The 57,671-nt window shown below is 36.1% G+C and carries 53 protein-coding genes and 1 tRNA gene (2 of these 54 cut by a window edge); 35 read left to right on the top strand and 19 right to left on the bottom strand.

What is annotated here, in order from left to right:
• Window positions 1-66 carry the 3' portion of an outer membrane beta-barrel protein gene (locus BUB25_RS04195; protein WP_072940476.1) on the top strand. 2,718 nt of this gene lie to the left of the window's left edge, so the window shows 66 of its 2,784 coding nt (coding positions 2,719-2,784); its start codon lies off the left edge, out of view; the stop codon is at window positions 64-66.
• 83 nt (window positions 67-149) lie between these two features.
• Window positions 150-911: a GLPGLI family protein gene (locus tag BUB25_RS04200; protein ID WP_072940478.1), complete on the top strand. Its 762-nt coding sequence runs from the start codon at window positions 150-152 to the stop codon at window positions 909-911.
• 163 nt (window positions 912-1,074) lie between these two features.
• Here BUB25_RS04200 and BUB25_RS04205 read toward each other — a convergent pair whose 3' ends face one another.
• Window positions 1,075-2,127: a ferredoxin--NADP reductase gene (locus BUB25_RS04205; protein WP_072940481.1), complete on the bottom strand. Its 1,053-nt coding sequence runs from the start codon at window positions 2,125-2,127 to the stop codon at window positions 1,075-1,077.
• Window positions 2,128-2,254: 127 nt separating this feature from the next.
• On the opposite strand from BUB25_RS04205, the gene BUB25_RS04210 reads away from it, so the two are divergent.
• The 19 genes from BUB25_RS04210 (at window position 2,255) to BUB25_RS04305 (ending at window position 21,265) form a co-directional block, all read left to right on the top strand.
• Window positions 2,255-3,724: a DUF5687 family protein gene (locus BUB25_RS04210; protein ID WP_072940485.1), complete on the top strand. Its 1,470-nt coding sequence runs from the start codon at window positions 2,255-2,257 to the stop codon at window positions 3,722-3,724.
• Window positions 3,725-3,773: 49 nt separating this feature from the next.
• The gene (locus tag BUB25_RS04215) at window positions 3,774-4,469 is read left to right on the top strand and encodes an ABC transporter ATP-binding protein (RefSeq protein ID WP_072940487.1); all 696 of its coding nucleotides are present in this window, start codon (window positions 3,774-3,776) and stop codon (window positions 4,467-4,469) included.
• A gap of 344 nt (window positions 4,470-4,813) precedes the next feature.
• The gene (porW, locus tag BUB25_RS04220) at window positions 4,814-7,435 is read left to right on the top strand and encodes a type IX secretion system periplasmic lipoprotein PorW/SprE (RefSeq protein WP_072941045.1); all 2,622 of its coding nucleotides are present in this window, start codon (window positions 4,814-4,816) and stop codon (window positions 7,433-7,435) included.
• A 4-nt stretch (window positions 7,436-7,439) separates the two neighbouring features.
• A complete protein-coding gene (locus BUB25_RS04225) occupies window positions 7,440-7,847 on the top strand; it encodes a bactofilin family protein (protein ID WP_072940489.1) in 408 nt (135 codons plus the stop codon).
• Between the two features lie 16 nt (window positions 7,848-7,863).
• A complete protein-coding gene (locus BUB25_RS04230) occupies window positions 7,864-8,040 on the top strand; it encodes an AtpZ/AtpI family protein (protein ID WP_317047060.1) in 177 nt (58 codons plus the stop codon).
• A gap of 520 nt (window positions 8,041-8,560) precedes the next feature.
• On the top strand, window positions 8,561-9,700 hold the full coding sequence (atpB, locus tag BUB25_RS04240; RefSeq protein WP_084089422.1) for a F0F1 ATP synthase subunit A: 1,140 nt from the start codon (window positions 8,561-8,563) through the stop codon (window positions 9,698-9,700).
• 40 nt (window positions 9,701-9,740) lie between these two features.
• Complete coding sequence (gene atpE, locus BUB25_RS04245) at window positions 9,741-9,941, top strand: ATP synthase F0 subunit C (RefSeq protein ID WP_031453874.1); 201 nt, start codon at window positions 9,741-9,743, stop codon at window positions 9,939-9,941.
• Between the two features lie 82 nt (window positions 9,942-10,023).
• Entirely contained in the window at window positions 10,024-10,515 is a 492-nt protein-coding gene (locus BUB25_RS04250; protein ID WP_072940496.1) for a F0F1 ATP synthase subunit B, read from the top strand.
• A gap of 4 nt (window positions 10,516-10,519) precedes the next feature.
• Entirely contained in the window at window positions 10,520-11,053 is a 534-nt protein-coding gene (atpH, locus tag BUB25_RS04255; RefSeq protein WP_072940500.1) for an ATP synthase F1 subunit delta, read from the top strand.
• A 38-nt stretch (window positions 11,054-11,091) separates the two neighbouring features.
• Window positions 11,092-12,669 carry a F0F1 ATP synthase subunit alpha gene (atpA, locus tag BUB25_RS04260; RefSeq protein WP_072940503.1) on the top strand — a complete coding sequence of 526 codons (1,578 nt, stop codon included), beginning with the start codon at window positions 11,092-11,094 and terminating at the stop codon, window positions 12,667-12,669.
• Window positions 12,670-12,742: 73 nt separating this feature from the next.
• On the top strand, window positions 12,743-13,603 hold the full coding sequence (atpG, locus tag BUB25_RS04265) for an ATP synthase F1 subunit gamma (RefSeq protein ID WP_072940506.1): 861 nt from the start codon (window positions 12,743-12,745) through the stop codon (window positions 13,601-13,603).
• A gap of 91 nt (window positions 13,604-13,694) precedes the next feature.
• The gene (locus BUB25_RS04270; protein WP_072940509.1) at window positions 13,695-14,138 is read left to right on the top strand and encodes a GNAT family N-acetyltransferase; all 444 of its coding nucleotides are present in this window, start codon (window positions 13,695-13,697) and stop codon (window positions 14,136-14,138) included.
• A gap of 11 nt (window positions 14,139-14,149) precedes the next feature.
• On the top strand, window positions 14,150-14,626 hold the full coding sequence (locus BUB25_RS04275; RefSeq protein WP_072940512.1) for a hypothetical protein: 477 nt from the start codon (window positions 14,150-14,152) through the stop codon (window positions 14,624-14,626).
• 59 nt (window positions 14,627-14,685) lie between these two features.
• Window positions 14,686-16,155, top strand: coding sequence for a lipopolysaccharide biosynthesis protein (locus BUB25_RS04280; RefSeq protein WP_072940515.1), 1,470 nt, complete (start codon window positions 14,686-14,688; stop codon window positions 16,153-16,155).
• A 67-nt stretch (window positions 16,156-16,222) separates the two neighbouring features.
• Window positions 16,223-16,657, top strand: coding sequence for a dUTP diphosphatase (dut, locus tag BUB25_RS04285; protein WP_072940518.1), 435 nt, complete (start codon window positions 16,223-16,225; stop codon window positions 16,655-16,657).
• Window positions 16,658-16,737: 80 nt separating this feature from the next.
• Window positions 16,738-17,754: a sugar phosphate nucleotidyltransferase gene (locus BUB25_RS04290; RefSeq protein WP_072940520.1), complete on the top strand. Its 1,017-nt coding sequence runs from the start codon at window positions 16,738-16,740 to the stop codon at window positions 17,752-17,754.
• Between the two features lie 68 nt (window positions 17,755-17,822).
• The gene (locus BUB25_RS04295) at window positions 17,823-19,169 is read left to right on the top strand and encodes a tetratricopeptide repeat protein (RefSeq protein ID WP_072940523.1); all 1,347 of its coding nucleotides are present in this window, start codon (window positions 17,823-17,825) and stop codon (window positions 19,167-19,169) included.
• 7 nt (window positions 19,170-19,176) lie between these two features.
• A complete protein-coding gene (locus BUB25_RS04300) occupies window positions 19,177-19,950 on the top strand; it encodes a lipoprotein insertase outer membrane protein LolB1 (RefSeq protein WP_072940526.1) in 774 nt (257 codons plus the stop codon).
• Between the two features lie 61 nt (window positions 19,951-20,011).
• A complete protein-coding gene (locus BUB25_RS04305; protein WP_084089424.1) occupies window positions 20,012-21,265 on the top strand; it encodes a murein hydrolase activator EnvC family protein in 1,254 nt (417 codons plus the stop codon).
• Between the two features lie 75 nt (window positions 21,266-21,340).
• Here the strand turns inward: BUB25_RS04305 and BUB25_RS04310 are convergent, their stop codons facing one another.
• From BUB25_RS04310 to rseP, 7 genes are all read right to left on the bottom strand, one after another.
• Complete coding sequence (locus BUB25_RS04310) at window positions 21,341-22,195, bottom strand: polysaccharide deacetylase family protein (protein ID WP_072940532.1); 855 nt, start codon at window positions 22,193-22,195, stop codon at window positions 21,341-21,343.
• A 25-nt stretch (window positions 22,196-22,220) separates the two neighbouring features.
• Window positions 22,221-23,258 (bottom strand): hypothetical protein, encoded by a 1,038-nt coding sequence (locus BUB25_RS04315; RefSeq protein WP_072940535.1) that lies wholly within the window; start codon window positions 23,256-23,258, stop codon window positions 22,221-22,223.
• Between the two features lie 76 nt (window positions 23,259-23,334).
• On the bottom strand, window positions 23,335-24,453 hold the full coding sequence (locus tag BUB25_RS04320) for a PQQ-dependent sugar dehydrogenase (protein WP_072940539.1): 1,119 nt from the start codon (window positions 24,451-24,453) through the stop codon (window positions 23,335-23,337).
• A gap of 206 nt (window positions 24,454-24,659) precedes the next feature.
• Window positions 24,660-26,480, bottom strand: a complete 1,821-nt coding sequence (locus BUB25_RS04325) for a cytochrome c peroxidase (RefSeq protein ID WP_072940542.1) — start codon at window positions 26,478-26,480, stop codon at window positions 24,660-24,662.
• Between the two features lie 64 nt (window positions 26,481-26,544).
• A complete protein-coding gene (locus tag BUB25_RS04330; protein WP_072940545.1) occupies window positions 26,545-28,017 on the bottom strand; it encodes a PhoX family protein in 1,473 nt (490 codons plus the stop codon).
• Window positions 28,018-28,986: 969 nt separating this feature from the next.
• Window positions 28,987-29,060, bottom strand: a tRNA-Asn gene (locus BUB25_RS04335).
• Window positions 29,061-29,193: 133 nt separating this feature from the next.
• A complete protein-coding gene (gene rseP / locus BUB25_RS04340; RefSeq protein ID WP_072940548.1) occupies window positions 29,194-30,537 on the bottom strand; it encodes an RIP metalloprotease RseP in 1,344 nt (447 codons plus the stop codon).
• Window positions 30,538-30,740: 203 nt separating this feature from the next.
• On the opposite strand from rseP, the gene BUB25_RS04345 reads away from it, so the two are divergent.
• From BUB25_RS04345 to BUB25_RS04385, 9 genes are all read left to right on the top strand, one after another.
• Window positions 30,741-31,808 (top strand): NADH:flavin oxidoreductase/NADH oxidase, encoded by a 1,068-nt coding sequence (locus BUB25_RS04345; protein ID WP_072940552.1) that lies wholly within the window; start codon window positions 30,741-30,743, stop codon window positions 31,806-31,808.
• A gap of 181 nt (window positions 31,809-31,989) precedes the next feature.
• Window positions 31,990-33,030 (top strand): Gfo/Idh/MocA family oxidoreductase, encoded by a 1,041-nt coding sequence (locus tag BUB25_RS04350; RefSeq protein WP_072940555.1) that lies wholly within the window; start codon window positions 31,990-31,992, stop codon window positions 33,028-33,030.
• A gap of 170 nt (window positions 33,031-33,200) precedes the next feature.
• Window positions 33,201-34,412, top strand: coding sequence for an MFS transporter (locus BUB25_RS04355; protein ID WP_072940559.1), 1,212 nt, complete (start codon window positions 33,201-33,203; stop codon window positions 34,410-34,412).
• A 352-nt stretch (window positions 34,413-34,764) separates the two neighbouring features.
• The gene (locus BUB25_RS04360) at window positions 34,765-37,602 is read left to right on the top strand and encodes a TonB-dependent receptor (protein ID WP_072940562.1); all 2,838 of its coding nucleotides are present in this window, start codon (window positions 34,765-34,767) and stop codon (window positions 37,600-37,602) included.
• Window positions 37,603-37,620: 18 nt separating this feature from the next.
• Window positions 37,621-38,973: a DUF5689 domain-containing protein gene (locus BUB25_RS04365; RefSeq protein WP_072940565.1), complete on the top strand. Its 1,353-nt coding sequence runs from the start codon at window positions 37,621-37,623 to the stop codon at window positions 38,971-38,973.
• A gap of 71 nt (window positions 38,974-39,044) precedes the next feature.
• Window positions 39,045-39,494 carry an FKBP-type peptidyl-prolyl cis-trans isomerase gene (locus tag BUB25_RS04370; protein WP_072940568.1) on the top strand — a complete coding sequence of 150 codons (450 nt, stop codon included), beginning with the start codon at window positions 39,045-39,047 and terminating at the stop codon, window positions 39,492-39,494.
• Window positions 39,495-39,677: 183 nt separating this feature from the next.
• On the top strand, window positions 39,678-40,544 hold the full coding sequence (locus tag BUB25_RS04375; RefSeq protein ID WP_072940571.1) for a hypothetical protein: 867 nt from the start codon (window positions 39,678-39,680) through the stop codon (window positions 40,542-40,544).
• A gap of 140 nt (window positions 40,545-40,684) precedes the next feature.
• Window positions 40,685-41,935 (top strand): GTPase HflX, encoded by a 1,251-nt coding sequence (hflX, locus tag BUB25_RS04380; protein WP_072940573.1) that lies wholly within the window; start codon window positions 40,685-40,687, stop codon window positions 41,933-41,935.
• 217 nt (window positions 41,936-42,152) lie between these two features.
• Window positions 42,153-43,613, top strand: coding sequence for an FAD-dependent oxidoreductase (locus BUB25_RS04385; protein ID WP_072940576.1), 1,461 nt, complete (start codon window positions 42,153-42,155; stop codon window positions 43,611-43,613).
• Window positions 43,614-43,647: 34 nt separating this feature from the next.
• Here BUB25_RS04385 and BUB25_RS04390 read toward each other — a convergent pair whose 3' ends face one another.
• The 7 genes from BUB25_RS04390 to BUB25_RS04420 form a co-directional block, all read right to left on the bottom strand.
• On the bottom strand, window positions 43,648-44,496 hold the full coding sequence (locus BUB25_RS04390) for a DUF3078 domain-containing protein (RefSeq protein WP_072940579.1): 849 nt from the start codon (window positions 44,494-44,496) through the stop codon (window positions 43,648-43,650).
• Between the two features lie 59 nt (window positions 44,497-44,555).
• Window positions 44,556-45,059 carry a DUF2480 family protein gene (locus tag BUB25_RS04395; RefSeq protein WP_072941053.1) on the bottom strand — a complete coding sequence of 168 codons (504 nt, stop codon included), beginning with the start codon at window positions 45,057-45,059 and terminating at the stop codon, window positions 44,556-44,558.
• 69 nt (window positions 45,060-45,128) lie between these two features.
• Window positions 45,129-45,452, bottom strand: coding sequence for an SUF system Fe-S cluster assembly protein (locus tag BUB25_RS04400; protein ID WP_072940581.1), 324 nt, complete (start codon window positions 45,450-45,452; stop codon window positions 45,129-45,131).
• 226 nt (window positions 45,453-45,678) lie between these two features.
• A complete protein-coding gene (locus BUB25_RS04405) occupies window positions 45,679-46,092 on the bottom strand; it encodes a GxxExxY protein (protein WP_072940584.1) in 414 nt (137 codons plus the stop codon).
• A gap of 78 nt (window positions 46,093-46,170) precedes the next feature.
• The gene (locus tag BUB25_RS04410) at window positions 46,171-46,593 is read right to left on the bottom strand and encodes a SufE family protein (protein ID WP_072940586.1); all 423 of its coding nucleotides are present in this window, start codon (window positions 46,591-46,593) and stop codon (window positions 46,171-46,173) included.
• The gene (locus BUB25_RS04415) at window positions 46,580-47,023 is read right to left on the bottom strand and encodes a hypothetical protein (protein WP_072940589.1); all 444 of its coding nucleotides are present in this window, start codon (window positions 47,021-47,023) and stop codon (window positions 46,580-46,582) included. Before BUB25_RS04415 ends, BUB25_RS04410 begins: the two co-directional genes overlap by 14 nt.
• 106 nt (window positions 47,024-47,129) lie before the next feature.
• Complete coding sequence (locus BUB25_RS04420) at window positions 47,130-48,344, bottom strand: aminotransferase class V-fold PLP-dependent enzyme (RefSeq protein WP_072940592.1); 1,215 nt, start codon at window positions 48,342-48,344, stop codon at window positions 47,130-47,132.
• A 179-nt stretch (window positions 48,345-48,523) separates the two neighbouring features.
• Here BUB25_RS04420 and BUB25_RS04425 point away from each other — a divergent pair, with 179 nt between their 5' ends.
• Window positions 48,524-49,870, top strand: a complete 1,347-nt coding sequence (locus tag BUB25_RS04425; RefSeq protein WP_072940595.1) for a serine hydrolase domain-containing protein — start codon at window positions 48,524-48,526, stop codon at window positions 49,868-49,870.
• 75 nt (window positions 49,871-49,945) lie between these two features.
• Here the strand turns inward: BUB25_RS04425 and sufD are convergent, their stop codons facing one another.
• The 4 genes from sufD to BUB25_RS04445 form a co-directional block, all read right to left on the bottom strand.
• A complete protein-coding gene (gene sufD / locus BUB25_RS04430) occupies window positions 49,946-51,262 on the bottom strand; it encodes a Fe-S cluster assembly protein SufD (RefSeq protein WP_072940598.1) in 1,317 nt (438 codons plus the stop codon).
• 67 nt (window positions 51,263-51,329) lie between these two features.
• The gene (sufC, locus tag BUB25_RS04435; RefSeq protein ID WP_072940601.1) at window positions 51,330-52,076 is read right to left on the bottom strand and encodes a Fe-S cluster assembly ATPase SufC; all 747 of its coding nucleotides are present in this window, start codon (window positions 52,074-52,076) and stop codon (window positions 51,330-51,332) included.
• A 64-nt stretch (window positions 52,077-52,140) separates the two neighbouring features.
• Entirely contained in the window at window positions 52,141-53,589 is a 1,449-nt protein-coding gene (sufB, locus tag BUB25_RS04440; RefSeq protein ID WP_072940604.1) for a Fe-S cluster assembly protein SufB, read from the bottom strand.
• A 20-nt stretch (window positions 53,590-53,609) separates the two neighbouring features.
• The gene (locus BUB25_RS04445; RefSeq protein ID WP_072940607.1) at window positions 53,610-53,939 is read right to left on the bottom strand and encodes a HesB/IscA family protein; all 330 of its coding nucleotides are present in this window, start codon (window positions 53,937-53,939) and stop codon (window positions 53,610-53,612) included.
• Window positions 53,940-54,186: 247 nt separating this feature from the next.
• Between BUB25_RS04445 and BUB25_RS04450 the strand changes: the two genes are divergently transcribed.
• The 4 genes from BUB25_RS04450 to BUB25_RS04465 all read left to right on the top strand — a co-directional run.
• Complete coding sequence (locus tag BUB25_RS04450) at window positions 54,187-55,146, top strand: YjgN family protein (protein WP_072940609.1); 960 nt, start codon at window positions 54,187-54,189, stop codon at window positions 55,144-55,146.
• A gap of 4 nt (window positions 55,147-55,150) precedes the next feature.
• Window positions 55,151-56,218, top strand: coding sequence for a M48 family metallopeptidase (locus tag BUB25_RS04455; RefSeq protein WP_072940612.1), 1,068 nt, complete (start codon window positions 55,151-55,153; stop codon window positions 56,216-56,218).
• Window positions 56,219-56,402: 184 nt separating this feature from the next.
• Window positions 56,403-57,263, top strand: coding sequence for an MBL fold metallo-hydrolase (locus BUB25_RS04460; RefSeq protein WP_072940615.1), 861 nt, complete (start codon window positions 56,403-56,405; stop codon window positions 57,261-57,263).
• A 74-nt stretch (window positions 57,264-57,337) separates the two neighbouring features.
• Window positions 57,338-57,671: the start of a S8 family peptidase gene (locus tag BUB25_RS04465; protein ID WP_072940619.1), read on the top strand. The gene runs 1,292 nt beyond the window's last position; 334 of the gene's 1,626 nt are visible here — the first part of the coding sequence; the start codon lies at window positions 57,338-57,340; the stop codon falls past the right edge of the window.

A 57,671-nucleotide genomic window follows, 5' to 3' on the forward strand; every position in this document is an offset into this window, starting at 1 on the left:
AAACGATATGCTATGATAGGTTTTACTTGGAATTTTAAAAATAGAGGTGAAACCACAAAAAGATAAATTACATGCTAATTGGGTTATAACCACTAGAAATCTCAATGATAATTCTACATTCATAACCTATAACTCATAACTTACAAAATATGAAAACAATACTTTTTTTTATTACTGCACTCCTTTTTACAATGATATCAAATGCACAGCAATTTGTAGATAAAGCTGTAATTGAGTATGAAGTAAATACCAATCTAAAAAAGATGATGGGTAATGATAGTTGGGATGAGATGATTAAAGACAATCTGTCTGACCTTAAAATATCATACTTCAGCTATACTTTTGCAGATAACAAAAGCCTTTTTAAATTTGATAGATGGAGTCCAAAAACAAGAATTCCAAAATACCAGAAAGAGGCAGATGAAGAAAACAGCTGGTATTTTGATTTTAATACAGGAATAATGAATATGCAAAAACAAATAGTAGGAACTAATTTTGTTATAGCCGATAGTATTCCTAAAATTGAATGGAAAATCACCAATGAAAACAGAGAAATAGCAGGTTATAATTGCCGAAAAGCGGTTGGGAAAATAATGGACGACGTATATGTATTTGCTTTTTACACTGATGATATCACGATTTCTGGCGGTCCATGTTCTATAAATGGTTTGCCGGGTATGATTTTAGGTCTGACTGTACCACGTTTGCATACCTCTTTTGTAGCTACTAAAGTTGATGTTTCCTTCAGTGATATATCTAATATAAAACCCATCACAGCCAAAAAAACGTATGATATGATGGGTTTAAAATCGTTGATAGAAGAAAGAACAAAAGATTGGTTTAGCTATGGGGAGGATAAAGAAGAAAACAAAAGGCAAAAAAATATCTTTTTGTGGAATGCGTTTTTATGATCACTAATCTCTTTAGACGGAATTCAAGAAATTTTTCAATACAAATTAATTAGTGTTAATTTGATAAATTCGTGTATAAGCTAAAAAACTTCCCTTTTCAGAGAAGTTTTTTTAGTTAACTATTTGAATTTAATTCCGAAAGATCGGGATTGGAATTTAGTTTTTAAACATCATCAAAATCTACGTAAATAGTCTCAGATGTAGGATGCGCCTGACAAGTTAAGATCAAGCCGCTGGCAATTTCTTTATCGGTAAGAATGGAATTCTTAGTCATTTCAGCAGTTCCGGATGTTACTCGGGCAAGACAGCTGCTGCAAATCCCGCCTTGGCAAGAATAAGGCGCATCAATGCCTTGTTTTAACGAAGCTTCAAGGATGGTTTGTTTTTGTGACATTTCAAAAGTGGTTTCATCATCATCTACCATAACGGTAATTTTAGAATGCCCTTCTAAATTGTCTTTTATTACATTTTCATGTGAAGAGGTGGTGAAAAGTTCGAATTTTATAGCCGATTCTTTTACATTTTTTTCTTTTAAAACAGCCGAAATAGTATTGATCATGTCCTCAGGTCCGCACAAATAGAATTTGTCAAATTCCAGTTCCTTGTGTTTGTTGTTCAATACAAAATTCACAACCGATTTATCAATTCGACCAAAAAGAGATTGATCTACTTTGGCTTGACTGTAAACATAATGCACAAATAAGCGGCTTACATATTGCAGTTGTAAATCATGTAATTCTTGATGAAATATCGTTTCTTCGGGCGTTTTGTTGCCATAAACCAATACAAAAGAACTTTTGGGTTCATTTTTTAAAATTGATTTTATCATTGACATCACTGGAGTAATACCACTTCCAGATACAAAAGCGATATAGTTTTTTTGTCTGCTTGCTTCTGGTTCCAATGTGAATTTACCTTCAGGTTTCCCTACTTCAAGAACGTCACCGGCTTTTAGTTTTGTATTGGCAAATTGAGAAAAAGCGCCATTTTTTACCGCTTTAACAGCGATACGAAGTTCGTCGCTTTCTGGAGCTGAGCAAATAGAATAAGCACGACGAATTTCTTTTCCGTCAAGGGTTAACCTCAAGTTAAGATATTGACCTGCAATGAATTTATAATTAGATTTTAGTTCCTCGGGAACATTAAAAAGTATCGAAACCGCATCTTTGGTTTCGCGACGTACTTCTTTTATAATTAATTTTAAAAAGGATGGCATGAGATAAATTTTTTACAAAAATAAGAAACGGTATATAAATGGAAGATATTAATTAAAGAATATTTGTTTTCTTAGCGTAACATTTTCCCGTTTTCAACTACTTACCATAAAACTAAACCAATAAGTTATGATTCAAAAATTCCTTTATCTCGAATGGAAAGCATTTTTTAGGTCGGCTTCCTTCGCTACTAATTTGGCTTTGAAAATCCTGATGGGTTTTGTCGCCGTTTATTTCATTTTAATTTTCTTGGCATTAGGAGTCGGGGCATTTTATATTTTAAAAAAATCCAACCTCGATCCTATTGTTACCGTAAATAAGTTCATGATTTACTATGTAATCGTTGATTTAATCATTCGATTGCTATTGCAAAAAATCCCAGTGATGAACATTCGTCCGCTATTGATTTTACCCATAAAAAAATCCACTATTGTTCATTTTTCCTTAGGGAAAACGGCTTTGTCGTTCTTCAATTTGGTTCATGGCTTTTTCCTGATTCCATTCAGTGTCGTTTTAATATTAGAAGGCTATGATGTGCTGTCAGTACTGCTATGGTTTACGGCAATTTTCTCATTGATGTACATCAACAATTTTATAAATATCCTGTTGAGTAATAAGGATAATTTGTTCGCTATTTTCTTAGCAATGGCAGCTATTTTGGGAGGATTTCAATATTACGAATTATTCAATGTCACCGATTATACGGCACCTTTTTTTGATGCTGTTTTCAATACCTATTGGGCTTTTGCGATTCCTGTATTGGCTTTGATCGCTTTGTATTATGTCACTTTCCAATATTTCAAAAGTAATTTATACCTAGATGCGGGATTGTCTAACAAACATGATGTTGCTAAAACAGAGGATTTGACTTGGTTGAATCAATTTGGAACCATTGGAACCTTCTTGAAAAATGATATTAAACTGATAAAAAGAAACAAACGTTCTAAAACTACGGTAGGTTTGAGTGTCATGTTTCTTTTTTATGGTTTTCTTTTTTTTACCAACGGAATTGAAGCTTACAATAACCCTGTGATGCACATTTTTGCAGGAATTTTTGTTTCGGGCGGATTTCTAATCACTTTTGGGCAATTTGTACCCAGCTGGGACAGCGCTTATTACCAATTAATGATGACACAAAACATTCCGTACAAAGGCTATTTGAGTTCTAAATGGTGGCTGATGGTAATTGCAACCGTAGTGACTACGACCATTGCTTCTTTCTATCTGTATTTTGGTTGGCAGGTGTATCTTACCATTGTGGTTGGAGCGATTTATAACATTGGAGTCAATTCGCATTTGGTTTTGCTAGGTGGTGCTTATACCAAAACACCAATTGATTTGAGCTCGGGCAAAGGGGCTTTTGGCGACAAGAAAGCATTCAATGTAAAAACCATGTTGATTTCATTGCCACAATTAGGCTTACCGGTTTTATTGTACTGGGCAGGTTCCAGTTTGGCCAATGCCAATGTGGGATTAGCTTTAGTGGCTGGAGTAGGCGTCATTGGATTTGCGTTTAAGGACAAGGCTTTTTCAATGATTGAAAAAATCTATAAATCAGAGAAATACGCAACCATTGCTGCTTACAAACAAAAGAGTTAATTAAATATCGATCCAAAAAATAGTAAATAACCGAATTAACCATAAGAAAATGATACAAGTAAACAATCTTTCAAAAACATATAACGGAACAACCGTACTCAAAATAGATAATTTAGAAATAAAAAAAGGCGAAAGCTTTGGTTTAGTGGGGAATAACGGAGCCGGAAAAACTACTTTTTTCAGTCTTTTATTGGATTTAATCCATCCTTCAACGGGTAATATTGTCAACAACAACGTTCAGGTAAATACCAGCGAAAACTGGAAACCATTCACCGCTTCGTTCCTGGACGAAAGCTTCTTGATAGGATACCTTACTCCCGAAGAATATTTTTATTTCATAGGGGATTTACGCGGGCAAAACAAAGCCGATGTCGACGCTTTATTGGCAACACATGAAGAATTTTTCAACGGAGAAATTTTGAACAACAAGAAATATTTGCGCGATTTGTCCAAAGGAAATCAGAAAAAAGTGGGTATTATCGCTACTTTAATCGGGAATCCGGAGGTGATTATTCTGGATGAGCCTTTTGCTAATTTAGACCCCACAACACAATTTCGATTGAAAAAAATCATCAAGGATTTAGCCGATAATCCAGATGTGACGGTATTGGTTTCCAGCCATGATTTGATGCACACGGTAGAGGTGAGCAACAGAATCGTAGCCTTGAATAAGGGCGAAATCGTAAAAGACATTCAAACATCTCAAGAAACTTTGCAGGAATTAGAACTGTTCTTTGCCGTTTAAAAAGCCACAATCATAATTAAAACACTTTACCGCTAATTTGCTCATTTCATTTTTGTATTGAAATGGGTAAATTGGCGGTTTTGATTTTAAAACCGGAATGTTTCAAGAAGTCAGCAGCAGTTTTATTTGGTCCTAAGCCTTCGTAAAAACTGCGGGTCGGGCTGTGCGCTGTATCGTTATTTTCTGGAAGAAACAAAATAAAGGATGCCGCTTCCATCCCTTACGCACGATAGGAAAATTCAAATAAATCCCGATAATTTTCAACATATCAAAAAGAAACGTATTTTTACCAGTCATTATACTAAAAAACATTTTTTAAAGTTTAATGATATAAACATTTGCCTTTGAAAACCAAGCTTTTTAAATATTCAATTCCATTGGGATCTTTGTTTTTTTTGGTAGCCTGTTCTACTAAAAATAATACTTTTTTGTCTAGAAATTCCCATGCTTTAAGTACGGAGTATAATATTTTATACAATGGACAAATAGGATTAGACAAAGGGATTGAAGGAATAAAGTCAAATAATAAGGACGATTTTTGGAAGCGCTTGCCAATTGAGCGCATGCAACTCATCGATAATGTAACGGCCGAGGAAAAAGCTAAAAATGCCGATTTTGAATTGGCGGAAACCAAAGCAACCAAAGCCATTCAGAAACATTCGATGAATATTGACGGCCGGGAAAGAAATTCCCAGATCGATGAGTCCTACCTACTTCTGGGGAAATCCCGTTATTACGATCAAAGGTTCATTCCGGCATTAGACGCCTTCAACTACATTTTATACAAATATCCCAACAGCAGTAAGATTTATGAAGCTAAAATTTGGCGGGAAAAAACGAACATGCGAATGGGAAATGACGCCTTGGTGGTCAATAACATCACGCGTCTTTTGAAAGATAAAAAACTCAAAAAACAAATTTATGCCGATGCTAATGCCCTTTTGGCGGAAGCCTTTTTAAATTTGGAAGAAAAAGATAGTGCTGTAGCTAAATTAAAAATAGCCAAAGATTTCACCAAGCGAAACAACGAAAAAGCGCGGTATAGATTCATATTAGGACAATTATATGAGGAGCTGGGCAAGAAAGACAGCGCAATTTACAGCTATGAATCGGTGATAAAGATGAACAGAAAATCCGAAAGGAAATATGTTATTCAATCTCATGTTAGAAAAGCACAACTGTTTGATTATCAAAAAGGAGATACAACCGCTTTCTTAAAAACCTATAAGAAACTGATTGCCAACAGGGAAAACCGACCTTTTCTGGATGTGTTATTCTATCAAATGGGCGTTTTTTATGATAAAAATGACAAGCAAAAACAAGCTTTGGATTTTTATAATGCCTCATTAAAAAAAACGACTACAGATCAATATTTAATGGCATCCAATTATAGAAACATAGGAAACATGCATTTTAAAAATGCCGAATATCCAATGGCGGCCAAGTATTATGACAGTACTTTGGTCAAGATGGATCTTAAAACCAGAGAATTTATCCGCATTCAAAAAATCAGGAAAGATCTGGACGAAGTGATTTTATATGAAGCTTTAGCATCAAGAAATGATAGTATAATCAATGTAGTTTCCTTGTCAGAAGCAGATCGTGTTTTGTATTTTGAAAAAGCGATCGATCAATTGAAAAAGGCCGATGAAGCCAAAAGAATTGCTGAGGAAAAATTAAAAGAGAAACAACAAAATATTGAAAGAAATTCTAAAACAGGAATAGCTGACCAGGCTGTTGCTGTGCAAAACTCAGGAAAACCTTCGAATAAACCTTCCATTTTGCCACCTACAATGGCTTCCGCTGGTCCAGCGGCAAGTACTTTTTATTTTTATAACCCTACAACGCTTTCTTTTGGGATATTAGAATTTAAAAAAATATGGGGAAACAGAACTTTAAATGGTAATTGGAGACGATCCAGTACCAAAACGAATTTGGTTGCCACGGATACCATAAATAGTAATCAGATTGTCCCGGAAGATAAATTGACCGAAGATGTTGTAGTGCAAGAATACACCACTGATTTTTATTTGAAACAACTTCCCGTGTCGCAAACAGCAATCGACAGTATTGCCAAAGTACGCAATACGGCCTATTACCAACTAGGCGTTATTTATAAAGAGAAATTCAAGGAATATGATTTGGCAGCCAATAAATTAGAACAGTTATTGAAGAACAATCCCGAAGAGAAATTGATTCTTCCGACGATGTACAATTTGTATAAAACCTACCAAATTACAGATAGCGCCAAAGCGCAGCAGATGAAAAACCGCATTATCGCTCAATTTCCGGATTCTCGTTATGCACAAATAATTGCTAATGCAAACCTCGATGCATCCGCGCTGAACGATACTCCTGAGAATGTATACGATAGAACGTACAAACTATATGAAGAAGAACAATTTACAACTGTTTTAGAAAAATCGGATGCCTTGATTAGCCAGTTTTCCGGTGATGAAATTGTTTCTAAATTTGAACTTTTAAAAGCAAATACTATCGGAAAACTAAGAGGATTAGCGGCTTATAAAAATGCCTTACAATTCGTGGCCGATACTTATCCAAATAGTGATGAAGGTAAAAAAGCACAGGAAATAGTAAACAATCAAATTCCGTCTTTAGAGAATTTGGATTTCAGCACCACAGATACTCATAATTGGAAAATTCTTTATGCAGTTGCGAAGGGAGACGACAAAGGCAGAAAAGAAATTGAAGAAAAAATCGATAAATATAATGTTGGAGAAAAATTTCAAAAATTGACTTATTCCTATGATGTTTATACTGATAATGAATTTTTTGTGACCATTAACGGAATTCGATCAGAAGCAGATGCAAGAAACGTGAGTTTGACTTTGAAAGAGAATAAAGACTTTAAAATAGACAAACCGGCGATTGTGCTTACCAATGAAAATTACAAAGTGATTCAAATAAAGAAAAACCTGAATACGTATTTAGCCCCAAAAAAATAAAAAAATGTTTGATAAAAAAGCGAAGCCCTATACCGATCTTTTAGGGAAAACCAATAGAATTGTAGAAGGAACGATTATAAAAGGAGATATTATTTCTCAGGCTGATTTCAGGCTTGATGGAGAATTGACGGGAAATTTCCAATCTACCGGAAAACTGGTTATTGGTCCTGCCGGAAGTGTTACCGGTGACATAGTTTGTAATAATGCCGATATTGAAGGAAAATTTAATGGAACGATTCAAGTCACTGAAATTTTAAACGTGAAAGCCACCGCTAGTATTCATGGCGAAGTTACCGTCGGAAAATTATCAGTAGAACCCGGTGCTGATTTTAGTGCTTCATGCACCATGAACACCGATGCTAAAAAACAATCCCTTCCTGATGGACAAGAAACCAAGCAAAAATCAAACTAGTAAATGGTTAGCAATGATGAATATTCCTTTTCAAATGGGAGTTATCATTTTTTGCTTTACTTATTTAGGGATATGGCTTGATGAAAAATACACGGGAACTTCCATTTTTACTATAATTCTATCACTGGTATCTGTTTTTGTATCACTTTATAATGTAATACGACAGGTCAAAAATTTAAACAAAGAAGACTAATGCAGCAATTTTACAAATTCTTAAAATTAATAATTCCTTTTTCAATCGTATTGTTTTCCTTACAATATTATAGTACGACTGCTTTTTTTCAAAATACAATCTTTTTTTATTCAACCTGGAGTATTTATGTTTTTCATCTTGTGCTTACATTGCTGAGTTATGTTTTTTTAATTTTTGTAAACAAAACCTTTCCAGACAAAACCGGTTTTGCATTTATGGGTATCAGCTTGATTAAGATGATGGCAGCGATAGTTTTCCTGATCCCTTTGTTACAATCCGATCTGAAAAGCAAAATTCCTGATGTCAGCGCATTTTTTATTCCATATTTTTTATACTTGTTTTTCGAAACTTTTTTCGCGATTCGCCTAATAAACAAACAATAAATGCTGTTTATTTTTAAAATAGAGAACTTTACTTGGAATATATCGGCTAAAAACAAAATGATATATTTTCAATTGTGAATAAATTATGTACCTTTGCAAAAAATTTTGAAACGTAAAATTAGACACACAATTTAATAATGGTATTTTCAAATAAACCTGTTCAGTTCTTATTAGTTGCTTTAGTAGCCAGTATTCCTTACTTTGGATTTGCAAATCCTGGGGTTGATAGTATTCCAGTTGTTAATGAAGCTGTTGCGGAGCATGGCGTTCAAGTGGCGCACGAAGAAAAAGAATTTAATGCGACTGATTTAATCAATTCCCATATTGGGGATTCTCATGAGTTTCATATCGCTGATATTGGGGGTCACCCAATTTCTTTTTATTTGCCTGTAATTTTATGGACAAATAATGGTTTAGAAGTTTTCTCTGCAGAACAATTTCACCATGATAATTCAGGAGAACATGTGGTTTCTATAAACGGACAACGTTTAGTTCGTTACAATGAAGTTATTTTTTACGCTGATAAATTTGAAAATTTAACAGAAGATCAAAGAAAAAACGGCGCATTTGAATTTGACGCCAGACCTTTGGATTTCTCCATCACTAAGAATGTTTTTTCTATGATGATGTCGGCAATCGTATTGTTCTTGTTGTTTTTTGCTGTAGCCCGTTCTTACAATAAAAACCAATTAGCGCCAAAAGGAATCGCTGGTTTCTTAGAGCCTTTGGTGGTATTTGTAAGAGATGAAATTGCTATTCCTAATATTGGAACAAAACAGTACGCTAAATACATGCCGTACCTTTTGACAATCTTTTTCTTTATTTGGATTAACAACCTTATCGGTTTGATTCCGTTTTTCCCATTTAGTTCAAACTTAACTGGAAATATTTACTTTACTTTTGTATTGGCTTTGATTACCTTCCTTGTAACTTCTTTCAGTGGAAACAAAGATTACTGGAAACATATTTTGACTCCGCCGGTACCCAAAGCATTATATCCAATTATGATTCCTGTTGAAATCATCGGAATATTAACAAAACCTTTCGCATTGATGATTCGTTTATTTGCTAACATCACTGCGGGACACATTATCATTTTAAGTTTAATTTCCTTAATCTTCATTTTTGAAACGGCTTGGGTTTCTCCTATCTCAGGAGCATTCGTTTTATTCATGAGTGTATTAGAAATGTTAGTGGCAGCTTTACAAGCATATGTGTTTACATTGTTGTCAGCATTATTTATTGGTCAGGCTGTAGCAGAGCATGATCATCATTAATCAGAGTTTTATTAATTATTAACTATATAAATTTATTATTATGGTATTAGCTGGAATCGGAGCTGGATTAGCTGTAATCGGAGCAGGTCTTGGAATTGGAAAAATTGGTGGATCTGCAATGGATGCAATTGCTCGTCAGCCAGAAGCTGCTGGAAAAATCCAAACTGCTATGATTATCGCTGCTGCACTTATTGAAGGTGTTGCGCTTTTCGCAGTAGTTGTTGCTTTAATTGCAAAGTAATTAAAAATTAAAATTTCCTGTAGCGGTTGGCTGCAGGAAGTTTTTATTTCTAAAATGAAAAAATTATTTTAAATATACATATATGAATCTTACAGCACCGGAGAGTTTAATTTTTTGGACAACGATCATTTTCTTTGTTTTCTTTCTTCTTTTAAGAAAATTTGCCTGGAAACCAATTTTGGGAGCGGTAAAAGGTCGTGAAGAATCTATTAACAATGCTTTAGCATCTGCTGAGGCAGCTCGTTTAGAAATGCAGAATTTAACTGCTGACAATGAGCGCATCTTACAAGAAGCAAGAATAGAACGTGATGCTTTGTTAAAAGAAGCTCGTGATATGAGAGACAAAATGATTGCTGATTCTAAAAAAGAAGCGCAAGTTCAAGGAGAGCGATTGATATCACAAGCCAAAGCGGCTATTGAAGCAGAGAAAAATGCAGCTATGGCTGAATTGAAAACTCAGGTTTCTACTTTGTCACTTAATATTGCAGAGAAATTATTGAAAGACGAATTATCTAATAAGGAAGCTCAAACTAAATTAGTTGAGAAAATGTTAGGTGACGTAAAATTAAACTAAAATTATGTCAGGAACTAGAGCAGCAATTCGTTATGCAAAAGCATTCTTAGACTTAGCTATTTCTGCAGGAAATGAGCAAGAAGTTTATAAAGACATGGCTTTAATTTCTTCAACAATCAATGGAAATGAGGAATTGAATAGTTTTATTCAAAATCCTACCATTTCGGTTAGTGTTAAGGAAAGTGCTTTGACAGAAGTTTTTGCGAGTACAACAGGAGTGACTAAAAGTCTTTTCCGTTTATTATTCGAAAACAAAAGATTTGAAATTTTAGGGGATGTTGTTTCTCAATATGTTATTCTTTCAGATGAGAACAATGGATTTCAAGTAGTAAAAGTAACTACGGCAACTCCATTGGATTCCGTTTTAGAAGCAAAGGTTTCTGAAAAAATCAAAGAATTTTCAAATAAAAAAATTACAATAGTAAATACGATAGATCCATCTATTATTGGAGGATTTATTTTAAGAATTGGTGATAAGGAGTATAATGCTTCTGTTGCTAATAGATTACAAGTATTAAAAAGAGAATTAAGTAACTAGTTTTATCGCACGTTAAAGTGTCTAAATTATAAATTAAGATGGCGGAAATCAAACCTGCTGAAATTTCAGCAATATTAAGAAAGCAAGTAGAAGGTTTTGAATCTGGCGCTACGCTAGAGGAAGTAGGAACAGTACTTCAAGTTGGAGATGGTATTGCTCGTATTTACGGGCTTTCAAATGTTCAATATGGTGAGCTTGTAGAATTTGACAATGGTCTTGAGGCTATTGTATTGAATCTTGAAGAAGACAATGTTGGTGTGGTACTTTTAGGACCATCAACAGGAATCAAAGAAGGCTCTACTGCAAAAAGAACACAACGTATCGCTTCTCTTAAAGTAGGTGAGCAAATGGTAGGACGTGTAGTGAACACTCTTGGTTTTCCAATTGATGGAAAAGGACCAATAGGAGGTGACTTATACGAAATGCCTTTGGAAAGAAAAGCTCCTGGAGTTATCTTCCGTCAGCCAGTTACTGAACCATTACAAACAGGTATCAAAGCTGTAGATGCAATGATCCCGGTTGGTCGTGGTCAACGTGAGTTGGTTATTGGTGACCGTCAAACAGGTAAATCAACTGTTTGTATTGATACCATCTTAAATCAAAAAGAATTTTACGATGCAGGAAAACCTGTATTTTGTATCTATGTTGCAATTGGGCAGAAAGCTTCAACTGTAGCAGGAATTGCTAAAATGTTAGAAGAAAAAGGAGCAATGGCTTATACGGTTATCGTTGCTGCTAATGCTTCTGATCCGGCTCCAATGCAAGTTTATGCTCCTTTCGCTGGTGCTGCAATTGGAGAATATTTTAGAGATTCAGGTCGTCCGGCTTTAATTGTTTATGATGATTTATCTAAACAAGCTGTAGCTTACCGTGAGGTTTCTCTTTTATTAAGAAGACCACCGGGACGTGAGGCATATCCTGGAGACGTTTTCTACCTACACTCTCGTTTATTAGAGCGTGCTTGTAAAGTAATCGCTGATGACGGAATTGCTAAAAACATGAATGATTTACCAGATTCTATTAAAGGAATCGTAAAAGGTGGTGGTTCATTAACAGCTTTACCAATTATCGAAACTCAGGCTGGTGACGTTTCTGCATATATCCCAACAAACGTAATTTCGATTACTGATGGACAGATTTTCTTGGATGGAGATTTGTTTAACTCAGGGGTTCGTCCTGCAATCAACGTAGGTATCTCAGTATCTCGTGTTGGAGGAAATGCTCAGATCAAATCAATGAAAAAAGTATCTGGTACTTTAAAACTAGACCAAGCTCAATTCCGTGAATTGGAAGCCTTTGCTAAATTTGGTTCTGATTTGGATGCAGTTACATTGAACGTGATTGAAAAAGGAAAAAGAAACGTTGAGATCTTGAAACAAGGTTTGAATGATCCTTATACGGTTGAAGACCAAGTAGCAATTATCTACGCCGGTTCTAAAAACTTATTGAAAAATGTTCCTGTTGAAAAAGTGAAAGAATTTGAGAAAGAATTCTTAGAATTCATGAACAATAAGCACAGAGCGACTCTTGATGCTTTGAAAGCAGGGAAGTTAACAGACGAAATTACCGATGTAATTCAATCTGTGGCAAAAGAAGTTTCAGCAAAATATAACTAATACTAGTGAATAGTGAAAAGTGAGTAGTTCTAAACTATTCACTTTTCATTTCTCACTTTTCACAATAAATAAAATGGCAAATTTAAAGGAAATCCGTAATAGAATTACTTCCGTTTCATCAACGATGCAAATTACATCTGCGATGAAAATGGTTTCTGCAGCTAAGCTTAAAAAAGCTCAAGATGCAATTACAGCCATGCGCCCTTATGCCGAAAAATTAACGGAATTATTACAAAATCTTTCCGCTACACTAGACGGTGATATTGGTGGAGAATTTACCACTCAACGTGAGGTAAAAAAAGTATTGGTTGTTGCCATCACTTCTAATAGAGGTTTGTGTGGTGCTTTTAACACTAATATAATTAAGGAAGCTAAAAATCGCGCTGCATTTTATGCAGGAAAACAAGTGGATATTTTTGCCATCGGTAAAAAAGGAAATGACGTTTTAAGCAAAACCAATACAGTTGTAGACAATCAAAGTGCTGTTTATGACAATTTGACTTTTGATAATGTAGCCTTAATTGCAGATACACTAACAGAAAAATTTGTTTCTGGAGAATATGACATGATTGAGTTGATTTACAATCAGTTTAAAAATGCCGCTACTCAAATTGTTCAAACCGAACAGTTCTTACCTTTAGCGCCGTTAAAAACAGACTTAAATGTGTCAGCGAGCGATTATATTTTTGAACCTTCAAAAGAAGAAATTGTATTGACCTTGATTCCAAAATCATTGAAAACACAATTATACAAAGGAATCAGAGATTCATTTGCTTCTGAACATGGTGCTCGTATGACTGCAATGCATAAAGCAACTGATAATGCAACTGAATTGAGAAATCAATTGAAATTAACTTACAATAAAGCCCGTCAGGCTGCAATTACTAATGAGATCCTGGAGATCGTTGGTGGAGCCGAAGCCTTGAAAGGATAATCTATTTTGTATTAAAAATATTTAAGAGTCGCGTTTATCGTGACTCTTTTTTTTTAGCTAATTTTAGAGTCTGAATTAAACATCGAATATAATGCAATTGTACATTAAAGAATTGACTACCCAAGAGGAGATGCTGGATCAAATTGAGATGATGAAACATTTGTATCCAAACTTTACTTTTGAGAAATACGAATCCTATCTTCAGGAAATGATTCCGCGTAATTACCAACAAGTAGCTGTTTTTGAAAATGAGATTTGCGTAGGCATAAGTGGTTTATGGTCCGGTATTAAACTGTGGTCTGGAAAGTATTTAGAAATCGATAATTTTATAGTCCATCCAGATCATCGTTCGAAAGGCATTGGTAAAATGATGACGGATTATATTGATAAAAAAGCAAAAGAAACTAATTGTACAATGATAGTTTTGGATGCTTTTACCGGGAATTTTACGGCACACCGCTTTTATTACAATCAAGGTTATGTTCCTAAAGGATTTCATTTTTTAAAGATATTAAACGAAGAAGGCTTGTCCTAAATCAATTGCAAATGAAACTTATTACAAAAAGCGTTTTCTTAGTTTTGATTATTTTTAGTCTGTTTTGTTGTGGATGTAAACCAACGAATCAAAAGGATTTTCCACAAAGAATAGCTGCGGTTTATTTTCAAAGGGAAAGTACAGGACAGGAGAAATCGGATCAAGTCTTGGATTTTTTTATTGAATTGGAGAATCCGCTTCAGGAAGGGATATTTGTAGAGACCATCTATTTTCGCCATGGGCAAGCTAAGCTGCAAAAGAAAAGTGAAAAAGTTTATGTTGCTCATTTTTATCCCAATGAAGCTCAGCAAGACTTCATTTTAGATAGTGATCCCTTAAAGGAATATGGAAATAAGGCGCCTATAGTTGTACCACCAAAATTTGATTTAAAACCAACAGAAGCGGTATTGGAGTATAAATTAAAAACAAAAACATTTTACTACAAAATCGCCGGCGTAAAAGAAAAGCCAATCATTGTTCATCCTTGAAGGAATAAACCAAAGATTTAGTTATTTTTGTTTCCTAGAAATTAATAAGAGACAGCATTTTGGGATTATATAAAAATCTTTTTAAACAAACAGCCATATATGGACTCGCGACGGTTTTACCGCGAATGTTCAGCTTCTTATTGGTTCCGCTTTATACCGATTTACTGCCAAAGGCCGAGTATGGAAAAGTATCCGTTATTTTTGCCTACATGATTTTTTTCAATGTTATTTTGGCTTATGGAATGGAAACGGCTTTTTTCAGGTTCTACAACAATGAAAAAGATAAAAAGTCGGTGCTGGAAACCTCTATGGTTTCTATTTTTTGGACCACAATACTCTTTTTATTTGCCGCTTTGTTATTTCGCAACACTTTAGCGGTATGGTCAGGCATAGATTCGCAGTATATCTCTTACACTATTTGGATTTTGGCTTTGGATGCTTTAGTTATTATCCCTTTTTCAAAATTAAGAGCATATCAAAAACCGATGGTATATGCTGTGATTAAAATTGGCAATGTGCTGGTCAATTTGATACTAAGTGTATTGTTTTTACTTTATTTCCCAAAATTGACTGAAGCAAACCCCCATGGTTTTGTGAGTTCTTTGTATGTAGAAAATTTTCAAATGGGCTATATTTTCTTGGCTAATATTATAGCCAGTTTATTGACTTTTGTAGCAATTTCTCCTGATTATGTGTATTTAAAATGGAAATTCGATTTCAAATTATGGAAAAGAATGATGCGTTACGGTATGCCCATCATGGTGGCCGGAATTGCTTTTGCCATTAATGAACAATTTGATAAGATTCTTTTGTCTAAATTATTACCGGCAAATATTGCCGAAGCAGAAGTGGGAGTCTATTCGGCTTGTTATAAATTAGGTTTGTTTATGGTTTTGTACCGTACGGCTTATACTCTTGGAATAGAACCTTTTTTCTTTAGCCATGCCTCAGATAAAAATGCGCCACAGACTTATGCGATGGTGACGAAATATTTTGTCATTTTTGGGTCTTTCATATTGCTGTCTGTAATCGTTTTTGCCGATCTTTTTAAATTACTAATGATTCGTGACAGCTCTTATTGGGTAGCGATGAAAGTCGTTCCCTTAATTATTTTGGCCAATTTCTTTTTGGGGATTTACACGAATCTTTCTGTTTGGTATAAATTGATTGACAAAACTTATATTGGAGCCTATATTTCAATAATTGGAGCGCTCATCACTTTGGCGTTAAATTATTTATTGATTCCAAGCATGAGTTATTATGGTTCGGCGATAGCAACCATTGCAGCCTATGGAAGTATGATGCTGATTTCCTACTATCTGGGCAATAAATACTATCCGATTCCTTATGATTTAAAAAAAATAGGAGCCTATCTTTCGCTATCCATATTTTTCTCTGTGGTATCTTTTTACGGGTTTAGAGAGAATTACTTCGTAGGAATTGCGTTATTAATCGTATTCCTGTATTTTATTTATTACAACGAAAAAGAAATATTAATCAAAATTATAAAACGTAAAAATTATTCGTAGGGACAAGTCGTGACTTGTCCCTACCAGATGTCATGACTGATTCCCAATTTATCATAAAAAACACAAAATGAACATAAACATTATCAATAAATCACAACATGCTTTGCCTAACTATGAAACCATAGCTTCGGCAGGAATGGATTTAAGAGCAAATCTTACGGAATCGATAACCTTACAGCCTTTAGAAAGAACCATTGTTAAAACAGGTCTTTTTATGGAATTGCCCATAGGTTATGAAGCGCAAGTGAGACCAAGAAGCGGATTGGCTTTCAAAAACGGAATAACGGTCTTAAACAGTCCCGGAACTATTGATGCCGATTATCGCGGAGAAATAGGCGTGATTTTAGTAAATTTATCCAATCAGGATTTTGTGATTCAAAACGGGGAACGTATTGCCCAATTGATTATTGCAAAACACGAGCGTGCAGACTGGATTGAAGTTCAGGAATTGACCGAAACGTCTAGAGGTGAAGGCGGATTTGGAAGCACTGGAGTAAAATAAACAGAATTAAATAATGGAATGATTGAAAAATTAAACATAGCCATTTAATTTTTCAATCATTTATATTTCAAAAAAAATATATGAAAATAATAGTACCAATGGCAGGACGTGGATCTCGTCTACGCCCACATACACTGAGCATACCAAAACCATTAATTCCTATTGCAGGAAAGTCAATTGTGCACCGTTTAGTCGAAGATATTGCTAAGATCTTAGCTGAGCCTATCGATGAAGTTGCTTTCATATTGGGTGACCCTGCCTTTTTTGGAGATGATCTTGTGAAAAGTTTGCAAGAACTAGCCCAAAGTTTAGGAGCCAAAGCGTCTATTTACCGTCAGGATGAACCTCTAGGAACCGGACATGCTATTATGTGTGCCAAAGAATCGCTCTCGGGACCCGCAGTAATTGCTTATGCGGATACCTTGATTAGAGCCGATTTTAAACTGGATCCAGAAGCTGATGCGGTTATTTGGGTAAAACAGGTAGATCAGCCGGAAGCCTTTGGTGTTGTAAAGTTGAACGCCAACAATGAAATTATAGAACTTGTCGAGAAACCAAAAGAGTTCGTTAGCGACTTGGCAGTTATCGGGATTTACTACTTTAAAGAAGTGGGTGTTTTAAAACAAGAGTTGCAAAACGTTTTGGATAATAAAATCCAAAATGGCGGAGAATATCAAATAAATGATGGGATTAAAGCCATGATGGCCAACGGTAAGGTATTTAAAACCGGAAGCGTTGACGAGTGGATGGATTGCGGAAACAAAGATGTAACGGTGGAAACCAACTCCAGAATGTTAGGCTTCTTGCAGAATGATGGTATAAATCTTGTGAGTGCAAATGTAAAACAGGAGAATGCAACGGTTATTCCGCCTTGTTATATTGGGGAAGATGTTGTGTTAATCAATGCAACGGTAGGACCAAATGTTTCTTTAGGCAAAGGATCTCACGTAATAAATAGTAGCATAAAAAACAGTTTGATTCAGACGCATGTTCATATAAAAAATGCTAATTTAGACAATGCCATGATTGGTAATCATGCGAGTTTTGACGGTAATTTCACCAGTATCAGCATTGGGGATTATTCGGTATTAGAATAAGTCTAGACTAAAATCCCTTCCTGAACCAGTCAAAAACTGATAAATCAGGAGGGATAAAGAATAAATAAATGAAAAATAAAACAGCATTATTGATTCTATTCTTGGTTTTGCTAAGCAATTCAAACTTGCTATGGGCACAAACCGAGCCGGAAGACATAAAGCTGAATACGGATAAATTTCAGGAATATTTTTACGAGTCACTCAAGCAAAAAGGAATCGAAAACTATGATAAAGCGATTTTGGCTTTAGAAAAATGTTTGAAGATGGAACCGGAAAATGCAACGATTCATTTCGAATTAGGGAAAAATTATTTGGCTTCCAAAGACTATAAAAATGCGTATAGTTCTTTTGAAAAAGCCACAAAAATTGAACCTACTAACAAATGGTTTTGGATAGGAATGTACGACGTGGATTATGCGACAAAGGATTTCAATCGCGGTATTATTACCATTCAAAAGCTGATTGAATTTGACCCCAGATTCAAAGAGGATTTGGCCTCGCTTTACATGAGCACAAGTCAGTTTGACAAGGCATTGGAACTGATCAACGAACTCAATGAAACATTTGGGAAATCAGAACGCAGGGAATCCTACAAGAATCAGATTTTGTCCCAAGGGAAATATCAAAATGTAGAAATAGCTAATTTATTAGAGCAAATAAAGAATAATCCCAAAGAGGAATCGAATTATATTTCACTGATTTATTTGTACTCGAAAAACAATGAAACTGATAAAATGCTGGAAACGGCACGAAAATTGGAAATTGCAATTCCTACTTCGGAGTGGGCACAGCTGAGTTTATTTAAGAATTATCTGGAAAGCAATCAGGGAGAAAAAGCCGTAAAAGCAATGAATATAGCTTTGGCAAGCAGTAAAATAGATTCTAAAATAAAGCACCGAATCCTGAATGAGTTTTTAATTTTTACCAATAAAAACCCACATTTCACCGCCGATTTAGAAAAGGCCGTTGGTTATTTTGACAATGATCCTGAAGTGAATGTGGCCAAAGAAATAGGAAAGTTTTATCACAATAAGAAACAATGGGATAAAGCGATTGGGTATTATGACAAAGCAATTTCCAAAAGTACCGAGACCGATATCGAAACCAATTTGCTGTTGTTTCAGGCCTATGCCGAAACACAACAATTTGAATTGCTAAGCAAGAAAGCAATCAATATGGTGGATTTATTCCCAACTCAACCGCAGTTTTATTATTATTCGGGATTGGCTTACAATCAGTTAAAGCAGTTTAAAAAGGCAAAAGAAATATTAGAAATGGGATTGGATTATCTGGTTGACGATAAAACATTGGAAATAAATTTCAATATCCAACTTGGAGAAGCCTTTAATGGCTTGGGAGATGTAAAGAAAAAGGAGTTTTACTTTTCCAAAGCCAATCAATTATTAAAGAAATAAAATTCAGATGAAAAAATATTTAGCAGGATTATTAGTAGTCGTTATCATGGTTTCCTGTAAATCAAAAGCGGTAGTCGCCTCAGCAACTACTCCAACGACTTACATGAAGGCCAAGAAAATAATAGAAAATCATTACAACAATAAAAATGATTTTTCTACATTATACATTAAAGCTGACGCGAAGTATGCTGATGAGAAACAAACGCAAAATGTAACAGCCGAGATAAAAATAAAGAAGGATGAACAAATATTAGTGAGCATCCGTTTTCTGGGAATTACCATGGCCAAAGCGTCCATAACTCCTACAGCAGTGGGCTATTATGAAAAAATAAAAGGCACTTATTTTGAGGGCGACTTCAGTTCTTTAAGCCAATGGTTAGGTACTGATTTGGATTACAATAAAATCCAAAATCTATTAGTTGGTGAGGCCTTGGACGATTTGAAGGAAGGAAAGTACACAGAATCCTTAGTAGAACACTTGTACCGATTGGATGATGTAGATAATGAAAACACTAAAAAAACCTTCTATTTGGATTCGGATAATTTCAGTATAAAAAAACAGGAAATAACCCAAACAGCCGAGGGTAGAATGATTCAAGTGGCTTATGATAACAATAAAGTGTTTAACGATGTTGTTATCCCCACAAGTGTTATGATAAACACCTATCAAAAGAAAGGAAAAACAGAAATCAATTTGGATTATAATACTATTTCTTTCAATGAAGAACTTTCTTTTCCATATAGTGTACCAAATGGGTACAAAAGAGTTATAATTAAGTAAATTTGCAAAAAAACATTTTTTTAAGATGCCAAAATTTCTCCTAAGCCTACTATTTTTATGCATGACTTCAGTGATCTGGAGTCAGTCTTCTCAACAAGAAAAGCTAGAACAGCGAAAAGCCCAGATTCAACAGGAAATAAGAGATAACGAAAAGTTATTGCAGTCTGTGAAATCAAAGGAAAAATCGGCAGTGAATATTTATACGATTCAAAAAAACAAAATAAGACTGAAGGAAATCCTGATTAATACAACCGAAAGGCAAACCAAACTTTTGGCAAATGACATGTACATCAATCAGATGGCAATCAATAAACTTAATAAAGAATTAGAGGTTCTTAAAGAAGATTATGCTAAGATGATTGTGAAATCCTATAAAAGCCGTTCTGAACAAAGCAGGGCGATGTTCATACTGTCTTCCGAGAATTTTTTACAGGCTTATAAAAGAGCGCAATATCTTAAACAATATACTAGTTTTAGGAAAAATCAAGGAGAGGAAATCAAGAGCAAGTCTACTGAGTTGGCAGCTTACAATGATAAATTGAACGTTCAAAAAGTAGCGAAACAAAAGTTATTGGCCGAAAATAAAAAAGAAAGAGCAGCTCTTGAAATAGAAAAGAAAGAGCAGGAAAAGTTAGTCAATTCAATCAAAAAGGATAAAAACAGAATTGTATCTGACATTAGAAAAAAGCAAAGAGAGGCAAAAACAATCGAAAAACAAATTGATCGTTTAATACGCGAAGCGATTGCTGAAGCAAATAGAAAAGCAGCTTTGGAAAAAGCGAAAGCAAAAGCCTTAGCAAATAATTCGAAGGCAAGCCCTAAAGAAGTGGCCGCAGCGGCATCCAAAGCACCCGTTTCTTCTTCCAGAATAGAATTGACACCAGAGTCTAAACTAATCGCGGATAATTTTAGAGCGAATAAAGGAAGATTGCCTTGGCCTGTAGAAAAAGGATTTGTTTCACTGGGTTTTGGTAGTCAGGCGCATCCGGTATACAGTACTTTGGTGATTAATAACAGTGGATTAGAAATTACTACCAATGATGGTGCCATGGCAAGAGCAGTTTTTGGAGGAGAAGTGACCAGTGTTATTGTTCTATCTCCAATAAATAAAGCAGTGGTTATCCAACACGGAGATTATTTTACGGTATACCAAAACTTGAGTTCGGTATCAGTAAGTAAAGGGGATAAAGTGAATGAAAAACAAAGTTTAGGTAGAATAAGAACCAGTAGTGAAACTGGTAAGACAGTACTTAAGTTTTTTCTTTCACAAAACACAACTTATACCGATCCAAAAGCTTGGTTGTCCAATAGATAATTTTTTTTTACTATAATAAAAAAGCCCTGTTTTATTCGAAAGCGATAAAACAGGGCTTTTTTTATGAAATCAAATTTACTGCTGCTTATTGAAACTGCTTTCCATATTTTTTAAAAGCGATTCAGCTGACCAGCCTCCAGGGACTATAATGCGTCTAATAGTATAAAGCGGATCAATCGAATCTCTTTTGGCAGAAAGGATAAAGGCCATTTTATAGCCGGCTTTTTTTACCTCAGGAATAGCTTCTTTGTTCCATAGTCCAAAGGGATAAGCGAAATAATCTACCGGTTTACCAATGATTTCTTCCAGTTTCCTTTTTGGTTTTACTAATTGGCTATTCCAATCCTCACCTGAATATTTAGTGACCATATGGTGATCCCAAGTATGAGCTGCTATCACATGTCCATTATCAGCTAAACTTTTAATTTGATCTTTTGTCATATAGTTAGGACGGTTAATGGAGACAGTCATGATAAAAAACACTCCTTTTAAACCTTGTTTTTTCATTTCTGCAGCTCCTATGGTGAATTGTTCCTCACGGGTATCGTCAAATGTAATCATGACAGGCTTAGTAGGCAATGGTGCATCATAAACCAAATAATCATAGAGTTGGTCCGGCAAGATGGTTTGATAGCCATTATCATGCAAGGCTTTCATTTGTTCAGCAAAAGCCTCTGGAGTGACGGAATAGGTTTTCATGTCGCTACTGTCTCCGGCTAGAATTTTCCGGATGCGGTGGTAGCATAATACCGGTACTTCTTTTTTGGATAGTATGGTGGCTGAATTAGCCATTTCTAACAATTTAGGCTCTGTTTTTTTCTCGCTAATGGAGGATGTTTTGGAGATTTCCTTGTTGATTTGCGCTTCTTTTTTTTGGCAACTAAGAACTAGAGAAATACAAATAAAAAAGTAAAATGCAGATTTTTTCATACTTCAAGGTTTAAGGTTTCCCAATTTATTGGTATTGAATGTAAACGGGTTTTGGAGTAAATTTCAGCAGTTCCTCTGGAGTATACATGCCGTTTGGGTTATTTTTGGTATCATTTTTATAAAATAATTTAAAGCCGGTAAACTGAACAGGTTCTCTATAGATGTAACTTAAATAAGTAGATCTTTTTAGAATTTTACTGCCAAAACCATCCATATCAATCACTAGCTGTACTTCTGGGACTGTTTTTATTTTTTTATAATTGGTGAGCATACCTTGGGTAAAGCGATGTACAACAAGCACTTTAGGCGCCAACTTATTTTCTCGGACAATTTTTGCGAGAATATCAATTGCGTCATTGACATCATCAGCGGTAAAACTGCCAATTTTAGTGCCGGGAACTTCTCCATTTTTCAATGAAAATTCAGGATCGATTCCTAAATGAACATGAGGTAATTTTAAATATTTTTCCAGTTCGCTAACTTCGGTTTTTAGAGAGCTATGTCCCACTTGAATATCCAGAAATACTAAAGCATCGATGGGTTTTGCCCAATCTAAAATAGTGTCTATTTGTTTAAAAGGCATGCGCATGCGATGCATATTATCCTTTCCGGGTGCACCTTGAGCCGTTACTGCGATATAGTGCAAAGCAGGAATGGCCTTCATGGTAGAATCTGCGGCTTGCCATTTTGCCACTTCGCCCTGTAATTTTTGGATCATCTCCGCTCTTGGAATTTCTCCCAGAATTCCCATTCTTTTAGAATAAAGATTACCGTAAAAGGCTATAATTCTATGGTATGGCAATATAGCGCCGTCTAGTGGATATGGAGTTTTGACAGGCCATCTTCCGGTAGTGTCTTTATTACTTAGATGAAGTATTCTTTTGTTGTAATCGGCGGTGTCGATTGTGCTAACTGCTTTTTTATTGGCAACATCAGAGGTTACAGCCGTTTCTGTTTTTGGCTGTTTTTTTGAGTTTACTTCGTCTGCAGCTTTGCCTTTGTTGCAACCGGAAATGCTAAATAAAGTGATCAATATAAGGAAGGCGATAGCGGAATTTTTCATAAAAATAATCTTCGATTAAACACAAAGGTAAAGCTTTTAATGAACGGGAGATTTATTAGTATAGTATTCTTAATATCTATTTATTAGGGATTATTTTTAAAATCCCTTTGCTCTCCACAGCCAGGTAAATATAGCCATCCGGACCTTGAGCGACATTGCGCACGCGCCCAATATCTGTTGCTATTTTTTGTCGTCCAATGATTTTATTTCCGTTTAATTTCAACAGTTCCAGATATTGGAATTTTAAGGAGCCCACAAGCAAATGTCCTTTCCAATCCGGATAGCGATCTGAAGTCACAAAAGCCATTCCGCTGGGGGCAATGGATGGCACCCAATAATAGATTGGATTTTCGATTCCTTTTTTTTCTGTTTTAGTGCTGATGTCACTACCGTCATAATCGATTCCATAGGTCACAATGGGCCAGCCATAATTGGCTCCTTTTTTTATGATGTTGATTTCATCGCCTCCTTTGGGTCCATGTTCGTGTTCCCAAATAGCACCCGTAAACGGATTTTTGGCTAATCCTTGGGGGTTGCGGTGTCCATAGGAATAAATCGCTTCTTTACTGCCTTGCTTTCCTACAAATGGATTGTCTTTTGGGATGCTTCCGTCATCATTAAGGCGGTATATTTTTCCATTGTCCCTGCTGATGTCTTGTGGGTTAACAAAATGATCTCCGCGTTCTCCTGCCGAAAAATACAAATATCCGGCATTGTCAAAAACGATTCGGGAACCAAAATGCTGTCCTTTGGTGGTGTTGGGTGAGCATTTATAAAGCGATTGAATATTGGTCAGACTTTCATTTTTGAGTTGGGCACGAATGAGTTGGGTATTACCGCCTTTGCCCGTGCCTTCGCTGGAGGCCAGTGTCAGGTAAATCCAGCCGTTTTTAGCATAATTGGGATGCAAGGCAATGTCAAGTAAACCGCCTTGTCCCTGATTATAAACCTCTGGCACGTTTTTTATTTGTGCTTTTCGACCATTTTTGATTCGGTATAGTAAACCACTTTTTTCAGTGACTAATAGGGTGCCATCTGGAGTCCAAGCCATTCCCCAAGGAATGGGAATTCCGTTAGCGATGGTTTCTAATTTATAGTTCTTTACCTCTTCTTGAAGTGGGACATCATTTGGATTGGATTGTGCCTGACAATTAAAAAAAATGAAAGACAGCAAAAAGAATTTAATTTTATCCATGATTTTATTTTTTGGTACAAGCTTGATTTAAAGATAGTAAAAGAAAATCATTGGCTGGCTTTTTTTAGGATTTTGAAGGTTTATTTTATTGGAAATAAAAAAAGACCATCCAGAAGGACGGTCTTTTAAGGGGCTACTCTTAGAACAATAGAGTAGCAAATAAAAACAACGTTTATTTTTTTAAGCTTTAAAGAAGCTTTTAGGAGTTAGTGTTGGTATTTTTCATCAGTCAGCGTTTCCATGAAAGCGATTAATGCTTTTTTTTCTTTTTCCGTCAGATTCAGTTTTTCTGAAGACAAACTTTGATTGTCAACGATAGTTCCAGAGCCTTGGCCTCCGCCTTTATTGTAAAAATCGATTACTTCTTCTAAAGTCGAGAATACTCCGTTGTGCATGTAAGGCGCAGTTATCGCAGCGTTTCTAACGGTTGGTGTTTTGAAAGCATTTTTTAATTGCGGCATTTGATGTTGTGTGTATCTTCCTAAATCGGGACTTATTTTTAAACTGTTTTTTTCTGCGGGTGTACCGATAATCTCGTGTTCGCTTGTATTAAATTTTGGAGGAACTGTTCCGTTGAATAAAGGAATGAAATGGCAAGTAGCACATTTGGCCTTTCCTGAAAAAAGATTGAAACCTAGTTTTTCTTCGGAAGTTAAATCAGTTGATTCCCCGCGAATGTATTTGTCAAATTTACTGTCGAATGCATTTAGGGAACGAATATAACTCGCCAAGGCATTTTGAATTTGCCATTGCTCTATTTTATTTGATTTTGGGAATGCTGCTTGAAATGACTTCAGATAGTTTTTATCCTTATTTAAATGTTCTGTAATTTCCGATATGTTGCCATGCATCTCCTCTTTGTTTTGAATGACATCAGTGCTTTGTTTCTCCAAATCCAATTGGCGCATGTCCCAAAACTGGGCGTTCTGCAAGGATGCATACGTCAAAGTGGGTGTGTTTCGACTCAGACGGCCTCCTTGTAAGGACTTATTGGTTTTTAAATTATCTGTAAATGCCAAATCGGGCTTATGACAAGAAGAACAGCTTCTGGTTTTGTCCTTCGAAAAGGAATTTTCATTAAAAAGTTGTTTTCCCAAGGCTGCTTTTTGGTCAGTATATTGGTATTCTTTTGAAGGAATGAACGCATTTACATCAAAGGCATCTTTGTCAAAAATAGACGCAGCATTTGGGTTTACCACATTGTTTTTGTCTATGTTTTTTATAGCATTTGTTTTCTGAAATGAAATTAGATTTTTGTGGATTGGATTCAAGAAATTCTTGATAAAATAAGCCCTGTCGAAAGTGTTAAAATCCGAATTGGAATGGCAATATTCTTCTGCCTGAAGACACAAATCCTTTATTTTTTGTTCTATTTGTTTTGATTTTGCTCCTTTGTAATCCATTTTGTCAATCAAAATACCTAAAGCATTCAAGCTTGTTTTTGTTTCCGGGATAGATTGCAGGGCGATAGGAGAATCAAATCCAGTGATTCCCAGTGCAAGAATGCGGTTGATTTGCATTTTGGCTGCGTCTATAACGAAATCATCCGAAATGGTGATTGCGCTCAAACTTTGTCTTACCTGATTCAAATTAGCTTTAATCATTTTAATTTCTCGAACTAAATCGACTTTGTTTTTAGGCTCATAATTTGGATACAACAGTTCTTCTATAACTTGAAAGCCATTTGGAGGCAAAAATTTATTTTCGGCAACTTCTAGTTCGTCTAGAGCGGGACCATTAATGAATCGCGCCGGATCTGGCGTAAAATATTCCACTGCCCATTCTATTTTTTTATAGGATAGTCTAGTAGATTTGAAAGCGTCCCTAAGCTTTTTTTGATCCGTTTCTTTTTCGGCAATCTGTAGAAATTCATTTGTTTTTAGTTCAAATTTTTCAACATCTGCCAGTAGTTCCTCTTGGATACTTAGACGGCTATATTCTTTTTCACAACCAAAGAGCACAAGTGCAAGAGTGAAGTTGAGAATAAAAATAATTTTTTTAGTACAAATGCTTTTAGAGAATTTCATTTCAGGTAAAATAAAAACAAAGGCAACCCTTGACAGAGTTGTCTTTGTTTATGGGTATCAAAAATTATTTTTGTACGTTTCTGATAATTACGGTTTGACCTCCTTCTTTATTGGTGTTTACACCGCTTCCGTCAGGATTTAAGAAAGCATCTTTTTGCCAAGTGTGAGGGTGAATGTTTACAATAAATGTATTTGGCACTCCTATTACATCAGAGATGTCTTCCATAGCTCCATATTCCCAACTTCCCAGTTTAGTAGTTCCGGTTTGATTGTAGGTTGCATTCCAAACGGCATCGTCTCTTTTATGATTCATGGTCAACCATGGTTTGTTTACTTTTGTAGCAATATTGTATTGCCAGATATAAGAGTCGTGTTTTGCATTTGCATAGTAAGAATCTCCATCCTCTTGGATGTAAACATAATTCTCAGTCACGCAGATATTATCTGGATTGATGATTCCGGTTCCGGGAGTCGAATCGCCTTCAACTACCAATTCTAATTTTCCTGCTAATGGACTATTCTCGTTTAAGACCAATTTGTATACTCTGCCCCACATGGTATATCCGGCAACTGGAGCGCCACCACTGGCTTGACCTGTAGCTGTAAAATAGATTTCTCTGTTGTTTTTAGCAGAACCTTTTCTGTAATCTACATCTTCAACTCTTGAAAAACGGATTGCGCCTAAATTATTTACGGCAGTATTAATAGCAGCTCCTGTTATGTTTTTGGCATTTGGAATCTCCACAAATGACACATCAAAAGAGTTGCCTACAGTCATGGAAGTTTCAGCTTGCACTCCGTCATTTCTTTTTAAGGCATATAATTTACCGTTAGTAAGGTCGCCAACAACATCGCTTACATACATGATAACTTGTCCTGCACTCGTATGATCGGTTGAATAACTTTGGTCTTCACCAATAAGAATTACTGTTTTGCCGGAATAAGCTGCTTTCGTAAGCGGAACAGCATTTTCCATACTCGCTTTTCCTAAGGCTGGTAAAACACGGTCTGTTCTGCTTTTTTGGCTGCTTAAGCTGAAAGGATCAATGCCGTGCACCATACTTTCTTCGCCACTTTCTCCAGCGGTTAAAAATAGTGGGCCAAATCCGTGAATTGCCGGAGTGGCCAAAGTTGCAGAACACAAACGGGTCATGCCTCCAATTCCGTCAACGATATAATCTCCTTTTACCGGTTTTAGGGTTTTGTCAAAATAGACTCTGGAAACCGATTTTAATATTTCATGGTTCGTAATCATCATGTAACCGTCCCCGTTTGGATCTTTCATAAATCCTGCTCCATCAGGTTGTGCTCCATAAACGAAACCAGGTGATTGTGCCAATACATCAGTACTGCTGATTAATGAAGTAATCTTTAGGTTTTCGAAACCTTCTTTGGCTACCACCAAAGCAGGCATAGATGAGCTGTTAAAATCAATCAAAGGATTCGGTTTGCTCTCGTTAGTGTCATTTTGGCAACTTACAGCCGCTAAGCTTACGACAGATAAAAGTCCGAGTTGTTTCAGATAATTAAATTTCATGATTCTTTTTTTGAATTAATTTTTTTACAAAGAAACAGTGAAGAAATCGGAAAGAGGTTATGAGACTTTATGGAAATAGTGACTATTTCGTTAAGTGTAGGTAAGGAGAATATTACCAAGTTAATTTTGAGTAAATAGAAACAGAAGGAGGTTTTTTTAATCAATGCTGTCGTAATCGTTTTGTCCTTATGATAAAGAACGAACAATGAAAAACAGAAAATTCAATTTCGTTCAGCTCAGGGCAACTATTTTTCAAGCTTGATTTTTACCGCTCAATAACTTTTAAAATTGATCTGAAGTAAAGCCATCGATTGTTCATTTTTGTAGGACAAATTGAGCTTACTAAGCCACAATAAGCTAATCTTTTAAAAAGTCTTTAATCATAAGAAAAAACATATAAATTTATACTTTTAGACTAAAAAACAACATAAAATCACCAAACGGATAATGCATAGTTAAAGCATGGATAGTGTATGGATAAAGCATGGATAGTGTATGACTGATGTATCAAAACTGGAAAGCAGTAATAAAACACTAAAAAAGAACCAACCTAAGCACTAAAAATGACTTGTCGAATTCCTACAAAAAACCACTTAAGACGGATAAGGAATAATTAGAAAAACAGAAGCTTTTAAATCAAAATTCAGAGGAGTGAGGAATATTGAATTTTGCCTCTTTAGGCTAACTTCAATTTATGCATAATTTTTGAAATTCCACAGCTTTTCGCATTGATTCGTTTTCTGTTGTCATAACTTTTGAGTTTAAGTCAGACATACAATTCGGATTATAAAATGGTAACCTCAAGATTTTTTATGGTAACCTTTATGGATACCTTTTTTTCTCAAAATAAGCTGTCAAAGTTGTCAAATGACAAAATCTTCATTTTATAATAAAACATCGTGAAGTCTCGCTTTCATTACCGCCTTAAAACAAAAAAAGCCACTCAATTTCTTGAATGGCTTTTGAAAGCTCCCCCTCTTGGGCTCGAACCAAGGACCCTCTGATTAACAGTCAGATGCTCTAACCAACTGAGCTAAGGAGGAAACTGTATATTTTAAATGTAATTAAGAACGTTTTGTTGTGCTTTAGTTGATGTTGTTTGTTCGTCTAAGCGGTTGCAAAGATAGGCTATCATTTGGTTTCTGCAAATAAAAATCAAACTTTTTTTAATTTTTTTTACTTGCCAATAATCGCTTTGTAAATATCGTTTCCATTAGCAAATAGAAGCAGTGTTATAAGTAAAACAAAACCAACCATTTGGGCGTTTTCTAGAAATTTATCGCTCGGTTTCTTGCCGGAAATAATTTCGTATAATAAAAACATTACATGACCTCCATCAAGCGCCGGAATAGGCAATAAGTTCATTACTCCAAGCATAATTGATAGTAAAGCCGTGATAGACCAGAAAACTTCCCAGCTCCATGTACTCGGAAAAATATCAAATATGGCTTTAAAACCGCCTACTTGTTTGTACGCCTTGGTTTCAGGGTTGAAAATCATTTTCAATTGTTTTCCATAACCTACTAATTGGTCTTTTCCTTTGGTAATTCCCACTGGAATGGATTCCATGAAACTAAAGTCTTGTTTGCTTACTTTATAGTACCCTAATTTCTCTAATGATTCCATGCTTATACCGCCTAGATTTACTCCTAGCGTACCTTCTTTAGAAACTTTTACAGTGATGCTTTCCTCTTTTTGATTGCGCAATACAATTGCAGGAATGGTTTTTCCTTTGTTATTTTCTAAAATCAATTTTGCTTCATCGATATATTTCGTTTTTTGACCGTTTAGAGAAAGGACTAAATCTTTTGCTTGTAATGCTTTATTTGGTGATTCCTCACTTACGGCACCGATTGCAAACGGCATTCTGATACCTACTATAGGTGTTTTTTCAATTTTAGATAATTGATCTACAAAGTCATTCGGCATTTTTATAGACTGTTCAATTCCGTTCCTTTCGATAAGAACCTCTTTGGCCATAATAATTTTCATATTGATGTCGTTGTCAAACTTGATGATTTTTGTGCCATCAACGGCCAAAATTTTATCACCCGTTTTGAAACCGGCATTTTGCATGACTTGGTTGTCGATTAAAAGACCGTCTTTCAAATCAGCATTGGCAATATAGGTGTCGCCATAAGCAAAGGCCATCCCGATATAAATAATGAAAGCCAAAATAAAATTGACCGTCACACCACCCAACATGATAATCAAACGTTGGTAAGCGGGTTTGGAACGAAATTCCCATGGTTGCGGTGGCAAAGCCATTTGTTCCTTGTCCATGCTCTCGTCAATCATTCCGGAAATTTTAACATATCCGCCTAGAGGCAACCAACCGATTCCGTATTCGGTTTCGCCAATTTTCTTTTTTATAAGGGAATATTTCACGTCAAAAAATAAGTAGAATTTTTCGACTCTGGTTTTGAATAGTTTAGCAGGAATAAAATGTCCTAATTCGTGAAGTATAATAAGTAATGATAAACTCAATAAAAATTGAGAAAGCTTGATAAATAGATCCATTTTTTAATTTTAATTCTTTTTACAACTCACAAAAGTAAGGTTTTCTATTTGTTTTATTGACAATTATTGTTCCAGAGCATTTTAAAAGTTTGTTAATTAAATCGAATTTGAATCCTTAGTTTCAATTATGTCCTGTAACTTTACTTTTTTCGAAAATTAAGCTCCCTTTTTTTAGATTTAAATTACTTTAAAAATTCAGTATTATGTCCTCAAAATTATTTTCTACTCTTCAAATAAAAAGCATTACGCTTAAAAACAGAATTGCGATTTCTCCCATGTGTCAGTATTCGTCCTTGGATGGTTTTGCCAATGATTGGCATCTGGTGCATCTGGGCAGCCGCGCCAGTGGTGGTGCGGGATTGATTATTCAGGAAGCGACTGCTGTTTCGCCCGAAGGCCGAATTTCGCCCGAAGATCTGGGAATTTGGAAAGATGAACATATCGAGAAATTGCAGTCGATTGTTCGTTTTATCAAAAGTCAAAACGCGGTTGCCGGAATTCAATTGGCGCATGCCGGACGCAAGGCCAGTTCAGCATCTCCATGGAACGGAGGAAGAAAGCTTACTATTGAGAATGGAGGATGGGAAACCGTAGCGCCTTCTGCAATAGGCTTTCATGAAAATGAAGCGGTTCCGCTTGCCTTGGACAAAGCGGGCATTCAAAAAGTGATTTCCGATTTTAAAGCAGCCACCAAAAGAGTTGTTCAGGCAGGCTATCAGCTTCTGGAAATTCATGCCGCCCATGGTTATTTATTGCATCAATTCATGTCGCCTTTGTCTAATTTGCGAACCGATGAATACGGCGGAAGTTTCGAAAACAGAATCCGTTTGACGATGGAAGTTCTAGAAGCGGTACAATCAGAATGGCCAAAAGAGTTGCCTTTATTTGTTCGAATTTCAGCTACAGATTGGGCGGATGGCGGATGGAATATCGAAGAATCAATCCAGCTTTCGAAAATTTTAAAAGAAAAAGGAGTCGATTTGATCGATGTTTCTTCGGGAGGAGCGGTCTCACATCAACAAATTCCGTTGGGACCCAATTACCAAGTCCCTTTTGCAGAACAAATAAAAAATGAAACCGGAATATTGACCGGAGCCGTGGGTTTGATTACAAAATCAGATCAGGCGGAAGAAATCCTCGCTAGCGAAAAAGCCGATTTAGTCTTGTTTGCCAGAGAATCCCTAAGAAACCCAAATTTGGGATTGACATTTGCACAAGAACTAAATGCCGATGTTCAATGGCCTAAACAATACGAAAGAGCTAAAAAGTAAGATTTTAAAACATATAAGTCATATAAGTTTTACTTTTAGATAGTATAAATAAATTCAATTTCTTCTATGAACTTACATTTCTTATCAGTTAAAAAGGCAACAGGAATCTTTCTCTATTTTAAAAACTTAAATGGCTTATATGTTTAAAACATATGCCTGCCACTAATTTAAAAAATACTATATGCAAAAAATTAAAACCGCACTGCTTTCTTACGGCATGTCAGGAAAAGTATTCCACGCTCCGTTTTTGGCCATTCATCCCGGATTTGAACTGCTTGGTTCCTGGGAAAGAAGTAAAAAACTGATACAGGAAGATTATCCAGAGGTAAGAAGCTACCCTACTTTGGAGGCCGTACTCGATGACGATATTGATTTGGTGATTGTAAATACACCGGTTGAAACTCATTTTGAATACGCCAAAAAAGTATTGCTGGCAGGAAAACATGCTATTGTCGAAAAAGCATTTACCACGACGGTGGCCGAAGCACTGGAATTGGCTGCATTGGCCAAAGAAAAAGGATTGAAATTGGCCGTTTTTCAAAACAGAAGATGGGATAGTGATTTCAAAACCGTGCAGCAAGTTGTTTCGGATCAGGTTTTGGGAGAAATTGTCGAAGCTGAATTTCATTTTGATCGTTACAATCCGAATTTGAGTGCTAAAACGCACAAAGAAACGGCTAATTCCGGAGCCGGAATTTTGAAAGATTTAGGGCCACATTTGATTGATCAGGCTTTGAGTTTGTTTGGTTTGCCTCAATCTGTTTTTGCGGATATCCGAATTACCAGAACACACTCTTTGGTAGATGATTATATCGATATTTTGCTGTATTATCCTGATGTAAGAGTGAGACTGAAAGCTGGTTTTTTTGTCCGGGAAGCCATTCCTTCTTATGTGATTCATGGTAAAAAAGGCTCGTTTTTAAAAGTGCGTGGCGATGTGCAGGAAGACGATTTAAAATTAGCTAAGAAACCCAATCTTGATACTTGGGGTAAAGAGCCCAAAACCAAAGAGGGAATTCTTCACACAGAGATTAATAATGATGTATTGATCGAAAAGATACCAACACTTCAAGGGAATTATTATGATTTTTTTGATGGAGTTTACAATTCTATTTCAAATGATACGCCTGAACCGGTTACAGCGCAGGACGGAGTTCATGTCATGCAAATTATTGAAGCGGCAATACAAAGCAACAACCAAAAGAAAGTGATTGATTTATAGTTTTGCCTTTAGCAGAAAGCAATAAATGTTCTCTAAATACTCTGAAAGTAATTAGGGAACATTTATTTTTATAAACAATAACGTTGTATTTTTGGTTAAAAATGCAGCTAAGTATATTCGTTTAGACCTTTTTGTACCTTTGCAGAATTAAACTTCTAAAATTATTTCTTTTGATAGATTTAAACTTCATATCCCGTTTTAAAACCAAAGCAAAATATAAAAAAACCTATAAAAATGCCAAGGTTTCATATCTGAATAGAATTCGTTGGGCGGTTTCGATGTTTTATTTTGCCATGGGTTTGTGTTTTGCCACTTGGGCCAGCCGGATACCGGATATTAAAACGGCTTTGCATCTTGGCGAAGGTGAATTAGGAACTATTTTATTTGCATTGCCATTGGGGCAATTAGTGATTATGCCTTTTTCAGGAAAATTAGTCACCCGTTTTGGTAGCCATCGCATTCTTATAATCTCGTTGTTATTTTATGCTTTTAGCTTGACAAATATTGGTTTGGCTTCTCAGACTTGGCAATTATTGGCAGGATTATTTGTATTTGGAATTTTTGGTAACTTGGCGAATATAGCTGTAAATACCCAAGGAGTTTATACCGAAGTACTTTTCAAGAAAACGATCATGTCTTCTTTTCACGGAATGTGGAGTTTTGCCGGATTTACGGGCGCTTTGGTTGGTTTAGGAATGCTGGCATTGGAGCTTTCGCCTTATCATCATTTTCTGGTAGTTGGTGGAATTGTATTGTTAATGGTGGCTTTAAATTTTAAATTCTTAATAAAAGCCAAAGAAACCATTAAAGCCAAAAAGAAAAAAAGGTTCACCAAACCGGACAGTGCTTTAATTTGGCTGGGAGTAATTGGTTTCTGTGGGATGGCAAGCGAAGGCGTGATGTTTGATTGGAGCGGCGTTTATTTTAAGGATGTGATTAAAGCGCCTGGCGCATTAGTAATTTTAGGTTATACCTCGTTTATGATTATGATGGCTGGAGGTCGTTTTATTGGGGACGGTTTGATTCTTAAATTTGGACGAAAAAAAGTCATGCAAATTAGTGGCCTGATGATTTCTACCGGACTTTTTGTTTCTGTATTTTTTCCGTATATTATTCCATGTACTTTTGCTTTTATGCTTGTGGGATTAGGTGTTTCTACGATTGTACCAACGATTTATAGTGTGGCTGGAAAAAACCCAACGGTTCCTCCTGGGGAAGCACTAACAATTGTTTCGAGTGTGAGTTTTCTGGGATTTTTAATGGGACCACCCGTGATAGGTTATATTGCCGAGTTGTTTGGTTTGCGATTCTCTTTCGCTTTTATTGGAATCTTCGGAATTTTGATAGCCCTTATGGTTTCCAGAATCAAAGCAATCGAGTAAAATATATTTTTACACTTTTTTAAAAAACCGACATGTCCTAGAAAAACAGTCGGTTTTTTATTTTTTACTGAAAATCAGTAACTTAACGATTTTTTTGTTATTTTTAACATTAGTATTCAAGCAATTGTGTTTTAAATTGTTTTTGAATACTAAATACCACTTTTTCTATTTTTTTGTAGAGCCTAATTGGGTGATGCGTTTATTTCCAAAGACCTTTTTCTGTTATTTCTGCCATAGTATTCCTTTTCGGAATATTTTTTATGGCCAGAAGTGAAACAATCATTTTTTTTATTTAACAGACAAAATTTCCTGATTCATTAGGGTTTTTTGGCGAAAAAATAGAGACAGGCTTATGAGAAATGGTATTTTGTCACTCTTGTTTATTTTGCAGATGGGATTTGTTTTTGCCCAAAATAATGCCGGAATTTCGGGTAAGGTTTTAGATGCGAAAACAATGCAACCCTTGACTTATGTAGTTGTTTCAATCCAAAATACAAATTGGACGGAACTCACGGCAGCGGATGGGAAGTTTCTTTTTAATGCTTTGCCATCTGGGGATTATCTGATTCTTTTTCACAATCAGGGATACAAAGATGCTTTGGTTCCCATAAGTTTGAATGGGGGTGAGTTACTAGATTTAGGAACCATTTTACTAGAAGAAGACCAAATTTTAGAGCAGCAAAGTGGATTAATCCGGCTTTTCGAAAACGAGCTGACAGATGACAATAGCGGTTCTGAGAGTACTTCGGGTCTTTTGCAATCATCCAAAGACGCTTTTCAGCAGGCAGCAGCTTTCAATTGGGGACAGGCAAGATTCAGGGTGCGCGGTTTAGACAGCGAGAATGCAACGACGATGATTAATGGCATCACGATGAACAAACTTTATGACGGTAGGCCGCAATGGAGCAACTGGGGCGGACTCAATGATGCTACTCGAAATCAGGAGTTCTCCATCGGCACCGCACCATCCGATTATACTTTTGGAGGTATTTTGGGAACGCAGCAAATCAATACTCGCGCTTCTATTTATAAGACTGGCGCAAGAATTACGGTATCGGGAACCAATACGAATTACAGTTGGCGTATGATGGGAACCTATGCTTCGGGCATGAGCAATGCCGGTTGGGCTTATGTGGTTTCGGCTGGAAAACGCTATGCCGAAGAAGGTCATTTTGACGGAACTACCTATGATGCAAATTCTCTTTTTCTTAGTGTCGAAAAGAAATTGAATGAGCAACATTCGATTAATGTTACCGGTTTTTATACGCCCAATATCCGAGGGAAAAATTCACCAAACACAGATGAGGTTAGGCAATTGACGAGTGAGAAATACAATTCCTACTGGGGTTATCAAAACGGTAAAAAAAGAAATGCAAGAGAGAAAACCATCGAAGAACCCATTTTGATGTTGAATCATTTTTTTAAAATAAATGATCACACTAATCTGAATTCCAGTGTGATGTATCAGTTTGGTAAAATAGGGAATAGCAACCTGGATTATCAAAACGCCAATAGCCCGGATCCAACCTATTTTAGAAAAATGCCGAGTTATTACAGTTCGATGTATGCCAAAGATAATGGGGAGTTTTCGGGTGCGTTTATACCGGATTTTGAAAATGCCGAGAGGAGCAGAACGACTTTTTTAGCAAACCCCCAAATCGACTGGGAGGCAATCTACCGAACAAATCAAAATCCGATTGTGGATAGCAATGGAACCATAACGGGTTATGAACCGGCACAAAGTCATTATGTTTTATACGAAGACCGGACCGATGATCAAACCATTGTGGCGGCGTCTAACTTCAATTCGCAACTGAATGAAAACCTGATTTTGAATGTGGGTGCTTCGTTTCGGGACTTAAAATCTCACAATTACCAAAAGCTGTTGGATTTACTGGGAGGTGCTTTTTTTGAAGATATTGATGGATTTTATAACGGAAGCCAAGCGCAATCTGATTTGAATAATCCACACCGTCAAGTGATAGTGGGCGACGCTTATGGTTACAATTATAAGTACAGAGCCAATACTGTTGATGCTTTCAGTCAGTTTAAATTTTCTTATAATAAAGCCGATTTTTATTTGGCGCAATCCTTCAGTAGTACTAATTATCAAAGAGAAGGTTTGTATCGAAATGGAATTTATGAGACGACCTCTTTTGGCAAAAGCGAGAAAGTGCAATTCGAAAATTTTGGTTTCAAAGGAGGGATTACTTTTAAAATATCGGGCAAGCAGTCATTGAATTTCAACGGAGCCCATTTGACCAAAGCACCCAGTCTTAGAAGTACTTTTCCTAATGCACGATTGAATAATTCGATTGTAGAGAACTTGAAAAGTGAAGCCGTTAATAGTCTTGATATTAGCTATATTTTTCGATCGCCCCACTTAAAAATGAGAGGAACAGCCTATTATTCGACCATAAAGGACGCTACTAAAATTTCCTTTTTTTATGCCGAAGGAATCTTTGATAATGAGGCGGGATATACCAATACGAATGCTTTTGTCAGCCAGACTTTGACTAATCTGAACCGCAAGAATATCGGAGCTGAATTGAGCTTGGAGTACCAACTCAGTACCACATTAAAAACAAACTTTTCGGCTGCTTACGGGCAATTTACCTATGACAATAATCCTAAAGTAAGTATTAATAATGATGCGGTAGCCACTATTGAAAATACGAATCCATCGTATGATTTTGGAACGGCGCTTTTAAAAAATTACAAACAAGCTGGTATGCCACAACAGGCGTATAGTTTGGGAATTGAATATCGAGATCCCAAATACTGGTGGATAGGCACCAATGTGAATTATCTAGCGGATTCCTATATTGATGTTTCACCCATTTCCAGAACAGCACAATTTTATACAAATCCCGCCAGCGGTTTCGCTTTCCCCGAAGCTACCGAGGAAAGGGCAAAGGAGTTGCTAAAACAGGAACGATTTGATCCTGTGGTGTTGCTCAATTTAATAGGAGGAAAATCCTGGAGAATTAAGGGGAAGTACCTGGGACTTTTTGTGAGTATTAATAATATATTGGATAAAAGTTATAAAACAGGCGGCTATGAGCAAGCTCGTAATGCTAATTTCCGTCAGCTCAATCAGGATGTTTCCAGCGGGACACCTTCTTTTGGTAATAAATATTTTTATGGCTATGGCCAAAGCTATTTTGTGAATCTCTACTTCAGTTTTTAATTTTTTAAATCAAATGTTATGGAAAGTAATAGTAGAAAATGCTTTTTTTTAATGGTTTTTGCGGTGCTCTTTTCCAGTTGTTCGAATGATGAGGTGGAAGTTCCCAAGTTGAGCTGTACCCAACCGGATTTTGTCGCAAATAAAACCGTTGCCCAAGTGCATGCTAATGCTGCTGCGATTGTATCACAATATCTTTATGACGATATTATAGAAGCTTATGTGGTCTCAACTGATGAAAGCGGGAATTTTTTTAAAGCAATATCATTTCAAACTTTGGCTACTTCCACAGTGCCAGCCCAAGGTTTTAGCGTTCCAGTGGATGCGACTAATTTGTATGTCGATTATCGGCTAGGGAACAAAGTATATGTGAAACTGAAAAATCAATACACGGATATCAATTATGGGAGTTTGCGCATTGGCGGTATTTATGTCAATTCCTATGATGAAGGCGCAGTGGGCCGACTTTCTCAGAATGACTATAAAGGCGTGCTGCATGCTTCCTGTACGAATGTAACCGAAGACCTCTTGGTTCGCCCCATTACGATTGCTGATTTAGTGACAGATTCTAATTTGAATACGCTCGTCGAATTATCGGATGTGCAATTTACAGAAGCGGCTATGGGACGTCATTACTATGAGGAAACCAACGATATTGGTGGCGCGACCAACTGGAATTTAATGGATAAATACGGAAATCAAGTAATCTTTAGAACCAGTAGCTATGCTAATTTTTCCCGAAGTTTGGTTCCTGCCGGTAGCGGAAAAGTACGAGGCGTTTTGACCAAATTTGGTTCTGATTATCAGTTGCTGGCACGATCAGAAAAGGATGTCATGATGAGCGGTACACGTGCTGTTCCTTTTTTCTCCCAAGATTTTCAATCGGTGGTTGATAATAGCAATTTGAGTTTAGCCGGCTGGGCTAATATTGTTCAGAGTGGCACTTTGTTCTGGAAAGGCGGGGTTTATTCCGGCAATGGTTATGCAGAGTTTGCCATTAGTGGTACAAAAGTGAATTCGAATATAGCTTGGTTGATTTCACCCAAAATTGACATGGATACCCATACGAATGAGATTTTGACCTTTAGAACGGCCCAGCATCATCTGGATGTCGATTCTCCTTTGAACACATTGGAAGTCTATGTTTCCACTAATTTTGACGGTTTGAATGTTACTAAGGCAACCTGGATTCCGCTTGTAGTAACCTTGCCTAAACAAGCGACACCTTGGTACCAGTTTGTTGGTTCAGGCGGAGTGGATTTGTCTTCTTATACCGGAAAAATTAATATTGCTTTCAAATACATTGGGTCGGGTAGGAACCTAGCTTTAGATGGCGCTTTTCAAGTGGATGATGTTCAAATTTTCGGGGATTAATAAACGTCTAGGATTGTTTTAATTTTGCACAATAGTTTTATATTTGTGACTTTATAAACAAAATTAAAATCATGAAATACGTTTTATTTTCCCTTGTTTTAACTCTTTTTATATCTTGTTCAAAAGACAAAGAAACTGATTATACCGCTAAGAATGAACAAGAAATTGTTGATTATATAGCCAAGAATGATTTAACTGCTCAAAAAAGCAGTTCAGGTTTGTATTACGTAATTAATGAGCCTGGTACCGGTGCTCAACCCACTGCAACCTCTAATGTAACGGTGGCTTACAAAGGCTATTTTACCAATGGAAAAGTATTTGATAAAAGCGAAGACAGCGGAATTTCGTTTGGTTTACAACAGGTAATCAAGGGATGGACAGAAGGAATTCCTTTTTTTAAAGAAGGCGGTAGCGGTCTTCTTTTAATTCCGGCTCACCTAGGTTATGGAAGTAATGACAGAGGGCCTATTCCAGGAGGTTCTGTACTTATTTTTGAGGTAAAACTAATTGCCGTTAATTAAAATAATGAGCTAAAACCCCTCTTTTTGAGTCGTTTTAGCTCATTCTAAATTGGATTTTATACTATCCAAAACCTACTTATTTAAATATTAAATGACTTTTAATAAGCAGCAATTGTGTATTCATAATTGTTTTGCTTATTTTTTGTTTTGTATTTTGCCGTCCCAAATCTATAGAAATACCACATGAAAACGTACTTTATCACCATTCTTATGATGGTCTCCCCTTTTTTGACGCAAAGTCAAACACTAGAGAATCCAGTTAAGTTAAAACAAATTAATGTTGTTAAAACAAATTTTCGCAATTTGAAAGATGGTGAAATTGTCAACAAAACAATACAATTTAAGGAAGGAAAACTCTCCGCTATCAAAACGTCTGATGTTATCCAAAGCTTCTTTTATAATCCAAATGGCTTATTGGACATGACGGTAAAAGAAAGAGAAGGAAGCGGCTGGAAAGAAGTGGTTAATTACAGCTATGACAAAGCAAACAGATTAACTAAGTTTAGCAAAAAATACGACGAAAATGGCCAATATGTTACTAAGACAATAACGATAACATACGAGGGAGCCAGAATAAAAGCGATCACAAAAAAAAGTAATAATCACCAAAATTTTGTTGAAGACATTGAATATGTAGTCGAAAACGGGATCATCGTAAGGAGAGCTTCAAGAGATAGAAACCAACAGATTATCAGTAAAAAAGAGTATGGATATTACAAGAATAATTTTGTAAGTCAGAAAGGATTGGTTGGAGATAAATCGACCCAGTATTATACTTTTGATGATAAAAATTCGATTAATCGGCTGATTGTAAAAAATTTATTTGGAGAGAATTACAAACTGATTGTTCCCATAGTTTCTTTTCATGAAGATGAATTTGATTTGCAATCCATTTCTGAGAATAATCAATTGAGTTCCAAATCGACTTCGGTAGATTTTATTGGAAAATCGGGAATTTATAAATACAACAGTAATAATTATCCTGTTTCGCATGCGCTAATAGAAGAGAATGGGATTGTGAAAACCCAAACAACCTATTTTTACGAATAATATTTTGACGACAACTAGTGCATTTTTAGGTTCAAGTCTGGAAAACAAGCGTATTAATTTATTTTCTATTCTATTTAAAAAGCGATTTCAATAAGTGTAAGTACCTAGCAAATGATTAAATTTGTAGCTTATTCAAAGTTATGTTAGAAAAAGAAGTATTAAATTTCGAAAAAACAGCCATTGTAGGCATTGTAACTCAAAATCAAAGCGAAGAGAAATTAAACGAATATCTTGACGAACTGGAGTTTTTGACTTTTACGGCTGGAGGGGAAGTGGTGAAACGCTTTTCGCAAAAAATGGAACGTCCCAATCCTAAAACTTTTATGGGTACAGGTAAGATCGAAGAGATTCATGCGTATGTAAAGGAGAATAATATTTCGACATTGATTTTTGATGATGAATTAACGCCTTCACAACAAAAAAATATTTCCAAAATTATTACCGAATGTAAAATTCTAGACAGGACGCACCTTATCCTGGACATTTTTGCACAACGTGCCGAAACTTCCTATGCAAGAACCCAAGTAGAGCTGGCACAATGTATTTATATGTTGCCGCGATTATCCGGACTTTGGACACACTTGGAGCGTCAAAAAGGGGGAATTGGAATGCGTGGACCCGGTGAAACAGAAATTGAAACAGACAGACGTATTGTGCGCGATAGAATTGCGTTACTGAAAGATAAAATTAAAGCGATTGACAAACAAATGGGAACACAGCGAAGCAATCGTGGTTCTATGGTGCGTGTGGCTTTAGTGGGATATACGAATGTGGGGAAATCTACTTTGATGAATGCCATTGGGAAAAGCGATGTATTTGTAGAAAACAAACTTTTTGCGACCTTAGACACAACCGTTCGCAAGGTGGTGATAAAAAACCTGCCTTTCCTATTGTCAGACACCGTGGGATTCATCCGTAAATTGCCCACTATGCTGGTGGATTCTTTCAAGAGTACGCTTGATGAGGTTCGTGAGGCCGATTTGTTATTGCACGTTGTCGATATTTCACATCCTGAATTTGAAGATCATATTGCATCGGTAAATCAAACTTTATTAGACATCAAGGCGCATGACAAACCCGTAATCATGGTTTTCAATAAAATAGATGCCTACAAGCATTTAACGATTGACGAAGATGATTTGATGACCGAAAAAACAACTAAACATTATACGCTGGAAGAATGGAAATCGACTTGGATGAGCCGTGTAGGAGAGCAAAATGCCTTGTTTATTTCAGCCAAAAACAAAGAAAACTTTGAAGAGTTTAGAGCATGTGTTTATGAAGCGGTAAGACAAATTCACATTACCCGTTTTCCGTATAATAAATTTTTGTATCCTGATTACAAGGACGCTATCGAAAAAGAAGACAAAGAAGAGCAAGAAACAGAGTAAATTCTGCTCGATAGTTTTATAAATAGAAATCCCTTTTGATACATGTTCAAAAGGGATTTTTTATTGGGCATGCCCCAACGGATGCTTTGAAATACAGCATTACTATAGCCATTTTAAAATTCAGAAGAATTAGGCTTTAATTCGTATTTTCGCAAAACCAAAGAACAACTCTTTTTATAAGCTGTAAAACGGCTAGAGTGTTGGAAACAAAGAAGAAGTGAAAAAGGCGGAAAACGAAAAGCTAAGCTGGACTGTTTGTCCTGAATGTCAGGGACGCGGCAAAAAAAGTCGGGGACTGAGTCAGAAAGCACGACGAACTTACCAGATAGCGGTCGATCAATTTGAAAAAACGAAAGGCGAAGGAACAGCTCCAGTGCGTCCTAAGGCTCACTTATATTCCTGCTTGAGCTGTAGCGGTTCTGGCTTGCTTCCTTCAACTGGCCCTCCTATCGCAGATAAAGAAAATTACCCACATGTCGCTATTATTGGTGGTGGAATAGGTGGAGTGGCGCTGGCGGTGGCTTGTTTGCACCGCGGCATTCCCTTTACTCTTTATGAGCGCGATAACAACTTCGATGCGAGATCTCAGGGTTACGGACTTACTTTGCAACAAGCGAGTAAAGCGATTGAGGGATTGGGTATTCGCTCTTTAGCAGAAGGAGTAAGGTCAACACGACATTTAGCTCATACTACAACAGGAAAAGTCATTGGTGAATGGGGGGTCAGAAAGTGGATACAATCCGATGCGGAAACGGTTACGAAACGCGCTAATGTGCATGTCCCTCGACAGTCTTTGCGCTTAGAGCTGCTGGAGCAACTTGGTGGTGACGATGCTGTTCAGTGGGGACACCAGTTAGTTCATTTTGAGGAATCGACAGAGCAGGGAATTGATCTGAGTTTTCAAGTAAACGGGAAGCTTCAACATGCCAAAGCAGATCTTGTGGTGGGCGCCGATGGTATTCGCAGTTCGGTGCGGAGGTTGCTGCTTGGTGATGATGGTTTGCCTTTGCGTTATCTGGATTGTATTGTGATATTGGGCATTTGTCCATTGGGAGCTCTTGAAGATCTTAATAGTCCTTTATTGGATTCGGCTACTGTTTTTCAAACCGCTAATGGCAATGAGCGAATTTACATAATGCCTTATACGTCAGACTCGGTGATGTGGCAATTGAGTTTTCCAATGTCCGAAAAAGAGGCTATGGCGTTAAGTGCGCTAGGCTCAAAAGCACTCAAAGAAGAAGCTTGTCGCAGAACGCAATGGCATGATCCCATACCTGCTATTTTAGCAGCGACTCAGGAAGCTCAGATTTCGGGCTATCCTGTATATGACCGGGAATTACTCCAGCCGGAATCGTTGGAGAAAGCAGGGCAAGTCACGCTAATTGGAGATGCAGCGCATCCCATGAGTCCATTCAAAGGACAGGGGGCAAATCAAGCACTGCTGGATGCGCTCGCACTGGCCCGGGGAATCTCAAGAGGTTGCAATCCTGTGTCACAATGGAGAAAAAGGGGACTGAGAGAAAGTGTATTAACAAAATTTGAATCCGAAATGTTAGCCCGTAGTGCTTCCAAAGTAAAAGATTCGGCAGCAGCTGCAGAGTTCTTACATTCCGAAATTGCGCTTCATGAGGGCGATCAGCCGAGAGGTCGTTGTCTAAAGAAAAAAGATGTAAGCTAAATAGGTCTTCAGTTTTCCGTTTGTGTAAAAGAAATTAGAAACCATAATTGACTCCCAATCCAAAAATTTCACGCACCTGAACGGCTTGGACCGAATTATCATCATAGATGGCCTGAACAGCAACATTTGCCGATAGGTATTTGTTGATTTTCATGATGACATTCATCTGATAATCGACATCAACGTTTTGAGGGTTATCTAAATAATTAGAATATAAATTTAATCTGTTCTCAATGGAAACATTGGCCATTACATTGAATTTATAATAAGCGCTAATACTGGCTCCGAATTCAAATCGGGAAACGTCACCTTGTAAAACGCCATACGAAGGGGCTAAATCAGTAAAATGTTTGTGTACAATAATTAATTTAGCTGCTGCCGGTGAAAAATTGACGCTTAGATTATCGTTCTTTTTCCATAACATTCCGGGTCCAAATTGAAAATAGGCTGGAGAGAAAAAATGAGAAATTTTCTGGTCATTTTTATCCAAACCAGTATCCATTTGGGTTTTAAAATTAAAATATAAGGAATAATACCAGTTACCGGATGCTTTTTTGCCCCAAAGGGAATTCAGCTCCAGACGGTCGTCTGTTTTGGCGGTTTTAGTGTCGCCTTTTATTTTACTTAAACCGTAAGCCAAAATGAATTTATTATCCCAAACAACAGCTCCTTTTTTATAATTGAAATCATAGTTTATGCCTAGATTTCCCGCGATATTGGATGTTCCGCCACCAAGCCATTGTTTATTATAGGCAGACTGATTGAAAAGTAAGGAGATATTTCCTTTTTTTGTCCAAAGTTTTGTAGTGTCTTTTGCGACTTCTTGGGCATTTGCGGATAGGAGTGTCAAAATAAAAACCAAAGAAAGTATTACTTTTTTCATATTCTTTAATTTTGTTAGTATAACAAATATAAAAAAAGCAATTGAGAAAACAGGGCTTATTATTTTTTCTTATACAAGGGTACAGCGGAGCAGGCTTCGCCATACATGATGCTTCTGGCATAAGCTTGCAGGTGATGTGCCGCTAATACATAAGCACGCATAGGTACGGGTTTTCTGGAACAGCCTTTTATGATAATTGGTTTATTTTGATAAACAGCATAGTCAATTTTAGGAAGTAATTCCTCATATAAGGCGGCATCTAAATCTTCGATGGTTCCATTGATAATTTTCTTGGCAAATGGTGCCAGTTGGATTGCCACTAAGATAGAAGCCCAAGCCGGAATAATAGCATCCGTACTGCAATGGATGGCTACAAATTGGTCTTGGTATTGGGTCCAGTCGTGATTTTTAAGATGCTCTCTAAAGTCTTTTTCTTTTAACAAAAAACCTTCCAAAAGCCATTGTGAAATGTCGATTTGAGTCCGAATCCCTTTTGGATAGTAATCTTCTAAATCGAAAACTTCCAAGGCACTATTGGCAACTTTGTTTACTATTTCTTCCATAAAAAAGTTTAGTTTCATGTTTAAAGTTTCAAGTTGAATAACCTGAAACTTTAAACTTTAAACAAATTTTTAAAGCATTCCTAATTCTAATTTTGCTTCTTCACTCATCAAATCTTTGCTCCAAGGCGGATCAAAAGTGATTTCTACTTCAGCGTCTTTTATATGCTCAATAGATTTTACTTTTTCTTCCACTTCTCTAGGTAAGCTTTCGGCAACCGGACAATTAGGAGAAGTAAGGGTCATCAGGATTTTTACTTCATAATCAGTATTGACCATCACGTCATAAATCAAACCTAATTCATATATATCTACAGGAATCTCAGGATCGTAGATGGTTTTTAATTTTTTTACGATCGCTTCGCCTAATTCATTTGTGTCTATTTCTGCTGTCATAATTTAATTTGTTTTAAACATATAATTTCCTTTTTTTAAAGTAAAATAGAAGTATATGTAGGTTTTTATTTTGTTTTAATTTTTATTGTTAGAAACATATAAGTCATATAAGTTTTTTTTTAAAAGTAAGATATAAGGACATATAAGTTTTATTTTGTATTTAATTGGCTTTAAACATATAAGTAATCTACGTTTTTAATTTGCTTATATGACTTATATGTTAAAACTAATCCTCAAGCCTGCTATAAAATTCATTGACGAATGTTTTTTGACCCTCATAGAAAATATTTTTCACATTAAAGTTTATCAACAAGCCAATAGGTGCATTTAATAAGTTCATATAAGTAAGCAATTGCGCTTCAAAAATAGGGTTTATTTCATTTACCGATTTTAATTCAACAACAAGATTGTTTTCTATTAATAAATCACATCTAAGTTTAGATTCTAACTCATGTCCCTTATATTTTAAAGGTACCAATAATTCTGAAGAGTAATTTATTTTTCTTAATTCCAATTCTTTTTTCAGACATTGATGATAAACACTTTCTAAAAGACCAGGACCTATACTTTTATGAACTTCAATTGCGGCTCCATTAACCTGATAAACTAAATCTTTGAGATAACTTCTTGTTATATTCATAGTATCAGTTTTTGATGTTAATAAAGTTAGTAGGGGCTTATTTAAGTTAAAAAAACTTATATGACTTATATGTTTAAATTAATTTTTTGAATTGAATGCCAAAGCATACATTTTTATATTTTTTATCATTGAGACTAAACCGTTGGCGCGAGTAGGAGACAGATGTTCTTTCAGTCCTATTTCGTCAATGAAATCCATATCGGCATTGATAATATCTGTGGCTGATTGATTAGAAAAAGCACGGATTAAAATCGCGATAATCCCTTTGGTCAATATCGCATCACTATCTGCCGTGAAAACAATTTTGTCCTCATTTTGTTCTCCTTGCAGCCATACTTTTGATTGGCAGCCTTTGATGAGGTTGTTCTCTGTTTTGAATTCTTCTTTGATTAAAGGAAGGTTTTTTCCTAATTCGATGATGTATTCGTAGCGTTGCATCCAATCATCAAACATAGAAAATTCATCTACTATTTCGTTTTGTATGTCTTTAATTTTCGTCATTCTGTTTTGCAAATGAATTAATTTTATTTACTAATTTTTTTATTTCGACTGGTGGAAATCCATGGTCAAAACTCTTCGATTCGTATATTTTTCCTTTGTAAGTAATTTTCAAATTGGCTATAGCCGCTCCATCATAAAAACGCTTTTCTGTTGGTGATTTCAGGTCGGGAATTTCTTCCAGATTGAGATCTTGAAAAAGATTAATCAATTCATTCCAGTCGGCATCCGAAATTTTAGTTGCCACTGGTTTGTCTTGTTGATCCCTTTCTTTACTAATCGAAAGCTGTTGTTTTTCAACGACTATTTTTTGATAAAAACCTCTTGTATTGGCTACATATTCAATTATAGCGGCATCAATTTCCTGTGCTTTGGTGTTTTCGCAACCTTTCCCCAGAAAGAGGGTTAAGAACAATAAAGAGATTAGTTTCATATATGTAAAATTTATTTGTCATAGGTCATATATGGTATCGCCTTTTTATTTATAGAAGTTTGCTTGGGCAAACTGGTTGTTAATGGCGATTTCATAATTTTATTTTTTAAGATAACATGGTTTTGGCTCTTTTAACTGCTTCGACCATCAAATCAATTTCTTCTTTGGTATTGTAAAAAGCAAATGAGGCTCTAATGGTTCCTGGGATACAGAAAAAATTCATTATCGGTTGGGTACAATGGTGCCCTGTTCGTACCGCTATTCCCAATTTGTCAATAATGGTGCCAATATCATATGGATGAATTCCTTCAATATTGAATGAAATTACCGAAGTTTTTTCGTTGGCAGTTCCAATGATTTTCAAGCCTTCAATTTCTAAAAGACGTTGTGTTCCGTATTCCAGTAACTCTAATTCTTGTTTTTGAATGTTCTCAAAACCAATGGAATTCATATAATCGATTGCTGTTCCCAGTACAATTCCTCCGGCAATATTAGGCGTTCCGGCTTCAAATTTATGAGGCAATTCAGCATAGGTTGTTTTTTCAAAAGTTACTTCCTTGATCATCTCCCCGCCGCCTTGATAAGGAGGCAATTTATTCAGCCAAGCTTCTTTTCCGTATAAAATTCCGGTACCCGTTGGCCCGCACATTTTATGTCCAGAAAAAACATAAAAATCACAGTCCAAAGCTTGAACGTCCGGTTTCAAATGCGGTACAGCTTGCGCTCCATCAATCAAAATGGCAGCACCAACTTCGTGTGCCTTATCGATCATGTACTTGATGGGATTGATGGTTCCCAGTGCATTTGAAATGTGATTTACTGTCACAATTTTGGTTTTGTCTGACAACAATTGGTCATATTCTGCCATAATCAATTCGCCTTTGTCATTCATGGGAATGACTTTTAGCGTCGCGCCAGTTTTCTCGCACAGCATTTGCCAAGGCACAATATTGCTGTGATGTTCTAATGCCGAAACGATCACTTCATCGCCCGCTTTTAAAATCGAGGCAAATCCGTTGGCAACTAAATTAATCCCAAAAGTAGTTCCTGAAGTAAATAATACTTCATGGGAAAATTTGGCATTAATGTGATTTTGCATTTTCACGCGGGATTCCTCATAAGCATCTGTAGCCAGCTGGCTTAAAGTATGTACGCCACGGTGAATGTTGGCATTGATTTCTTGGTAATATTTGGAGATAGCATCAATGACCACTTGTGGTTTTTGTGATGTGGCTCCGTTATCGAAATAAACTAATGATTTGCCGTTTACTTTTTGAGAGAGTATCGGAAAATCGGCTCTTATTTTTTGAATGTCTAGCATAATTATTTAGAAAAATTCTAAATACAAAAGTACTAAAATTATGCGATTAAGAAATTAAGAAAATTAAGTTTTTAGCAGATTATTGGTCTGATTTAGACTCTTGAATCAAGATTTCTGCAATTATCGATTATTTCTCCGTTTTGAAATGTTTTTAATAAATTGCATAAAAATACTTTCAGATGAAAAAAATATTCAAAATCATTGGTTTGGCTTCTTTTATTGGTGTTTTCTATATTGGGTTTTCGACCTATCCCAAACTGGATTTGATTTCCGGATTTTCGGCCAAAAGTGTTGCTTCGGGGCATTTTATCGACCATCGTTCACTTGAAATGATTGAGAAAGGCGATAATGATATCGATATGATTGATTTGGCCAAAAACAACATAGATGAAGACGGAAAGTTTGCCACCGCTTCTGTTTATGGTCTCAAAAAGCGAAAAGCAATTTATCGAGACGGTTTAGGTGCAACTTTAATCAATGATGATTTTGATTTGACAAAGCCTTATTTGGTTCCAAAAAGAACGAAGTTGGATAACAATTTACCCTTTCCTTATGGAAATAAGGATCCTATGGATACTGTTTTTGCTAACATTGATTATAACAAATTGAATGCGGCTGTGGCCAATGCTTTTGATGTAAAGGGCAAAAAAGACAAGCGAACGCGTTCTCTGTTGGTGGTTTATAAGGATAAGATTATTGCTGAAAAGTATGACACCGGTTTTGATAAAGACAGTAAAATTCTGGGTTGGTCGATGACTAAAAGTATTACGGCAACTTTATTTGGAATACTTCAAAAACAGGGTAAATATGATATTTATAAATCGACACCCATTAGCGAATGGCAAAATGACGAGCGCAAAAAAATTACGACAAACGATCTGATTCACATGAATTCCGGGTTGGAATGGGAAGAAAATTACAATACGATTTGTGATGCGACCAAAATGCTTTTTCTATCGGAAAATATGGGACGAGTGCAACTGGAAAAGCAGGCGGTATTTAAACCGAATACGCATTGGAACTATTCTTCCGGAACGACTAATTTATTGTCTTACATTTTAAGAAATCAGTTTAAGACACATCAGGAATATTTGGATTTTTGGTACTCCGCTTTGATAGATAAAATAGGGATGAATTCCATGATTGTTGAAACGGATATGGCGGGGAATTATGTAGGTTCGTCTTATGGTTGGGCGACCACTCGTGACTGGGCCAAATTCGGTTTGTTGTACCTGCACAAAGGAAATTGGAATGGAGAACAATTATTTGAGGAAAGTTGGGCTGCTTATGTTGCGACTCCTACCAAGGGTTCCAAAGGAGATTATGGCGGACATTTTTGGCTCAATGCCGGTGGAAGATATCCGGATGCGCCAAAGGATTTGTATTCGGCAAATGGCTATCAAGGGCAAAAAGTATTTATTATTCCTTCGCTTGATTTAGTGATTGTGCGAATGGGTTTGACCGAAGATGCCAAGTTTGATGTCAACGGAATGTTGAAAGGGATAATTGGGAGTTTGAAAAAGTAGCCTTTAAATAAAATAGAAAACCCTTTCAGAGTTTTAAACTCTGAAAGGGTTGCTAAACTTCTTTCTTAGTAAGATTTACAAGTCAAATCCCAATTTCACGCCTAATTTATTGGCGATAATTGTAGTAATTCTTTGTTTTAATTCCGGTATTTTGATGTTTTCAATAACGGCATTTGAGAATGCATACATCAATAAAGCTTTGGCTTCTTTCTTAGGGATTCCACGTTGTTGCATGTAGAACATGGCGGTTTCGTCCAACTGGCCTATGGTGCATCCGTGAGAACATTTTACGTCATCGGCAAAAATTTCCAATTGTGGTTTTGCGTTTATTGTCGCTTTGTCGCTCAATAGGATGTTGTTGCTTTTTTGGAAAGCATTTGTTTTTTGAGCTTCTTTTTCTACAAAAACTTTTCCGTTGAAAACACCTGTGGAACGATCGGAAAAGATTCCTTTGTAATCTTGGAAACTTTCACAGTTTGGAGTTGCATGGTTGACCAAAGTGTAATGATCTACGTGTTGCTTTTCGCCAATAATGGTGATTCCGTTCAGGGTGCTTGTCAATCTTTCACCAAAATGGTAAAAATTCAAGTTGTTTCTGGTTAAGTTTCCTCCAAAAGAGAAGGTATGAACTGAAACGTGACTTTCCTGTTTTTGAGAAACGTAAGTATTGTCTATAAGATTGGCCTGTAGATTGTCATTTTGAATCTTGTAATAATCTACAATGGCACGTTTTTGGGCAAAAATCTCGGTAACTGAATTGGTTAAAACAGGATTTTCGCTTAAACTTTGATGACGCTCGATGATTTGTACATGAGAATTTTCTCCTACAATCACTAAGTTTCTTGGTTGTACCATCAATGCTGCTTCGTTTCCTGTTGAGAAATACATAATCTCAATAGGCTTGTCGGCTACTTTACTTTTTGGGATGTTGATGTATGCTCCTTCATTGGCGAAAGCCGTATTCAACGAAGTCAAACTGTCGTCTTTCTTGGCAATTTGGTTGAAGTAGGCATCAATAATCATCTTGTATTTTGGTTTGGTCAATGCCGAGGCCATCAAACAAACATCAATTCCTTCATGAGTTGTTGAAGATAGATGAGAGCTAAAAACACCGTCAATAAAGACTACTTTATAGGTGTCTATTTCGTGTAAAAAATATTTTTTTACATCTGAATACTGAATGTTGCTTTCTGCTTTTGGAAAAACGGTAAAGTCATTTTTTAGGATGGCATTTAGCGAAGTGTATTTCCAAGCTTCTTCTTTTTTTGTTGGGAAACCTTTATTTTCAAAGTTTTTTATCGCTTCTGTGCGTACATCATGAAGTTCAGAGTGAACATCGATGCGCTCTTCAAAAGCCATAAAAGACGATAGTAATTTTTCTTTTAAATCCATTTTTGGTAGTTATGAGTTATGAGTTATGAGTTTTGAGTTTTGCAAACTGTAAACTGTAAACTGCAAACTAGTTTTCTGCTTTAATCCAGTCGTATCCTTTTTCTTCCAGCTCGTGAGCCAGTTCTTTTCCGCCAGATTTTACAATTTTACCATTGTATAATACGTGTACGAAATCAGGAACGATATAATCTAATAATCTTTGGTAGTGTGTAATTACTACTATTGCGTTTTTGTCGTTTTTCAGTTTGTTCACACCATTAGCAACGATACGTAAGGCATCGATGTCCAATCCAGAATCGGTTTCGTCGAGGATAGCTATTTTAGGTTCTAGCATTGCCATTTGAAAAATTTCATTACGTTTTTTTTCTCCACCAGAGAAGCCTTCGTTAAGAGAACGGGAAAGAAATTTGCGATCGATTTCTAATAATTCTGATTTTTCGCGAATTACTTTCAGCATTTCATTGGCAGGCATTTCTTCCTGTCCGTTTGCTTTTCGTGTTTCGTTGATTGCCGTTCTCATGAAGTTCGTTACAGATACTCCCGGAATTTCTACTGGATATTGGAATGAAAGAAAAACACCTTTGTGTGCTCTTTCCTCTGGCGCCAATTCACCAAGATCTTCTCCGTCTAGAACAATTTCGCCTTCGGTTACTTCGTAGTTTTCGTTTCCTGCAATGATAGATGCTAATGTACTTTTTCCAGCACCGTTAGGTCCCATTATGGCGTGAATTTCTCCTGCTTTTACTTCAAGATTGATTCCTTTTAATATTTCTTTGTCGCCAATAGAGGCGTGTAGATTTTTTATGCTTAACATTTGTTTCTATTTTTTAAACCATTAAGGTATTAAGATTCAGTACGTTTTCTTTTGGATCTGGAAATTAACCCACACTTCCCTCAAGTGAAATTTCTAATAATTTTTGTGCTTCTACCGCAAATTCCATTGGTAACTTATTCAATACGTCTTTGCTGAAACCATTTACAATTAAAGCAATTGCTTTCTCTGTTGGGATTCCACGTTGGTTACAATAGAAAACTTGGTCTTCACCAATTTTACTTGTTGTAGCCTCGTGTTCTACTTTGGCAGATGGGTTTTTGCTTTCGATATAAGGAAAAGTATGTGCTCCGCAATTGTTGCCCATTAATAGGGAATCACATTGCGAAAAGTTTCTGGCATTATCAGCATTGGCGCTAATTTGTACCAAACCACGATAGCTGTTTTGAGATTGTCCCGCCGAGATACCTTTAGAAATAATGGTCGATTTAGTGTTTTTTCCTAAATGGATCATTTTAGTTCCGGTGTCAGCTTGTTGGAAATTATTGGTTACGGCTATTGAATAAAATTCTCCTACTGAATTTTCTCCTTTTAATATAACTGAAGGATATTTCCAGGTTACGGCAGAACCGGTTTCAACCTGTGTCCAAGAAATCTTTGCGTTTTTCTCGCAGATTCCTCTTTTAGTAACAAAATTGAAAACGCCTCCTTTACCTTCTTTATTTCCAGGATACCAGTTTTGAACGGTAGAATATTTTATTTCAGCATCGTCAAGAGCGATTAATTCTACTACGGCGGCGTGCAATTGATTTTCATCACGACTTGGAGCAGTACAACCTTCAAGATACGATACGTAACTTCCTTCGTCGGCAATTAATAAAGTTCTTTCAAATTGACCCGTTCCGGCTTGATTGATTCTAAAATAAGTTGAAAGTTCCATTGGACAACGAACGCCTTTTGGAATATAACAGAAAGAACCATCAGAGAATACTGCCGAATTCAAAGCAGCATAAAAGTTGTCTTTTTGCGGAACAACTGTTCCTAAATATTTGCGAACTAATTCCGGATGTTCTTTGATGGCTTCGGAAATACTCATGAAGATAATTCCTTTTTCGCCTAATGTTTTTTTGAATGTTGTTGCAACTGAAACCGAATCGACCACAATATCCATGGCTACATTATTCATCATCTTTTGCTCATCAACAGAGATACCTAACTTTTTATACATTTCTAAAAGTTCAGGATCTACATCATCTAATGTTTTATTAGGATCAACCGCTTTTGGAGCTGAATAATAGGAAATGGCTTGAAAATCTGGTTTTTCATAATGAACATTTGCCCATTCAGGTTCAATCATTTCTTGCCAAGCGCGAAAAGCTTCAAGGCGCCAGTCGGTCATCCATTGTGGTTCTTCTTTTCTAAGTGAAATGGCACGGACGATATCTTCGTTTAAACCTATTGGAAAAGTGTCCGATTCCAAATTAGTATAAAATCCGTACTCGTATTCTTTAGTTTCGAGTTCGATTTTTAAATCGTCTTCGGTATATTTTGACATAATTTTTTATTTTAAATGTTTTACAAAGAGAAACTCTCTCCGCAACCACAAGTTCTGTTTGCATTTGGATTATTGAAAACAAATCCTTTTCCGTTTATTCCGCCCGAAAATTCTAATATTGTTCCGGCTAAATAAAGGAATGATTTTTTCTCTACGGCGATGGTAATTTCGTTGTCTACGAATATCTTGTCGTCTTCGCTTTTAGTTTTGTCAAATTTTAAATCATAAGACAAACCAGAGCAACCGCCGCTTTTTACACCCACTCTTACATAGTCAGTGCTGGCATCAAAACCGTCCTCTTTCATCAAATCGATGATTTTCTTTTTGGCAGTATCAGAAACTTTTATCATGTGTTTGTATTGGTATTATGGGATTTGCATTGAAAATTTGATTTGAAAATCAGACCTTTCAGGAAGCTCATCGCATCGTTATATTGATTTTGTCTAAATTAACTGCAAAGATACTATATAAAAACCTTTTTCCATAATTGATAACATTTTTATAACTAATCTTGAAATAGAAAATGTCTATATTGTTTTGTAATTCAAAAAATAAATTACTTTTATGATTTATTAACAAGAAATAACGCTATAAAGCATGAACGAACCATTAACCAGCTCAAAAAGCTATAAAATTGATTTTAACGGAAATGGAAGTGACTTTTTTGGAGTCATTATTGTCAACTGGTTATTAACAATTGTGACACTAGGTCTTTATTATCCCTGGGCAAAAGCAAAACGCCTTCAGTTTTTGTATGGTGAAACTTCATTGAATGGAGATTCATTTTCTTTTCATGGTACGGGCAAGGAAATGTTTAAAGGATTCTTGAAAGCAATTTTGATATTTATTAGCCTTTATGGGCTGTTGGCTTTATTTATCTATTTAAAAATCCCATTTGTAGGCTTATTATTATTTTACCTGGGCTTTATCGCCATTTTACCTTTGGCAATTCATGGATCTTATCGATACAGGATGTCAAGAACATCTTGGCGAGGAATTCGTTTTGGATATAGAGGAGACAGGAATGAACTGACCAAAAATTTTTTCAAATGGATTTTCTTTACAATTATCTCTCTTGGGCTTTATGGTTCATGGATGTCAATAAATCTCAGAAAATACCTGTTGAATAATGTTCGATTTGGTGAAATTGAAATGAATTATGAGGGAGACGGAGGGGATTATTTTATCTTAAATTTGAAGGGCTACTTCTTGACGGTGTTCACTCTTGGAATTTATGCTTTTTGGTGGCAAAAAGATCTGTTCGAATATTATATAGACAACCTAAGTTTAAATAAAGGAAAAGATGAAATTCAATTGAATTCTACTGTAACCGGAGGCGGTTTCTTTAAATTGGCTTTTGTAAACTTATTTATTTTAATCGGTACACTGGGTCTTGGATATGCATGGGTTGTGACAAGAACGATGAAGTATATTTTTAGCAATATTGAATTAGAAGGAAATATTGATCTGGATTCGATACAACAAACAGAAGCTAATTATAAAGATGCTACAGGCGAGGATATCAGTGATTTCTTGGATTTAGATTTTGTAATGTAATATCATGAAGAATAAAACAATTGGGGTTTTTTATGATGGGAATTCTTCGGTTCCCCAGCCAATAGAATTGTCCTTCGACAAAGGAACTTCGATGTTTCATTTTGAATTGGCTAATAACACGGCTAATAGTTGGAAATTAGAGTCTGTTTCTTTTGAAAAAAAAGGAATGGCTCTGAATCTTCAACATGGTGAAGAAACTGTTCAGAGTATCATGGTCAAAGATTCTGATTTCATTCGGGATTTGACTGTTTTTAGAAAAAATAACGGACAACTGGATTGGTATCATAAATTATTAAATTTAGGATTGACTTCACATGCCTTTTTTGCTTTTTTGATCATGCTGTTTATAGGATTGTCTTATGTTTATGCCATTCCTTGGGTAGCCGAAAAATCAGTGGTTTTGATTCCAGAAGATTATGACGACAAACTGGGGAGCAATTTTTTTCAGGAGAATATGTTTTTCAGTTCCGTTGATTCGGTGAAAACAGCGGCTTTGAATGCATTTGCAAAAGAATTGAAATTAAAAAATAATAAACCGATAAAATTTACTGTGGTCGACTCGGATATTGTCAATGCTTTTGCTCTTCCTGACGGAAATATTGTTGTTTATCAAGGGATTTTAGACGAGATGAAGAGTTATGAAGAATTGGTGGCTCTAATTGGTCACGAAGTATCTCATGTTAATAATCGGCATTCGATGAAAGCGATTTGCAGAAGTTTATCCGGTTATTTATTCATTTCTGCAATTTTAGGGGATGCCAATGGTATTATGGCGACTATAGGGGACAATGTGAATAGTTTGCAATCACTTTCTTTTTCCAGAGAATTTGAACATCAAGCAGATTTAGATGGTTTTGAAATTTTAGTTTCCAATGGGGTTAATCCACAAGGGATGTCTGATTTATTCAAGCGACTGCAGCAGGATAACACCATTTCGATTCCAGAGTTTTTAAGCTCGCATCCGTTAACAGAAGAACGCATAAGCTATATCGATAAGATGATAAAAACAAGGTCTTTTGAGGCTAAGACTAATGATAAACTCAAAGGTATTTTTGAAAAATTAAAAAAGTAACGCTACTTCAACAGAGTGACTTATTTTTATAGGTAATCCGCTGTTATTAGTGTTTTTGTTTAGTGTATAATTCGGATATATCGGGTTTTTGATTTCAAGATTCAACAATATAACAACTATTTAAGGGGGTTTTATTGTTGAATCTTTTATATTTGAGGACAATTTAGTTTTAAACAATACGACCATGAAACTCTATCCTATAGAAACCGGGAATTTTAAACTTGATGGTGGCGCTATGTTTGGCGTCGTACCCAAAACCATTTGGAATAAAACCAATCCTGCCGATGAAAACAACCTAATTGATATTGCAGCCAGATGTTTGCTTATCGAGGATGGCAATAGACTCATCCTGATCGATACCGGAATGGGGAACAAACAATCCGAAAAATTCTTTGGGTATTATTCGCTTTGGGGAAGCCATTCTATGGATAAATCCTTGGCAAAATACGGTTTTCATCGCGATGATATTACAGATGTTTTTATGACCCATTTGCATTTTGATCATTGTGGCGGAAGTGTGCAATGGAACAAGGACAAAACCGGTTATGAACCTGCTTTTAAAAATGCCAAATTTTGGAGCAACGAAAATCATTGGGAATGGGCTACCAAACCCAATCCGAGGGAGAAAGCTTCTTTCCTGACCGAAAATATTTTGCCAATGCAGGAAAGTGGTCAGCTGCATTTTATCAAAAGACCAGAAGCTGATTTTCTAGAACAGTCAGAACTTGGTTTTAGCATATTCTTTGTAGATGGACATACCGAAAAACAGATGATTCCACATATTCAATATAAAGATAAGACAATTGTTTTCTGTGCTGATTTATTGGCGACAGCCGGACATATTCCGGTTCCTTATGTGATGGGATATGATACGAGACCTTTATTGACGATGCCCGAGAAAACTAAATTCCTGAATGCCGCTGCCGATAATAATTATTATTTATTTTTGGAACATGATGCGCATAACGAAATTATTACGGTGCAACATACTGAAAAAGGAGTGAGGCTGAAGGAAGTGTTTGGCTGTGAAGAAATCTTAACATAGTGTTAATCCAAGTGTTTTTTGTAACAAAAACATCTATTTTAGACTAATATTTTAAACATAAAATAAATAATTAAATGAATAGTATTAAACCCATTTGTCTTTCTGCTTTTGCCGTTTTGGTTTTAGCTGGTTGTGGAGCTCAAAAGCAAGTTTCAACTACTAATACTTTAGCAGTGATCAGTGCTCCTTTGAATGTAAAAAAAGTAGCTCCGTTAAAAGAAATTGAGCTAAAACGCTGGAGTCATTTGGATATCGTAAACGATACGATTCCGGGAATGAGTGTAGACAGAGCTTATGCTGAGATTCTGAAAAACAAAAAAGGAGTTAAAGTAATCGTTGGGATTGTAGATTCAGGGGTTGATATTGAACACGAAGACCTGAAATCGGTACTTTGGACTAACCCAAAAG

Source organism: Flavobacterium granuli (assembly GCF_900129705.1).
Classification (GTDB): domain Bacteria; phylum Bacteroidota; class Bacteroidia; order Flavobacteriales; family Flavobacteriaceae; genus Flavobacterium; species Flavobacterium granuli.

What these genes read in the sequence shown, in the direction of transcription:
- BUB25_RS04445 (WP_072940607.1), bottom strand. Translation starts at nt 53,939, where the DNA reads ATGATAAAAGTTTCTGATACTGCCAAAAAGAAAATCATCGATTTGATG.
- BUB25_RS04425 (WP_072940595.1), top strand. Translation starts at nt 48,524, where the DNA reads ATGAAAAAAATATTCAAAATCATTGGTTTGGCTTCTTTTATTGGTGTT.
- BUB25_RS04210 (WP_072940485.1), top strand. Translation starts at nt 2,255, where the DNA reads ATGATTCAAAAATTCCTTTATCTCGAATGGAAAGCATTTTTTAGGTCG.
- BUB25_RS04395 (WP_072941053.1), bottom strand. Translation starts at nt 45,059, where the DNA reads ATGGAAGAAATAGTAAACAAAGTTGCCAATAGTGCCTTGGAAGTTTTC.
- BUB25_RS04325 (WP_072940542.1), bottom strand. Translation starts at nt 26,480, where the DNA reads ATGAAATTCTCTAAAAGCATTTGTACTAAAAAAATTATTTTTATTCTC.
- BUB25_RS04360 (WP_072940562.1), top strand. Translation starts at nt 34,765, where the DNA reads ATGAGAAATGGTATTTTGTCACTCTTGTTTATTTTGCAGATGGGATTT.
- BUB25_RS04230 (WP_317047060.1), top strand. Translation starts at nt 7,864, where the DNA reads ATGAATATTCCTTTTCAAATGGGAGTTATCATTTTTTGCTTTACTTAT.
- hflX (WP_072940573.1), top strand. Translation starts at nt 40,685, where the DNA reads ATGTTAGAAAAAGAAGTATTAAATTTCGAAAAAACAGCCATTGTAGGC.
- BUB25_RS04300 (WP_072940526.1), top strand. Translation starts at nt 19,177, where the DNA reads ATGAAAAAATATTTAGCAGGATTATTAGTAGTCGTTATCATGGTTTCC.
- BUB25_RS04390 (WP_072940579.1), bottom strand. Translation starts at nt 44,496, where the DNA reads ATGAAAAAAGTAATACTTTCTTTGGTTTTTATTTTGACACTCCTATCC.
- BUB25_RS04200 (WP_072940478.1), top strand. Translation starts at nt 150, where the DNA reads ATGAAAACAATACTTTTTTTTATTACTGCACTCCTTTTTACAATGATA.
- atpB (WP_084089422.1), top strand. Translation starts at nt 8,561, where the DNA reads ATGGTATTTTCAAATAAACCTGTTCAGTTCTTATTAGTTGCTTTAGTA.
- BUB25_RS04345 (WP_072940552.1), top strand. Translation starts at nt 30,741, where the DNA reads ATGTCCTCAAAATTATTTTCTACTCTTCAAATAAAAAGCATTACGCTT.
- BUB25_RS04205 (WP_072940481.1), bottom strand. Translation starts at nt 2,127, where the DNA reads ATGCCATCCTTTTTAAAATTAATTATAAAAGAAGTACGTCGCGAAACC.
- sufD (WP_072940598.1), bottom strand. Translation starts at nt 51,262, where the DNA reads ATGGATTTAAAAGAAAAATTACTATCGTCTTTTATGGCTTTTGAAGAG.
- BUB25_RS04310 (WP_072940532.1), bottom strand. Translation starts at nt 22,195, where the DNA reads ATGAAAAAATCTGCATTTTACTTTTTTATTTGTATTTCTCTAGTTCTT.
- BUB25_RS04250 (WP_072940496.1), top strand. Translation starts at nt 10,024, where the DNA reads ATGAATCTTACAGCACCGGAGAGTTTAATTTTTTGGACAACGATCATT.
- atpE (WP_031453874.1), top strand. Translation starts at nt 9,741, where the DNA reads ATGGTATTAGCTGGAATCGGAGCTGGATTAGCTGTAATCGGAGCAGGT.
- BUB25_RS04400 (WP_072940581.1), bottom strand. Translation starts at nt 45,452, where the DNA reads ATGACAGCAGAAATAGACACAAATGAATTAGGCGAAGCGATCGTAAAA.
- BUB25_RS04295 (WP_072940523.1), top strand. Translation starts at nt 17,823, where the DNA reads ATGAAAAATAAAACAGCATTATTGATTCTATTCTTGGTTTTGCTAAGC.
- BUB25_RS04405 (WP_072940584.1), bottom strand. Translation starts at nt 46,092, where the DNA reads ATGAATATAACAAGAAGTTATCTCAAAGATTTAGTTTATCAGGTTAAT.
- dut (WP_072940518.1), top strand. Translation starts at nt 16,223, where the DNA reads ATGAACATAAACATTATCAATAAATCACAACATGCTTTGCCTAACTAT.
- BUB25_RS04370 (WP_072940568.1), top strand. Translation starts at nt 39,045, where the DNA reads ATGAAATACGTTTTATTTTCCCTTGTTTTAACTCTTTTTATATCTTGT.
- BUB25_RS04375 (WP_072940571.1), top strand. Translation starts at nt 39,678, where the DNA reads ATGAAAACGTACTTTATCACCATTCTTATGATGGTCTCCCCTTTTTTG.
- sufC (WP_072940601.1), bottom strand. Translation starts at nt 52,076, where the DNA reads ATGTTAAGCATAAAAAATCTACACGCCTCTATTGGCGACAAAGAAATA.
- atpH (WP_072940500.1), top strand. Translation starts at nt 10,520, where the DNA reads ATGTCAGGAACTAGAGCAGCAATTCGTTATGCAAAAGCATTCTTAGAC.
- BUB25_RS04455 (WP_072940612.1), top strand. Translation starts at nt 55,151, where the DNA reads ATGAAGAATAAAACAATTGGGGTTTTTTATGATGGGAATTCTTCGGTT.
- BUB25_RS04315 (WP_072940535.1), bottom strand. Translation starts at nt 23,258, where the DNA reads ATGAAAAATTCCGCTATCGCCTTCCTTATATTGATCACTTTATTTAGC.
- sufB (WP_072940604.1), bottom strand. Translation starts at nt 53,589, where the DNA reads ATGTCAAAATATACCGAAGACGATTTAAAAATCGAACTCGAAACTAAA.
- BUB25_RS04350 (WP_072940555.1), top strand. Translation starts at nt 31,990, where the DNA reads ATGCAAAAAATTAAAACCGCACTGCTTTCTTACGGCATGTCAGGAAAA.
- BUB25_RS04450 (WP_072940609.1), top strand. Translation starts at nt 54,187, where the DNA reads ATGAACGAACCATTAACCAGCTCAAAAAGCTATAAAATTGATTTTAAC.
- BUB25_RS04275 (WP_072940512.1), top strand. Translation starts at nt 14,150, where the DNA reads ATGAAACTTATTACAAAAAGCGTTTTCTTAGTTTTGATTATTTTTAGT.
- BUB25_RS04225 (WP_072940489.1), top strand. Translation starts at nt 7,440, where the DNA reads ATGTTTGATAAAAAAGCGAAGCCCTATACCGATCTTTTAGGGAAAACC.
- atpG (WP_072940506.1), top strand. Translation starts at nt 12,743, where the DNA reads ATGGCAAATTTAAAGGAAATCCGTAATAGAATTACTTCCGTTTCATCA.
- BUB25_RS04305 (WP_084089424.1), top strand. Translation starts at nt 20,012, where the DNA reads ATGACTTCAGTGATCTGGAGTCAGTCTTCTCAACAAGAAAAGCTAGAA.
- BUB25_RS04460 (WP_072940615.1), top strand. Translation starts at nt 56,403, where the DNA reads ATGAAACTCTATCCTATAGAAACCGGGAATTTTAAACTTGATGGTGGC.
- BUB25_RS04320 (WP_072940539.1), bottom strand. Translation starts at nt 24,453, where the DNA reads ATGGATAAAATTAAATTCTTTTTGCTGTCTTTCATTTTTTTTAATTGT.
- BUB25_RS04415 (WP_072940589.1), bottom strand. Translation starts at nt 47,023, where the DNA reads ATGAAACTAATCTCTTTATTGTTCTTAACCCTCTTTCTGGGGAAAGGT.
- BUB25_RS04215 (WP_072940487.1), top strand. Translation starts at nt 3,774, where the DNA reads ATGATACAAGTAAACAATCTTTCAAAAACATATAACGGAACAACCGTA.
- BUB25_RS04420 (WP_072940592.1), bottom strand. Translation starts at nt 48,344, where the DNA reads ATGCTAGACATTCAAAAAATAAGAGCCGATTTTCCGATACTCTCTCAA.
- BUB25_RS04410 (WP_072940586.1), bottom strand. Translation starts at nt 46,593, where the DNA reads ATGACGAAAATTAAAGACATACAAAACGAAATAGTAGATGAATTTTCT.
- BUB25_RS04365 (WP_072940565.1), top strand. Translation starts at nt 37,621, where the DNA reads ATGGAAAGTAATAGTAGAAAATGCTTTTTTTTAATGGTTTTTGCGGTG.
- BUB25_RS04330 (WP_072940545.1), bottom strand. Translation starts at nt 28,017, where the DNA reads ATGAAATTTAATTATCTGAAACAACTCGGACTTTTATCTGTCGTAAGC.
- rseP (WP_072940548.1), bottom strand. Translation starts at nt 30,537, where the DNA reads ATGGATCTATTTATCAAGCTTTCTCAATTTTTATTGAGTTTATCATTA.
- BUB25_RS04270 (WP_072940509.1), top strand. Translation starts at nt 13,695, where the DNA reads ATGCAATTGTACATTAAAGAATTGACTACCCAAGAGGAGATGCTGGAT.
- BUB25_RS04290 (WP_072940520.1), top strand. Translation starts at nt 16,738, where the DNA reads ATGAAAATAATAGTACCAATGGCAGGACGTGGATCTCGTCTACGCCCA.
- atpA (WP_072940503.1), top strand. Translation starts at nt 11,092, where the DNA reads ATGGCGGAAATCAAACCTGCTGAAATTTCAGCAATATTAAGAAAGCAA.